Below are 55,305 nucleotides of genomic sequence, written 5' to 3' on the forward strand. Positions count from 1 at the left end.
CGTTAGCCAAGGGTGTATGGCAAAACGCCCAGCAAACAGGATGAGGTGGAGCACACCGAAGACGAGGATGCGCGATCCTGGTTTGGTGACGAATTGCAGCGTTGCGTGAATTCCGTAGATGAGCAGGCTGATGCTGTAGAAGCCGCAACGCAGCATGAAGATGATATGTCCGAATAGCTGCATCATTTTTGTGAGAACTCCACTTTGGCGTAGTAGCGACCGGTTGATTTGAAGCGTGCGCCGTTGCGCACAAGGATGGCGTCGCAGCGATAATTGTTTTTGGGCCCGCCGGTGCGTAACTCATTGGCGAATGTTTCGGGTGGCACGGCATCGTCCTGATAGGTGCTGATGCTCTCCGTCTCGCCAAGCGAGCGGCCATGCCCGCCACCAAAGGCACCTTCCTCCTCGCCTTGATTGCTGCTGGAGCCAGTGTTTTTTGAACGTGAAAGACTGCGCGAGTGGTTGTGACGCTCTACCTTTCCGCACAGTGCCGAGGCGTAGCGTGCCGATTCTACATCTGTGGTGGCATGAAAGAACTTGTTCTGCGCTTTGGCTAACAGCGCGTCCGCCGCGTGTTCATCTACCGACGCAAATGCGGATCGGAGGGTGGGGATATCCTGGGTGATGAATATGGGGGCGACGCGCGCCGCTCTTGCGGTGGCGAGCGCTTCGATGTCGGTGGGGGATGCCAGCGCCTGATATTCATCCATGTAGAGGGTGCATGGACGCGTTGTTTTGGTGATCGGCGTGCGCTGCATGGCGGTGTAGAATTGTGAGATGATCATTCGCTGGATCATCAACGCGGCGCGGCCAAATTTGTGCAGCGGGATATCGAGAATAATAATCGCCCCCTCCCTGCACAGCTCGGGCACGAAATTCGTCTGACCGTTGAGCAGCGTTCTGGGTACTCCGGCTAGCAGCGGGTGGATGACGCTGGTGAGCGTCGCGTTTACCGAGGTGCGGGTTCTATCCCCCAGTTTCGGGTATACGTCGAACCAGTAGTCGCCATGCTCCTCCAACGCTTTTTGCGCATAGGCATCACCTTCGTGGCGCGCTTTGTGCGCCGCTAGCAGCATGGTTTGTGAAAAGAAGCTTTCCTTTTGCCAGCGCGGATCGGCTGCTTCTGCTCGGGTGGTGGGGGCGGTAGCGATGAAACGGTGAATGCTAACCAGGTCAATTTGTTCGTAGGCGGCGATGATGATCGCAATGCTGTGGAAGAGCAGTTCCGCGGCTGACTTTTGAAAGAACGGGTTTTCACCCCCGGACGGGTTGTTTGCGATGCCGTCGTCCTCGGCCATCTGCATGATGAGAGAGACAAGATTGTGCTCAAACCCCCGAGGGGCGTTCGTGGCTAGTTCATAGTTCAGGGTATTGATGCGATGCAGACATGTTTCATCGACGGTGATGACGGTGGCATCACGCCCCTCCCGCCCCACCTCTTCGGCCAGTCGCTCACCCTCGTTTTCCTTCACTGCTGCCATGACCGCACCCCATCCGGCACGTATCGTTGCTCGAAGTAGCGCTTTTCCTGAGCTGCTGGTCTTTCCGCTGCCGACACCTCCGGTGATGAACGTTCCCTCGTATAAATGCCTTGCGCGAAGGGTCACGCTGCCGAGCTGGAGCATGGGCGTGTCGGGATGTGCCCAATAGGGTGTGGCGTGTTTGATAGGTCTGGGGCCAAAGATACGCATACTCGTCTCCGTTAGATTGATTGTTCGGGTAGGGACGGCTCGACAATTTCCGGCTCGGCTGTCGGCGTTGCGACTTCGTTTTGCGGTGCAGACAGCGAGGCGTCACCGTAGAGCTCGGCTTGGTCGGGTTCTGGCCCCCAAGTCTGATCGTAGAGCTCGAAATGCCGTTCAGGCTCCGGCTCTTTTTCTGTTTCTGACGGGGCCAAATCTTGCGCCGAGATGTCGGGTGTGACCTGTCGGCCGTACCAGCCTTGCTCAACGACAGCGTGGCGCACCGAGTCATTGACGCTGGCGTACCAATTCCAAAAGGACATGGGGTTCTCCTTGATTTGGCGGGTGTTGGGCTGGGCTTGCGCCCATCCCTGGCGTGAACCGTCACTCGCGTGTTGCTGTTGGTGGGTTTTGGCCGACTAGAACAGCGCGACCGTGCCGCCCGTCAGGGCCGCTACGGCCAATGCTAGGACGAAACGCATCGTACTCGGTGACGCCTTCTCCCATTCGTGGTTACAGGTGTTGCAGATGTAATCGTCTTGATTGAGGTGCTCTTCGGTGCGGCGCACGTCTTTGGAACCGCAATTGGGACAAGCCATGGCTGGCCTCCTTTCTCGGGCTGATCAGGAAATGAGTTGGAAAAGGAAAAGGCCGGCGATGAGGATCAACGCTCCGCGAACAAACTTGCTCTGGAGGAGGCCAGTTTGCTCGGCGGCGCTCTCGTCCGCCTCTTCATCGGGCGGGATGTAGCCAAGACGCTTGATGTCGTCGCGCGCCATACGGCCAGCGATGGCGTGACCACGGATGAACACATCCCCCACATCACCAATGCCGATGATGGCGCCAACGATCACATCGAAAAGGATGATGGCGACCATCCCGAGAATGGTCGTGAGTGAAACGCCGGCTCGGATCGCGTTGGCGATGATGACGCCGCCGGCACCGAGCGAATAAGCCCCACCCACACCAGGCACGAGCCCGACTAGTGCGTCGGCGCCGATGCCCCAGTTCTTACCGATGGGGATTAGGCGATCAGAGAAGTCTTCTACTCCTCGGATCGCCGCATACGCTTCGGCGTGAGCTGACGCTCTGGCTTCATCGGTGGTTGATGGATTCGATCCATCGACTGGCGTCTCGTTAGCGAAATCGATGTCGCGGTTTTGGATGTCGGTCATTTGCCATACCTCTCCTGTTCGCGGTGCAGATCGCGCCGCGTTGCTTGCGTTGAACTGAAACGAAATCAGGCGCCCGTTTGGGCGCCTGTTGGTTTGTGGCTTCTTCGTCGAGACTTGCTCGCGAGGAGGGACGCGTGCAGCTTGCTACCGTCCTGCGTTGTGTGGGCCCTGATCGCCCAGAAACTACTACACTTGATCACTTCGAACCCCATTGGCACTGATCGCTGCTTTATGTGCCAATAAGAACATAAACCGGTAAACGAAAGCTCACCGGAGCCTTTACCTAGGATTCAGAATAACCTAAGGGTGCGAATAAACTGGTCATCGACCACGCCCAGTTTGAATGCGATCTTTGGTCGCGTAGAAGAATGGCGAAATATCCTCGTCGTTCGTGTCAGCAAGCTCCCGAAGCACTGATCGGCGGCGCTCCAGAATTTCGGCACGCGAAAAGCCGAAAAAGTCTGCGACCGGATGCTCATCGCGTCGGGCCCGTTTGACGAGCGCATAGTACAAGCGATTATCTATCCGCTCTAGCACCCCCGCCCAAATGCGGCGCTCTTCGATCGCCTCGGCGTAGTGCTTCTTTAAAAAGGCTTCTGGTTCGCCATCGACGCGGATGCCACCGTATTTCACCGGTGCGCGGTCAATTGGTTCGTTGGTTCTATATTGCTGACGCAGCTCTGCCACGTGAGACAGTTCGGGAAAGGACTCCAACAACTTCTGACGTGCTTCTACAGACGGGGTGACGCCGGAATTGGACAGGTATGCGTCCAAGCGTTCATTCAAGATTTTGTCTGTAAAGTGTGTTTCCGCGGCCAGCCTCTCTCTAAATGTACTTAATCTTCTGTAGGAATCGACGAGTATATCGCGCAGGCGAGAATTCGCACCACTCGACTGATCGATTTCTTCCAAACGACAGATCACGCTTAGTGCAGAAACCGACCACCGATCGACGTCGTCCACAATGCTGGGCTCTGTCGAGTCTAGTGTCATCAAATGCTCGATGACAGCTACAAAGCTCATTATTTCCGACACGGTATCTGGTGAGAGATAAGGTGATAGCTCCTTGCATACTTCCCGAAAGGAAGCATCCGCATCGGCTGCCAGTTCCGATGCGCTGACAGGCAAGCCTGTCGTGCGGAGAGCGGAGGAGCGAGCCATTGTCGCTTTGTCGTCCGATTCTGTTAACCGGGCGTTGAGGAATTCGGCCGGGTTCGGGCGCAGAATAAATCGAAACCGATTGCATCACCCCACTCATCCTCGGCCTCGCCCGGTTGGAGTTGCTGGTGGTGTTGGTGGGCAAGTGATTTCGGAATCGCATTCGTCCAGAGCGATGGTGTCGGTTGCGAGGTCGGCGGAGCTGAGGAAGGCATCGAGAGTGTGCCCCTGTGCTGCAACATCGCGCTCCCCTTGCTCGGTGGAGTGTGACGCGGCGGTCGAGATCGCATCATTTGCTGAAAGCCCACGCGCTTCGAGAGCCGCTCGTTGTTGGGCCTGGGTTTGATCGAGCAGTGCATCGGCGCGCTCAGCACCATCGGCATCGCCGGCGCGCGCATATAGATCGCGGGTGATGGTGAGGCGATCGCTGCGGGCATCCAGCGCCGCCAGCGTATTGCTGTGTTCCAGCGCCTGTTGCTCGCGGAGTGCAGCGTCGCGGTATGCGCGTTGTTCTTCTTCGGTGAGTAGATGGCCGTAGCGCTCGGATGCGTCGCTCCACAGGGCGTTCACTTCCCCTTGCGTGTCGCTGAGGAAGTTCGCGGCTCGCGCGTCGGCCTGGCGGATGGCGTGTTGCTGGGCGGCAGCTCCGGTCTGCTGGGCCGCCTGTTCGATACGGCTGTGAAGGCTTGCAATTAGTTCGGCTGAGGGCGCGGCTCCGGCCGCTTTGACAGCTTCAAGCTCTGCCAGAATGGTTGAGAGTTCGCCTGATGCTTCACCGGCGCTGTGCATGGCCGTTCGCACGGCTGCGATGAGTTGATCAACCGTGTCGAATTTGGGTGCGCTGGGCGCGCCTGTAATGTCTGAATTCACCTTCCCATTATACGATTTTGGCGGGGTGAATTCAGCAACAAATTTGAATCTTCACACAACTGTAACAATTTGATTCAGTTGGGTGTATTGGCGCATTCAGTGGCGATTTGGGGCGCTTCGAGCCCCGCCTCGCGCGCTAGCTCGGCGACCTCTCGCTGCGTGGCGCACAGCGTGGCGAGACGTTCGGCCTCGCCTGGTGATCCGGCAGCGCGGAAGGCCAGCTCACGGCGACGCCCTTCAATGCCGCCCGCGACCAGGCAGTTTTCCCGCGTGGTTTGGTTTGCCTCACACGCTGCTCGCACCCGCGCCAGCACCTCTGTTGTGTAGCGGAGGTCATCTACGCGCTCGTACGCTTCGGGATGGGAGATGCCGTCTAACATTCCTCGCAGGTAGGTTTGGCTCAAGGTTTCAGCCTCGGCGGCGCTTTGCGCTGCCAAGGTGACGGCGAGGAGAAGGGCGATCATCTGATGCGGCCCTTGTGACGGAACACGCGGATGGCCACGCCAGCAATGATGCCGCCCAGTGCGTTTTCGAGCACATTGAGGAGGTGGGCGTGAAAGGTGTCTTGGGGGTGATCGTCGTGATGGTGCGGGGTGTTTACCAGATGCTTCGAGCCGTCGCTTAGCTCGACTTCGTATTGATGCATGACGCGCTCCATGGAAAATATTGGCACGCCAACAATGAACTGTTGAAACACTTACATCAAAACTGTATCATAAATACAAATATATAGTTGAATATATTCTTGCTTGTTATTTATGAAGGTTGAAAATTACCCGCAAAACGCGACTGATCCATCACCTCAGGAAAAAGTGAGCGCCCGAGCGTGCAACGCTCTTGATGTGAGTGTTGCAAAATTGGGAGCGGCGATGGAGCCGGTCGAGAATTGGGCGCTATTTGACCGCCAGGGACGACGGAAATATCTGGTATCGAGTGAACGCAAGCGCTTCTTCCATGCGGCAATGGAGGGGCCACTCGCCGATTCTGTGTTTGCAAATCTCCTTTTGCACAGCGGCTGCAGGATTTCCGAGGCGCTGGCTGTCTGCCCTCAACACATCGACGTAGAAGAACAGTTTGTCGTGTTTCGCACTCTCAAAAAACGCGGCCGCATACATATCCGCGCTGTCCCAGTGCCAAGGGACTTCTGGAAGAGGGCGCTGTTGATGGTCGGACGGGACAATACGAGCTCCGCCGAGCCTATATGGCGATGGTCGCGCAGCACGGCGTGGCGAAAGGTTAAGCGCATCATGGCGCGCGCGGGCATCGAAGGCGTGCATGCCAGCCCGAAGGGCTTGCGGCATGGCTTTGCTGTGGAGGCCCTGGCCAAGGGCGCACCGCTGACGTTGGTGAAGACCTGGCTTGGGCATAGCCGGTTGGAATCTACGCAAGTTTATACGCAGGTGATGGGGGCTGAAGAGCGAGCGTATGCCGAACGCATGTGGTGGTGAGGGAAATCCACGGGGAAAACGGGCCCCGGCACAACTCAGAACACCGGAATCAATCGAACATCACGCAACTAACGTATTGATGGAGAGATTGATGAGCTCAGATTGGGATGCAGATGATTTTGCGCGCCTAATGGCGCTGGAACACGCTTGGTACGCGGTCACATTGGTTTCCGCCGGCAATTATGCCGGAATGAACGGAATCAAGATCAAAGACGCTGTACAGCAGCTTCGCGATGCGGTGGAAAGCTCGCTCTACGACCATGATGACTTGCCGGGCAATACGCGACAGCTCATGCGCGGCCACCTGAAACGCATGTTCGATGAAGTAGAACAGATGGCAGGCCAGGCGGATAGACCAGCAGCATAGCTTAGCCCCTCCAAATCTCCTCTCGCTCTGTCCAGCCGATAGCGGTTTTGTGCTTTGTCGCGCCGTCATCGGCTTTGGCGGCAAGTGGCTGGGCCACTCCTTCTCGTTGTTGCGGCCTGAAGGTGCTGCAACCCAGATGCGGCGCGGTTTCCTTCGCACACCGCGATGATGCGGCTGGTTAGACGGAGGAGTTATGACATGGATGGAAGTATGCGCGCTGGTTACCGCTTTGGCGGCCTTGTTCACCTCTACAGCGCAAGTGATCCGTGCGCTTAGGGAGTGGCGGTGAGGGGCTCATCGTTAGCATCCTCGCTTTCGGGATGGATAAGGATTGTTTCCGGGCGCCCAAGATGCACGTAGCTAATCGCACTAGAACAAGCCAACGATATATTGAAGAGCTTGCGAATGGCGGCCTCGTCCTGCCCGATCATCTGAGCTGCCTGATCTATGATGAGATCGAACGGCGCAGGTTGGAGGCTGTTGATGGCCTGGTTGCCGTACAAACCTATATCCCGATACTGCGGTTCACTGATGAGGCGTCGTCGTTGTAGGAGTTGCAGGAAGTCCGTGAGCGCCTGCATTCGGAGCATGCCCGAGACGAATTCGAGCCAAGTTAGTGATCGCTTGTAGCTCTTGAACGCAGCTGGCAAGAAATCCGTTATGCGGTAGACAAGTCGCGCAGCGAACGAGGCTGCATGCATTGCGTGTAAAGGAAAAACGCTCGACAGTACGGCGCGCGAACGAAGCGACAGAAATCCGTTTCCCGTTGTCGCGTGGTTGCGATCGGCCGCGTGCGTATCGCACGCACTGAGAACCACGATAGGCGGTGGCCGTTGCAGCTTCTGCTGAAGGTGCCATACATCAACCGGTGTATCCATCAAGTGCAAAACAGCCGCATCGCCTTCAGCATGCGACCCGTGTCCGTCGAAGATGACCAGAGCGCCTTGGTAGTTGTTCAACGCCTCGACTAGCTCTTCCTCGGAAGAGACTTCGACCTGCCGAATACTAATCTTGTCTCGCCACAGCTTTCCGAAAATCGAGAAAGCGTGTTCGAAGTAAGGTTGGATTGGATCATCCCTGCGAAGCGCGCTGATAATCAAAATTTCGGAGAACGCGCTTGGTGTTAGGTGCAACGGCCCCTTGGGGCCGATCTGTTCGACAAACAAGTTGCCGGGCGTGACCGGTATTCGGCTTGTGTCCTTCGCTAACGCTAGTGGAAGGCCGTCCAATTCGCACCATTCCAGGTGCGCATCCGCAATAATGCGAACGCCAGACTCAGACTGACGCACGACCTCCATTAGCTCCTTGGGGACCGACTTAGTTATTCTGTGCTGCATCTGTCGGAAAGCTTTGTGCCTCCGTCGCTCGTTGGTGTTTGCTCCCCGATGATGCGCCGCGAACTGCCTGACTTGACCGCTTGTGCGGTTCACGTCATTTGGCAAACGGAGGACAGCCGAAATTTCCGATGCGGCCAGCGCACCAACGCAGTCGGTACCAAGACGGCATTCCAATGCGCGCGTTTCCAGGATATGTCGAGCGAACGCCTTTTCACGGTCAGGTCTATCGAACGACCCCAGTGCATTGGCTTTTGCCTCTGTGAGTTCAAAATTGTAACCAGCTTGCCGCTGCAACATGCGCTGTACAGTTTTGAATGCCGCACGCCCTTGAGGAGCGAACACCTCGCCTGGGGGTGAGAGACTAAAGAAGTGCGGGAAAACAGCAGGAGCATATAGATTCACGTCGGGAGGGCATCGCCATGCGCGATGCGCCTCACGTTCGCCAATCCGTCGTCGCTCTTCTTGTATGCTCATCGCCGAGCGAACGATTTGGTCGAGATAGGGCGCGTTGCCAGCGCTCGGTTTCGGTATCTCAAACCTGCCTGAAACCATATCATCAAAACCCGCAGCCGTAAGCGCCATCAAGTTCGGAACCACTGAGTTGTGCCCTTTGAGTTGATAACCCAGATCGCGTGGTGGTAGCGGCTCCCAGCTCGCTATGGCGTTGTGTGCGTTTGCCAATTCGGCCGAACTCACCTGCCCTGCCAATTCATCGCAAATTTTGAGGAAATGAGTTTGTAGGGCTTCGATCGTGAATTCATCGTAGTTGATCACGCCGCCCTGCTCGGCCACCACCGCGATGGAAAATGTGTGGCCTTTAATCCAGTCTTTATAGTCATCAGCGTCATGCCCGTGGCCAAGCAACAGCACAGTAAATGGAGCGAAGGGCGGCGTTACCATCGATTTGATGGCGCGAGGCGACTGTGGATACCAGTTCACTGACGCGGCTCCGCCCATTCGCACCGCCAAATAGGCGTTTTGACCTTCGGGCGTTCGCTCGAAAATGTCAGAGGGGAAGCGGCTTGCCAGACGGACTAGGTTAGAGTTGGCGAGCAGGCTTGGAGCAAAGCCCTGTGTGAGTGATGCGTGTTCTGGATCGTCGTCATGCACCGGTATGATGAAATGAATTGTGGGGAGGAGCGGTGGCAGCTCAGCCTCAGTCATCCTGCGAACGCGTCCATTAGATCGACAGCTCCTTCGGCCTTTGCATCCACTGCCTGCCGGTATCGGCCATGCCTGTCATTGTATCGGTAAGCTTCTGCGGGCTTGAGGCCGTCGGAGGCGATGCGAACTCCGTTCAAAAGCTTCCGAAATCGTCGTAGCGGCATCATTGAGTTAGCCTTGCCCAGCTTCGGCCGCGTTCGCCGCAGTTTCAAATTCGGCCGCGATTTGTTGAAGCAACGCCGCCATAGCTTCTCGGTCCTGCGCCTCCATTGCACGCTCAATGTCGGAATGCGAGTACCGTTCACGCCACAGCGTATCCGCTCGCTCTCGAATTCCGGCAGCTGCACGAAGAAGCTCGTCGCCGGCCGGCGCGTCTTCCTTCGCTAGTTCAGCGGCCAGAAATGATCCAACGGACGCGCGATCTTCGCGCATCAATTTTAACGTCGCGATTGCGAACATTCCACGCTCTAGTACGCGCTGGCCATTGCGTTCACGCCCCGCTCCAAATGCCCAGGAAAGCAGCAAAGCCTCAAACGCTTCGATCTCTTCGTCAGGAATTTGCAGTACGACTCCCGTCCTGGCTAAATCGAATAGCCGTTCCGACAACCGATATGCTTCTACAAATCGGATCGTATCGGCATCCGTCGGTATCCACGAAGACGTGCTTGCAAGCCACAGTGCGTGCTTTCTCAAATCAGCCGCGAGCGAGGGCACGCAGGAAGGCGTGGTTGATGCGGCGAGCAACAGTTTTGCAATGTCGCACTGCCACGCGATTAAATCGAACGCGAAGTGTGACCGCTTTTCTATTGCCTCGAGCAACAAATCCTTTTGGCCGCGATACAACTCCTCAGCCCACTGCTCAAGATGACCTAAGAACCGTCTACTGGCGTCATCATCCTCGTTCTGTCGATCGATGTTCTGGATGAAGTGCTGAAGCTGTTGGCTCGCCGATAGCGGATCAGTCACGCTGTAGAACGACTCCAAAATGGTACTGTGCCGATCAAGTAGGCTTTCGCCGCCCGGCACCTTTAGAACCATGGATGCCAGTGAGTGCAATCGCTGTCGCAATTCTCGAAGCGCAAATCCTACATCGGCATGATCACTCCGAAGCAGGAGAATAAAATGATCGCGGAGTTGGTCGGTGGCCGTCTTCGGTACCGCGTAGTAGAGATCTTCCTTGATACCGAGTACCAATCCGCCGGTACCGATATCGGTGATTTTCTTGATCACTGTGAGGGCGTCGTTCGGCGCGCCCTCGATAATCATCATCGACGCCGTCTTACCCATGGTGCGCACGCCGTTCATCGTGACGTCGATGAACTTGTTTGATAGCGCCGTTTCAACTGCATCAGCTAAGTATGTGGCGGCCAGCGCCGCCTCGGTTTTCGATGCCGCGACATGCGCATAGTCAATCTTCGCATATAGGTGCGATAGCCCCGCAAAACTGCCGAACAGCTGAGTGAGTAGTTGCTCGTCGCGACTATGAACCGCAATGTCTACCGTTAGTCTCAAATGTTCCAGTGAATCCGTTACAAACCCTTCACCGGCGAAGGGGTTGATCATGAACGGACGGAGATCAGGGAAGAAAGATTGGCCTTTAGATTCGATGTAGGTGCGGTTGACCGCAACAATCGCGTGAAGCCCCGCCGCTGACGCCTCGTGATCACCGGCCATCGCGCTTTGACGAACCATTGAACTCACATAGCGAAGCGCTTGGCGTGCCCCATCGAGCCAGTGGGCGTTTTGCTTGAAATACGAGTACAGCGCAAAATCAGTGCCTGCCAATTCGTTTTCCTCGAGCCCCATTGCTTGGAGGTTAGATTGAATTAGCGGCCGCGCTCTCCTGGCGCGACGCCCCCAGGTGCGCATTACTCGCTGGGTACGAGCAACCAGGGATCCAATTTGCCGTGCGGGATTGATGAGCGCGAGCGCGCGATTATAGGCGAAGAGATAGAGGACTAGAGTAATCACAACAGCCCAGGCATTTCCCCACACTAGCCAAGCAGCTTCGATCTCCGCTTGGGTAATCGGGGATATCGCAATCGCCAACGCAAGAAGCATTGAAGCCAGAAACGCCATAAGTAGCGAGGGATCGCGACTGAGCCATCTAAACAGTCCATGCGGCAATCGCTCTACATTGACCTGCAAGGCGAAGAGCACGAGTGAGAAAACAATTGCTGTGGCTCCGACCAGCGTAGTTCCTACGGCTTGTGATAGATCAAACAAAACCTCTTCACGGGTGCCTGTCGCAAGCCAACTCGCAAGCTCCACTTCATTGCGTTGCACGATGGAAGCCGTCGCCAACATTAGCGCGACAATTATCAAGCCCAGAATGATCGGGCCGTGCGCCCGAACCCGCTCCGATAGGCGCCACGTCCACAAGTCCCAATGCTGCCAAGCCAGACCGTAGCCAATCGAAAAACAGCGCTTCAGGTTTGTCATCACAGATTGCATCGCCGTAGCGTAACAACAGTCTGAATTGGTTCCTAGCTGTCCGGCCGATCGGTCTCAATATGGGACACAGCACCTCGGAGTTTGGGGCGAGGCACAACGCGGGCTTTAATCCGAAATGAGATGGTGCGCGTGGTCGGACTCGAACCATCTCCTCCCTGTAATGTGATAATTCAATCAGGGGATAGAGATTTCTGCACCACCCGAACAATAGTGGTAACACCAGCGGTGTGCCTTGCGTGGCTTGAAAGGAGCGAGATCTAGGGCCGTTTGAGGCTCTTCACGCCTTTTCCTAAATCATCGCCCGCCGAATCCACAAACGAGGAGCGCTTGCGGCGCTTTGTGTTTTCGGTAACGCTAAAAACTGGTGCATTCGCGACCGAGCTCGGCCTTATTTCGATGCGTTTTTGCGTTTTGAAGAGCGGGCCTTTATGCCCTGTTTTGCTTGATACTCCAGCGCGTCGCTCTCGGCGCTAAGTTCCGCATGCATTGCGTCCCATCCGCCGATCCCCATTAACACGCGGTCGGCATACTTGATGGTGTTTACGTGACCATAATGCTGCTCGATCATCTTGACCGATGTGCCCATCTGCTGCGCGAGAATGTAGACATCTACACCAGCGGAGAGCCGGAGCGTGGCGTAGGTATGGCGCAGACAATAGGTCGTCCGCGGAATTCCGCTCGGACCCTCGCGCAGTTCGGCGTAATTCAGAAGGTCGTCGACCGTGTCTTTGTAGAGGTATTTTGCAGGCTTCCCATTGATGATGGTGAAGACAGGGTCGTTTGGTTCGGTGGCTTCCGATAGATCGCGAATGCGATCAAGGTATTTCCTTAAGCTCGCCGCGGCGATCAGCTTTCGTGTTTTTCCTTTGCCGCGCACATAAATGACCAGAATGCTTTGACCGTCTTTATCCTTGGCATCCGTTATGTCCCGCCAGCGTAGGTTTTTCGCTTCTGCCGGCCGCATGCCTGTGTTGGCCATGATAAGGATGAAATTATAACAGACAGCACGATACCAACTTCCTTGTGGTGTCGTTGCTTCCTTCATCCATGCTCGCCCCTTTGTGTGAAGCTTGCGGTATTCCTCCAGCGTAAATTCGTCACGACGGTTGGTTTTGAGTTTCGGCATGCCCTCGAACGCGTGACCGGCCGGTACGTAGCGTTTGCCAATCGCATATTTCACAATGGCTGAAAGGATGCTCATCTCGATACGGATAGTCGCATCGCTGATTGGCCTGTTGCCGCGCCCCTGCCCATTTTCCCTGCGCCAAAGCGGATATTCGGACCAGTGCCTTTGTTTCACAAGGTGAATCTGTGTGGTGCCGAGATATTTGTCGAGGGGACCTTCGACCTTGTTTCTGACGTTTTTTGCGCGCGCCTGGCTAATCTCACCGCCGTTTGCGCGGCGTTCTTGTGTTTGTGCATATTCTTCCGCGACCTGCGAGAAGGGACGATTGAACACTGGAACTTCATGCTTCACGCGGAAGCGAATGTCCGCGTCTTCGTCCATCGCCCGATCGCGAGCGGTTTGCCTGTCAGCGGTATTTAGAGCGATTGTTTTGTAGCGATCTTCGTCCTGAATGCGAATGCGACAGTAGAAGTTTTTGTGCGCTACATCTCCACGCCGGAAGATGATGAGGCCGGGTTTGATCTGCTCTTTGTCGAGGAGAAAGCTCATATTTTTTCTCTCCTCTGTGTAGAATCTGTGCAGATTTTCGACATAAACACCTGATTTTTCGTATCTGTGTAGGTTTTGTGTAGGTGATTATAGCAGAAAATAGGTATTAATTATAGTGATTTATTGGAATCTTCTCACCCGCTCCATTCTCTTCCCAGAACATTCAAAAGAGACATGGACGCCTGTCCTGCAAGCGCCTTGTGCGTACGTTTGCCGTGATCCTAGAAGGGTGTCCGGTCGAGCTTCTGGGCCGGGCGGTCGCGCCGGGCCTGCTTATCCATTTCACGCAGTTGGAACTGCGGATGGACCAGATCGACGAGCGCATAAAGCGGCGTCGGGGTTTTGGCATCCCGTTTGGCGCGTCGCATTGCAGGTCTCCTCTTCTTGCCACCCTGCCAGTTTGTCAGCCGAGTGCGGCGCGAAGAGGACGCGAATGCGACCCGATTAGGGTGATTTCGTGGGCCCAAGAAAAAAGCCGCAGAGCATGACGCTCCGCGGCTTTTTCTGGTGTCGTGATCGCAGGCGCTATTCGGACAGGGAGCGCAGCAGGTCGATCACCCGGCGGCGGACCGTCTGGTCCTTGATGCCGGAAAAGGCCGAGGCCAGGGCGAGACCGTCCGGGCTGGCGATGAAATCATAGAGTGTATCGCTCTCCGAACCCTTGAGCTCGGAATCGCCGCTCTCGTCGAGACCTTCGAAGAAATAAGCGACAGGCACTTCCATCACTTTGGCGACATGGAACAGACGGCTGGCGCCGATACGGTTGGTACCGCGCTCATATTTCTGAACCTGCTGGAAGGTAACGCCCAGCTTCTCGCCCAGTTCGGACTGGCTCATATCGAGCATGCTGCGACGCAAACGCAGACGAGCGCCCACATGCTGGTCGATACTGGTCGGGCCTCTAGCACTCATGTCATCCTCACTTTTGTGGTCTTATGACTTCTATGTCGCTGAATTCACTCGGGTGACAGAACTCGTCTCTGAACCAAGGATTGTTCTTACGTTCGAAGATTTCGTTAATCCAGTCACCCACGCACTTTATTCGACCAACTCTATGGCTTTCCGGCATATACTTGAGCCAGAACCGGACATCTTGCTTGAAATCATAGTCAAGAATGACGAGTTCGTCGGGATACAGTGCTGCCAAATAAGTCGGCGCCATAGCGATACCACCGCCATGACGCATCGTTTCGAACAACACCGAACTTATGTCCGTACGAAAGTTATAGTTTATGTACGAGTCGACGGCTTCGACCCGGTCACCCCACAACTCAAGGTCCCGATCATACTGCTGGAGCTTGAGAAATCGTAGGTTGAGCGCTTCATGGGCCGACTGCGGCGCGCCATATGTATTAATAAATTCGCGCGATGCGAACGGCATGAAGTGAAGCGAACCGAGCGCATCCGTGCGCGCATCCATGTCCTTTTCCGGCAGGAAGGTGATGGAAAGATCCGGCGCGCGACCGAAGGGTGTACCGTTCGGGGACCCGTTCAAAGTCAGGTCGATACCCGGGTGTACCCGCATGAAACGCGGGATGTGCCGCGACAGCCAATACGTCGCCAGCCCGTCCGAGGCCTGTAGTCTTACTTCTCCCGTGGCCGACTTGTCGCTACCGGCGACACGGGATTCCAGTTGTTGTGCCGAGCGCTGCATGGTGCGCGCATAATCCAATGCGACTTCGCCGGCCTCGGTCAGGCTGACGCCATCGGCGCGCCGCACAATAAGTTGTGCACCCAGGCGGCTTTCCAGTTGCCGCATGCGTTTTGACACGGTCGGCTGCTGGCAGCCGAGCACATTGGCCGCCGCGCTCATCGAGCCGGTGGTCGCAACCGCATGAAAAATCTGCAAGTCTTCCCAGTCGAAGACATTGCGTCTCAGGTCGATGGTTGTTTGCTGACTATCCACTATTCCAACTTCACTCAGGCTGCCCAGACGCCGAGCTGTTAACCATTGGACATGTCGCAGAGAGCGTTGTCCGATGGTCGACTCAGTAGTCCACTCTAATCAAACAACCCGGTTTATTCAATTTCCGGTCCAAACTCTGGATCGTGTTCTTGGTAAATACGGGTTTGAACCGGTTAATGCTGACGCAGTTGAACCGTTTCACACGCTCGCCGATGAGCTGATCGATGGCGAGATCGCCGATATTGAATCCATCGCCCGGGTTCAGCGCTGGACCGGGCGTTCCTTGCACCTGCGATACAAGAAGGGCCGGCCGGACGCCTTGCTGGCTTCCATTCCGCTGAGCTCAGCGGGGCGGGACGCCATTCTCGATGGCCGTTTCGGCTTCGCCAATGCCCGCCGTGAGTGGGTGTGCGGGCTGGATGAGCGCGCCGCCGCGCTCTTGTCCTGGGGCATGGCCGGGCGCACCCCGCTGGCCCAGGTCGCTGCCCTGCGCGGTCTGCTCGCCGGCTGGTATCACTTTTATTCCGACGTCCGCGTCTACGCGCGCGCCCGCAGCCTCCAGGGCCAGGCGCTGATGAAACGTCTCCGCTTTGAATCGCTGGGCAGTCCGGACGGCAGTGCGCCGCTCTGGGCCTCGACCCGCTTCCCCGCAGGCATTGCCCGCCGTCTTGGCGCGATGCGGCTTGCGGACCAACCCACCACACCGGAACAGGAGGTAAGTGTATGACTGCTCCCGGAAATTCAGACGTGAGGGTCACCGTAGCCCGCACGCTCGACCATGTGGTTATGGCCATGACCCTGCGCGGCGTGATCTATCTTGGTGAACAGCTCGCGCCTTATACCGAAGAGTATGACGGCAATGACTTTGCCGCCGCCTCTCACTTGATTGCCTGGATCGGGCCGGAACCGGTGGGCGTGTTGCGCCTGCGCTGGTTTGCGGACTTCGCCAAGGTGGAACGGGCGGCTGTGCTCGAACCGTTTCGCAAACACGGTGTGATGCGCGTCCTGATGCAGGAAGCCCTGCGCTATTCCGGCCGCCGCGGATACAAGCGGGTTCTCGGCCATGCCCAGCTCGATCGCGTCAAATACTGGCGGACGCATGGTTTCCGCGTGCGCAAGGACCGTCCGGCCTTCGCCTTCTCCGACTACGAATATGTCGAGATCGAACGTATCGTGGAGCCGCCGGAAAACGCCATCACCGCAGAGACCGATCCGATGATGCTGATCCGTCCTGATGGCGCCTGGGACGAACCGGGGCCCTTCGACCGCTCCCTCGAGCGCCTGCAGCGCGAAAAGGAGGCCGCGGCATGAGACCGACCCTGATCCTGCTGGATTGTCAGTGCGAGCGCGGCGAGGCGGTCGATCCGTCGCAACAGGCTGTTGTTGAGCGCATTACCCGGCTTTTGTCGACAGCCCGCCATTGCGGCTGGAGCGTAATGCATAGCCAGTTTCAGGCCCCGGCGACGCTCAACCCGATCCGTCTGCTGCCGGCCGCACCGATCCCGGCACTCAAGCCGCTGGCGCGCGAGCCGGTTTTCGTCCGCTCTGCCTTGTCGGCCTATTCCGACCGGGATTTCGAACCATTGGTCCAGCGACAGGGCGCCGGGCCGGTCTTCCTGGTCGGTTTTTCGGCACCGTTCTCCGTGCTTGCAACCGTTTTTGATTCCGTCGCGCGCGGACAGCGCCTGACGGTCATCCCTGAAGCCGTCGGCACGTCTCCGCTGGGGGCTCAAACCACCTCGAACGTCACCGAAGTGGCGCTCGAACTGATCGGCCGTCTGACCCGCATCACGCCGTGGGATGCAGTGAAGCGGGACTGGATTCAGGCCGAAGCATCAATCGCAAAGAAACAAATGGGGCTGGGATAATGGCTGACAAAAATGAAACCGATACGATCCGGGTTGGGGTGAAGCCGGGCAGTGACCGAGACCGGCTGGCGCGCGCGGAACAGGCGCTCGATCAGGCGCACCGCGAGATCACTGCGCTGGATTTCGATGCCGAAGACCTGAAATACCTGATGGAGATCATCCGCCTCGGTGTTCGCCGGGCGCGGGTGGCGACCAGCGAGATCCCGATCACACCGGCTTCCGGTCCGGCCTCGCCGCGCCATCACTAGGCGCCTGACCTCGCGACCTGCACGAATATGCTTCCGCCCTGCCGTTCTCACGGCAGTGCTTATTCCAAAACCGGTGAACCCGCATGCCTCTCGCGTGCGGGTTCATTATTGGGCGTGCTCGCGAACGCCTCACGCAGCTGTGACATGAGTTGGGGTGTAATCCTCTGCCCGCATGCCCATATGGGTCTCAGCGACGGACGACGCGCCCGCCGCGTGCCAAATGCGAGGAAAGAATAATGGCGCGATTTATCTCTGTAGCGATTGCCGGATTGATTATGACCGGAGTTATCGCGACCTGGTCTTGGATTCAGCCAACCAGTCTCTACATAAGCTAATAGGTCACGAACCCGGGCGGCTTGAACCCCTCCCCCCCAAGTCCTGCCGTCCGGGTTCGGCACCTCGAACAGGCCTCTAACGTGCGTCCCCCCAGCCTGCCGATTGAGGTCTGCCAGGCACCGCCGGGTTCCCCTGTCCCTACCCGGCGGTGCCGCCCCAGCTTTTCTGCGGTTTTTCACGGAAGTCTTTGCTGCAGCGCACAAAATTGTGCGGCGCAAAGTCATAGCTGGATTGCATTATTTGCGGCCACGCATGCTTGCGCCTGCCGAAAACAGGTCTAGGGTCGCGACAGGATCCAATATCTCTAGGAGCATGGTGCCATGGGGGCGGTCGTCGGAGTTGCGCACGCTTACTCGCGAGCGGAGTTCATGGAGGCCGCGCGCAGGCGCTGGCAAGAGCGCTATGGCGCCGAATGCGGGGAGATAGGAAATTCCTTCTTCTCGCAGATTTTCGACGACGCCCTGTCGGAAGACCTTGAGCGCGTGTCCGTCGAGGATCTGGCGGCGCTGGCGCTGGACTTCTGGGAATTCGGCAAGCGACGCCCGGGCGATGACATCCTGGTGCGCATGCGCCCGGCGACGCGCATTGACGGCACCGAAATGCCGCGCTCCATTCTCGAGATTGTCGGCCGCGACCGGCCCTTCATCGTCGACAGTGTGATGGCGGAGATCGGGGCTCAGGGGCATGACATCATCGCCATGTTCCACCCCATCGTGCAGGGCCGCCGCAGCAATGACGGCGAGCGCGTGGACAGTGGTGGCCGGATCTTGCCGGAATCGATGATCCAGGTGCATTTGCCGCCGCTCGACGAGCTGTCCCAGCGCACCCTGATCGAAGGTGTTTCCGCGACGCTCGACGATGTCCGCGTTGCGGTAGAGGACTGGACGGATATGCGGGCGCAGATGGATGAAGCCATCGCGCACCTGCAAAACGCCACCACCCGGACCGCACAGGAAGAGTTGCAGGAATCGCTGGAATTCTTGCGTTGGCTGCGCGACGACCATTTCGCTTTCCTGGGCTGCCGCGTCTACGACTTTGAGGTCAATGATGACGGCTCCATGGCCGACCGCCACCCGCGTGTGCGCGAGGAGACCGGCCGGGGCGTGCTGCGCGATCCTGATCGCCACGTTCTGCGCAAGGGTTCCGAGCCGGCGGTGCTGACCCCGGCAATCGAGACTTTCCTACGTGAGCCGACACCGCTCATCGTCGCCAAGGCGAACATGAAATCGCGCGTCCACCGCCGCGTTTACATGGATTATATCGGCGTCAAACGTTATCGCGAGGATGGCGCCGTTATCGGTGAGGCCCGTTTCGTCGGCCTGTTTACCGCGGAAGCCTATGACCAGAGCGCCAGCGCTGTGCCGCTGATCCGCCGCAAGGTGCGCCGCGTGCTTGAACGTGCCGGCAAGACGCCGGGCACGCACAATGCCAAGAAACTGCGCAATACGGTCGAGAACTACCCGCGCGACGAGCTGTTCCAGACCGATGAGGATGACCTGCTGGAGGTCAGCCTCGGCGTGCTTCACCTGCACGACCGGCCGCGGACCAAGCTGTTCATCCGCCGCGACCAGTTCGACCGTTTCGTGTCGGCCCTGCTCTATGTCCCGCGCGACCGCTATAATTCGAAAGTGCGTGAACAGGCTGGCGAACTGATCCGTGATGCTTTTGACGGCCGCCTGTCCGCCTATTATCCGCAATTCGGCGACAGCCCGCTGGCCCGGGTGCACTTCATCATCGGCCTCAACCCGTTTGATCACCCCGAGCCGGACACCGAAGAGCTTGAGCGCCGCGTCGCTCGTCTCGCCCGCACCTGGGAAGACGATTTCGAAACCCATGTGCGTCGCAATGCACCGGAAAAGGTCCGCTTGCGCGCCCGCGCCTATGATGGCGCCTTCAAGGCCGGCTACCGCGAGCTCTATGACCCGGAAGAAGCGCTCGCCGACGTGCTCAAGATCGAGTCGCTGGATAACCCGCAGCAGGTTGCCGTGCGGGTGTATCGTGAGCCCGACGATGGCGATCACGAGCTGCGTCTGAAAATCTACCGTATTGAAAAACCGGTCTCGCTGTCGCGCGTCATGCCGGTGCTGGAGAATCTGGGCCTTGTCGTGGTCCAGGAGACCGGCTTCCCGGTTGACCGCCGGAGCGAAGGTGGCGGCTCGAACGACCGCGCTTATGTGCATGACTTCGAGATGAAATCCGATGCCATCCGCGGCCGTGATCTGGCCGAGATCGGGCCGGTGGTTGAAGAAGCCCTGCTCGCCATGGCCGAACGCCGGGCCGAGGATGACGGTTTCAACCGGCTGATCGTCGAGATCGGCGTGGATTATCGTGAAGCCGCTTTCCTGCGGACCTGCGCACGTTACCGCCAGCAAACCGGCCTCGACCCGTCGCAGGCGATCCAGGAAGAAGCGCTGGCGACCTATCCCGAGATTGCCCGTGGCCTGCTTGAACTGGCCCGGGTCAAGTTCGACCCGGCTGCCTTTGCCGATCAGGCGGAACGCCAGCAGGCCGTCGAGGATACCAGCCAGACCCTGCGCGAGGCGCTCGATGCGGTGCCCAGCTTGGATCACGACCGGGCCTTGCGGCGCATCTTCCACCTCATCGAAGCCACGCTGCGTACCAATTTCTACCAGCGCGATGCCGATGGTCAGCCCAAGGCGCGGATCTCGATCAAGATTGCCAGCGAGCAGCTGGAAGAATTGCCCTTGCCCAAGCCCTATCGCGAGATTTTCGTCTGGGCGCCCGATGTGGAAGGTGTCCACATCCGTTTCGGCCCGGTCGCCCGCGGCGGTCTGCGCTGGTCGGACCGGCGCGACGATTTCCGGACCGAGGTGCTCGGCTTGGTCAAGGCGCAGCAGGTCAAGAACGCCGTTATCGTCCCGGTCGGGTCGAAGGGCGGATTCTATCCCAAAATGCTGCCACGGGGCGGCTCGCGCGACGAGGTCTTCGAGGCCGGACGCGAGGCCTACAAGACCTTTATCCGTGGCCTGCTCGATCTCACCGACAACATTGTTGACGATAACGTCATCCGCCCCTCCGACACCGTCGCCTGGGATGCCGAGGACCCGTATCTTGTGGTCGCGGCCGACAAAGGCACGGCAACCTTCTCCGATACTGCCAACGGTCTGGCCGAGGACGAGTTCGACTTCTGGCTTGGCGATGCTTTCGCGTCGGGTGGTTCAGCGGGCTATGACCACAAGAAAATGGGCATCACGGCGCGCGGCGCCTGGGAGTCGGTGAAGCGGCATTTCCGCGAGCTCGGCAAGGATATCCAGAGCGAGCCCTTCACCGTCATTGGTGTCGGTGACATGTCCGGCGATGTTTTCGGCAATGGCATGTTGTTGTCGAAACAGATCCGGCTGGTCGCGGCCTTTGACCACCGGGACATTTTCATTGACCCCGACCCGGCTGACCCGGAACGGCTCTGGGATGAGCGCAAGCGCTTGTTCGATCTCGGCCGGTCCTCCTGGCAGGATTATGACAAATCCCTGATTTCAAAGGGCGGCGGCATTTTCCCGCGGGCCTCCAAGGCGATTACGCTTACCCCGGAAATCCAGGCCCTGACGGGTTTGACCGCCGATGCGGTCAGCCCCACCGAGCTGATTACGGCGCTGTTGAAATCAAAGTCGGAACTGCTCTGGTTCGGCGGCATTGGGACTTACGTCAAAGCCACCCATGAGCAGCATTGGGAAGTCGGCGACAAGACCAATGACGCCTTGCGGATCAATGCCGACGCGGTCGGCGCGCAGGTCATCGGCGAGGGCGCCAATCTGGGCTTTACCCAGGAAGCGCGTATCGAGTTCTGCAAGCATGGCGGCCGCGCCAATGCCGACTTCGTCGACAATTCCGCCGGCGTCGACAGTTCTGACCATGAGGTCAATATCAAGATCCTGCTGCGCCCGATGGTGCGCGGTGGCGAGATGGCCCGGGATGCCCGCGATGAGCTGCTGGAGTCGATGACCGACAATGTCGCCGACAACGTGCTCAAGCATAATTACGAGCAGACCCTCGCCCTGACCCTGGCTGAGCGGACGGCTGAGGCCGACCTCGACGCGCATGAGCGCTTCATGAGCCGGCTCGAGGAACAGGGCCTGCTCGATCGTGAGGTGGAATTCCTGCCCAATAGCGAGGCGGTGCGCGCCCTCAAGGAGCGTGGCTCCGGCCTGACACGGCCCGAGCTAGCGGTGCTGTTGTCCTACGCCAAGATCACCCTGTTCGATCAGCTCGTCGCCTGTGATGTGCCGGATGATCCGCATTTCACCGACATGCTGGTGAACTACTTCCCGGACGCGCTGCACAAGTTTGCCGACAACATGCAGGGGCACCGGCTGAAGCGGGAGATCATCTCCACCATTCTGGCCAATGAGATGATCAATCTGGGTGGCCCGACCTTTATCCACCGCGCCATCGATTCAACCACGGCAACGGTGCCGTCCATTGCCCGGGCCTTTGAGGCCGGCCGTCAGATCTTCGGCTATGCCGAACTGACGGACCGCATCAACAAGCTGGACAATATGGCTCCGGCTTCGGTGCAGATGCAGCTGCATGAAGAGATCATCCGCCTGCTGCGCCGCCAGACCTACTGGATTGTCCGCCGCAACCGCAATCACAACCCGTCCAAGCCGGAGCCGATCTCCACCGTGATCGATGCCTACCGGCCGGGGGTGCAGCAATTGCGGTCAATGGTGCATGAGATCATCTCCGAGCATGAACGGGCCGGGGTGGCGTCTCGCCGCGACGCTTTTGTCGAGGCCGGCGCACCGGAAGATCTCGCCCAGGCCGTGGCCGAGCTGCGGCCACTGACATCCTCGACCGATGTCATCGACATGGCGCTGACCAGTGACTGGCCGTTGGCTTCGACTGCTTATCTCTATCATGCCATCGGCGCCCGCTTCCGCTTTGACCGTCTGCGCGGCAAGGGTCAGGAAGTGGTATCGGAGCATCACTGGGATCGTCTCGCCGTGCGCCGCCTGATGGAAGACTTCTATGCCAGCCAGCAGGCCTGCACCGCCTCGGCCATGCGCTTTGCCCTGCAAGCGGGCGGATCGCTGGCGGCCGGGGTTGAAAACCCGGATCGCGATTGGGCGGATGCCCTGGTGGAGGCCTGGAATACGGTCAATGAAGAAGAGGCCGGCCGCGTCGACATGGTCCAGCGCCAGCTCGACAGTTCCGGGGGTTGGACCTTGTCCAAACTGGCGATCGCTTCCACCCAGCTGGGCGAGATGGCGGCCGTGGCCGAGCCGGAAGGCTAGGTCTCCGGGCCCGCAGCGGCGTCAAGATAGCGGTCAAGCAGGGCGGTGACATGGGCGTGTGCCCGTGCTGCCGCCTCTGCGTCATAACGGATGCGCGGATCATTGGGCGGGTTGGGCTCGTCAAAAGCGTGGCTCAACCCGTCCCAGACCTCGTAATCCACCGGCTGCCCGGCTGACCGGGCGCGATCGAGCACATCCACACAGGCCTGCGTCGGCACCACCTGGTCGGAGCCGGACAGGATGGCGTGAACCGGAATAGTGTCCGGCAGGCCCTTGCTGTCATGGCGGCTCAAGACACCACAATAGGGATAAAAGGCGATTGCCAGCCGGACGCCCGGCAGACCGGGAGCGGTTCCGGTCAGGGCGGGTGCGGCGCGGTTTTCGGCGCTGAAGCTGAGCGCATCCAGTATGGTCCAGCCGCCATGGCTCCAGCCGATCAGGGCCAGCCGGTCGCTATCAATTCCCGGATACTGCGCTGCCAGGGCGATCGCGGCCCGCACATCGGCGGCGCGCTCCTGTCCCCACAGGCGCTGCGCCGTACAAACCTGGGTCATGGCGCCTAAACGGCCGATACCGCGGGCTTCATTGGAGCCCACATTGAGTACCGCATATCCCGCCTCAAGCGCGACGGCCGCATAGTCATCCTGCAATTGCCGCAGACCGCCGCAGCCATGAAACATGATCAGGGCTGGGACGGGTTCAGTTGTGTTTTCCGGCAGATAGACCCGGGTGCTCGGCTCGATCAGCGCCACCTGCGCATCCAGCGAGCGCTTCGGCATGGTCCAGCCGGTGGCATTGCCGACGGCACAGCCGGACAGGCCCAGAAGAACCACAAGCAGAGGGCTCACGGCCCAGAGGATCCAGCGCGGCAGCGTCATGGACGAGACCCTGCCGCGCCAACCTCAGCGGGTCAATGTAAGCTTCATTTACGCCTAGTGGCGGAAATGGCGCATGCCGGTGAAGACCATGGCGATGCCGGCCTCATCGGCGGCGGCGATGACTTCCTCGTCGCGGATCGAGCCACCCGGCTGGATCACCGCCGTGGCGCCGGCCTCTGCCGCCGCGTGCAGACCGTCAGCAAACGGGAAGAAGGCATCGGATGCACATACCGAGCCCTTCGTGCGCGCCGTATCCCAACCATTTTCCTCGGCCGTGGCTTCAGCCTTGCGCACGGCGAGGCGGGCGGCTTCCAGGCGGCTGGTCTGGCCCATGCCGATACCGGCGGTCACGCCGTTCTGGGCGTAGACAATGGCGTTGGACTTGACGTGTTTGACGACTTTCCAGGCAAACAGCAGATCGCGCAGTTCCGCTTCGCTCGGCTCGCGCTGGGTCACGGTTTTGAGCTGGTCTGCGGTTACACTGCCAATATCGCGTTCCTGCACCAGCAGACCGCCGGCGACCGTCTTGGTCAGCCAGCCGGACTGGGCCGGGTCCGGCATGCCGCCGGTCAGGAGCACACGAAGATTGGATTTGGCCGAGAGCACGGCGAGCGCATCCTCGTCGGCAGCAGGGGCGATCACCACTTCGGTGAAGATCTTGACCAGCTCGCCGGCGGTTTCTGCATCCAGCGGCCGGTTCATGGCCACAATACCGCCAAAGGCCGAGATCGGGTCGGCGGCGAAGGCTTTTTCATAGGCCCCCGCGAGGGTCTCGTGCTGGGCCACACCGCAGGGGTTGGCGTGCTTGACGATGACGACGGCTGCGCGATCAGCCGGGTCAAATTCGCCCGCCAGTTCAAAGGCTGCGTCGGCATCGGCGAGATTGTTATAGCTCAGCGCCTTGCCCTGGGCCTGGCGTGCCGTGGCGATGCCGGGACGGGTCTCGCTGGAGGCGTAGAAGGCGGCGCGCTGGTGCGGGTTCTCGCCATAGCGCAGAGCCTGCTGCAAGCCCCCGCCGAAGGCACGGAAGTCGGGCGCCGGCGTGTCGAGCTGGTCAGCAAACCATCCCGAGATCGCGGCATCATAGGCGGCCGTGCGGGCATAGGCCTTGGCGGCCAGGCGCTTGCGCAGATCGAGCGAGGTCGAGCCCTCATTGGCGTCCATATCGGCCAGGACATGATCGAGGTCGGTGCCGTCGACACAGACATTGACCCAGGCATGGTTCTTGGCGGCAGCGCGGATCATCGCCGGGCCGCCAATATCGATATTCTCCACGCAGGTCGCCTCGTCCGCGCCGCGGGCCACGGTATCCTCGAACGGGTAGAGATTGACGTAGAGCAGGTCGATATGCGGGATGCCGTGCTCGGTCATGGCATCGCGGTCTTCGGGATGGTCGCGCCGGCCAAGCAGGCCGCCATGAACGCGCGGGTGCAGGGTCTTCAGCCGCCCGTCCATCATCTCCGGGAATTCGGTGACCTCAGCAACATCGCGGGCTTCAAGGCCGGCATCGTTGAGGGCGCGCAGTGTGCCGCCGGTGGAGAGGATTTCGACCCCGGCATCGCGCAGCTTGGTGGCGCGTTCGATCAGGCCGGTTTTGTCGGAAACGGAAATCAGCGCACGGCGAATCGGGACGAGATCCATGGCAGACATGCGGGCAGCTCCCTGCTGGCTGGGCTTGTAAAGGCGCGGCCTATCACGGAGCGCCGGATGGGGAAAGCTCCTGAACAGCAGGAGTAGGATTTTGCGGCGTCAGACCGCCGACCTGTTTCAGCGCTGCCTGCATGGCGACGAGATCATTGCGCCGGGCAGCATCGAGCAGGCGCTCAAGGACGACATCCACCGTGGCCTGTTCCGGCGCCGGTCCGTTGATCGACCAGACCCCGTCAATATCGGTCTCGCAGGTCTGCTCAAAGGCATAGATCAGCGCTTCATGGCGTTTTTCACCGGGGCGCAATCCGATGACCCGGATCGTGCCCGGAGCGTCCGGGTCGAGGCCGCGCAGGCGCAGGAGCTGACGGGCGAGGCGCAGAATGGAGACGGGTTCGCCCATATCGAAGACGTAAAGCGCGCCATTGAGCTCCGAGGCTTCGGCGGTCTGGGCCGCAGCCGCCAGCACCAGCCCGGAGGCTTCACCCACCGTCATGAAATAGCGGGTCGCTTCCTTGTCCGTCACGGTGACCGATTGGCCGGTTTCGATCTGGCTTTCAAACAGCGGCACGACCGAGCCGGTCGAGCCCAGAACATTCCCGAAGCGCACCACGCAAATACGTGTCGCGTCGCCTTTTTGCGCTTCTGACTGGGCCAGTAATTCGGCGGCCCGCTTGGTTGTGCCCATCACATTGGTGGGTTCGACGGCCTTGTCGGTGGAAATCAGGGTGACGATCTTGACCCCGTGCTTGCGCGCCATCTCGATCGTATGTGAGGTGCCGAGCACATTGGTCCGCACCGCTTCACCAGGATTCATCTCGCTCATCGGCACGTGTTTGAGGGCGGCCGCGTGCAGCACGACATCCGGCTTTTCTTCGCCGAATACCTTGTCCAGGCGATGCGGGTCGCGGACATTGGCGAGCACGGCCCGCCAGCTGCTCTCCGGCTGGGTCCGGCGCAACTCCATATCGATTTCGTAGAGATTGGCTTCCGATGCATCGAGCAGGATCAGCCGCTCCGGATTGAGCTGGGCCGCTAGGCGGACAAGCTCGGAGCCGATCGTGCCGCCGGCACCGGTGACGAGCACGCGTTTGCCCTCGATCAGCGGCTGGGCCGGTTTCAGATCGGGCGTGCGCGGCGGGCGGTTGAGCAGATCGGCGGTCTCCACCGAGGAGAAGGCGCCCGGTCCCTTGGCCGGGCGGGCACGGGACAGTTTGGCGCCGGTCACCGAGGCGATGCGGATCAACGCATTGACCACTTCCACATTGGTGCGCTCGCCGGCCAATACGATGCGCGGAGCGATTTTCTCGGCGCTGGAGAGTTTGAACAACGCGTCGGGTAGCGCATCGAGCCCGCCGAGCACCGGAACACCGCGGATCGAGCGCCCGGTCAGCGCCGCATTCGGTTCCACAAGACCCTTGGGGCGGAACGGGGAAGACCCATTCCGGCGCGCCAGATCGCGCAAGGCATCGTCAAGATCGGCCTGGCTGCCGACCAGAATAGCGGCGGGTTTCTTGCGATCCTCGAACCGGAAAGCTGTCCGCAGACCCTGGGTATGCCAGGCCGCCACAAACATGCGGGCCCCCAGCAAGAGCCCGATCAGGATCGGGATTTCGATCAGAATACTGGTGCGCGGAAAACCGTCGAGACGGTTGATCAGGAACAGGACCGGCAGGAAAACCAGATTGGCTACGCCGACAGCCTGGACGATGCGGGCCGCATCATTGAGCGCAGTATAGCGCCACACACCGCGGTGCAGACCCTGCAGCGGGAAGACAATGGCGCAGGACAGGGCAAAAATGGTAACCGCTTGAAGAGCAACGCCTTCTGGCGCCGGTGTGTCGTGATAGAAATAGCGGATCGTGACGGCGATCCACATCGCCACCGCGCCGGCTGCCAAGTCGAAAAGGGCCACCCATCCCATGGTGGTCCAATTGCTTTGCAGCGGTCCCTCACTGGGGTGTGTACGCGGCCTACTCACTCAGCCTCCCCTCCGGCTCCACCAACGCGGCCAAGGCGTTGGAAAGCCCAGCGTACACGATTTGGCGGTTTGTCGCCTGCCCCATAGGATTCAGCATCACCATAGATGACGATTTGCTGGCTGCGCTGGGGTGGCGCACCGGCGGCAAGATAGACGGACCGTTCCAGCTGCAGCGGCCCGCCATCGGTACGGAAACGCCAGCCATCGCCATTGGGCTGCACCAGGAGCGCGCTCATACTGTCGCGCGACAGTGAGGCGCGGACATCGGGGTGAAGATGGAAGCGAATGGCAAAGCCCAGCCGGCGATCGATATCCTCCGGCGGCCCGTCCTCGACCGGACGATAAAGCGCATCCTCGCCACGCAGATCGCCGCCATCGGCTGCCAGGAAGATGCGTCGCCGGTGCAAAAGGCCGAAGCGTTCGCGATAGCCTTCATGCGCGCCCTCCAGCCAGACGCCCATATCGCCTTCATTGCGGCGGGCGGTAACCTGGCCCGGCCGGGTGGCCAGGCGGGGGCCCAAGAGATTGCGTTGCCATCCGGGTGGCAGCAGGCGGGCCGAGGAGACTTCCTCGAGCACGAGCGTGGAGTGGGCTGCGGTGGCGCGGACCGCTTCGCGCCAGTTTGAGGCCTGGTCATCATGCCAGCCGCAATTGACGATCAGGCGGCCACCCGGCGTGCACATCTCGATGGCCAGCGCGCTGGCGTGTGCTGCGGTGCTCAAAGCGCCGCGGGGCGCGTCGCCGACGTCGAATATCACCGTAGCGCCGCCCGCTTCGGAGCGGTGAAAGCCGGAGTGAGGAGCAAAGCCGAAGGGTTTGACCGGCTTGTCATCGCGCGCCAACGCCTTGGCCAGGGCTTCGCGGTCGCCTTCGCCACTGCCATGAAAGGCGGCCAGACCCCTATCGGCCATTTCGAAGAAGCGCGTCATCGGGCGTAGCCGGTCGATGGCTTTTTGCACGCTGACCGGAATCGGCAATTGTGCATATTCGGCGGCGTCCCGCAGCGTCACCAGATCAATCAATGCTTCCATGGTGGCGCGTGGTGAGCGGGTGACATGTCCGCCGTCGGGTAGGATCTGGCGTTCGACCTCGCGGGCCAGCGCCGACAGGCCGGATTTATACAGGCCGCTCTGTCGCGGCAGGCAGAGCCCGGACAGGGCCAGGGCGACGGCGCAGCGCAGTTTCACCGGGCCGTCATTGGCCAATCCGATCGCGCGCTTGAGATAGCGTACCTGGCGGGTCAGGACCCGCAGGCGAGCCCGGCGCACCTTGTCATCTTCGCCGGTATCGCCAAACAGCACTTCGCCGCAGCGCAGCCAGTTCATGATGCGCGAGGACAAGACCCCGTGTGACCAGGCGAAACTATTCCAGCTGCCGAATTGGTTGGCCCAGCTATCGACCAGGCGGCGGGCTTCCGCGGCGCCGTCATGACCGGTTGCCGCGACGCTATGGCGGAGCCAGCCAAAGCCGTGCAAGCGCGTGGCAAAGGTCCGGCTCGGGGCCAGCATGGCCCAGATATCGGAGCCGTCGCGGGCAATCAGCTGGTCGCCAGCAAGGGCGAAGCGCCCTTCACAAATGGCCGTCCCGATGTCGCTGTCAGGCGTGTAGAAATCGTCCGGGATCTGGTCGAGCCCGTCCGCTGCCAGGCTTGGCGCAGGCAGCAGTCTTGGCAGGCCAAGCGCATTGATGGTGGACGAGGCTTCGCGCCGGACCGCGAGCCAGCTGGCGCTGGCATAGTCTGAGAGGCCCACTGCGCGTGCCATCAGGCTCAGCCTCGCAGCGCCTGGATATTGTCGGCATAGGCGGAGGGGCCGCCCTTGAAGACAGCAGAACCGGCGACCAGCGCCTTGGCGCCGGCATCCATGCATTGCCGGGCTGTCTGCGCGTTCACGCCACCATCGACTTCGATCATGGTTTCATAGCCGCGCTTTTCGATCCACGTAGCAAGCGTTTCGATCTTGCGCAGCTGGCTGGTGATAAAGCTTTGCCCGCCAAAACCCGGATTGACGCTCATGATCAAGATCAGATCGAGCTCTTCGAGCGTGTAGTCGAGCGTCTCAGCCGGAGTGGAGGGGTTGAGCGCCGCGCCGGCCTTGCAATCAAGTGCCTTGATCGACTGTACGGTACGGTGAAAATGCGGTCCGGCTTCGGGGTGTGCTGTGATGATATCGGCACCCGCTTGGGCAAAGGCCTCCAGATACGGATCGACCGGTTCGATCATCAAGTGCACATCGAAGGGTTTGTCCGAGTGCGGGCGCAGGGCTTTGACCACCCCCGGCCCGATCGTCAGATTGGGCACAAAATGCCCGTCCATGACATCGATATGGATCCAGTCGGCGCCGGCGGCGTCGATGGCGCGGACCTCTTCGCCGAGCTTGGCAAAATCGGCAGAGAGGATGGAAGGCGAGATGATCGGTGATTGCGGCATGGGGAAACCGGATATCAGTGCGTCAGACAGGGTGCAAGCAGGCCTGCCTGCAAGGCATTAACAAGCCTAAAATCACGCTGATTTTCGCAACCGCGCAATGAAAAACCCGTCCAGCGATCCGCGTTCGCGCCACATAGCCGGCGTTATGCGTAGATGACCGCGCTCATTGATCGCGTCTTCCAGCCCCGGAACCTCTTCCGGGCGGACCTTGTCGGTCTTCAGGCTCTTGTCGCGCTTGAGCACGTCGGAGATGAGGTATTCGCCCTCTTCCGGTTCCAAAGAACAGGTGCACAGGATCATGCGCCCGCCCGGCTTGAGCAATTTCGACGCGGCTCGCGCGAGATCGCGTTGCACACCGGCGAAACGGCGGATATCCGCATCGGTTTTGATCCAAGGGCTTTCAGGATGACGCCGCAGCGTGCCCGTGGCTGAACAGGGTGCGTCGAGCAGAACCGCATCGACTTCTTCCTCGCGCTTGTAATTGCGCGCATCGGCGATCTCGACCGTGGCGGTCAGGCCGGTACGCTCGAGGTTTTCATGCAGGCGCTTCATGCGCGGCTCGGAACTGTCGACGGCGATCACATCGGCACCGGCCGCAGCGAGCTGCATGGTTTTGCCACCCGGAGCGGCGCACAGGTCGACGATTGTCTGACCGGCTTCAGGCTCAAGCAATTTCACCGGCAGGGCTGCAGCGGCATCCTGGGCCCACCAGGCGCCCTCTTTATACCCGGGCAATTGCGCGACCTGGCCGACTGTGGCGCGGCGCAAAGTCCCTGTCGGGAGGGTGTCAGCATCCAATTCCTTGGCCCAATGCTCCAATTCGCTGCCATCGCGCAGGCTGAAATCGAGCGGCGGGGTTTCCAGGCCGGCTGCTGCAAAGCGGCTGAGCTGGCCCGGCCCATAGGTCTTGCGCCAGCGTGTGCGCAGCCATTCGGGGATATTCTCCGACGGCGGCAGCTTGACCGCGATCGTCTTGCCTTCCTTGGCCACGCGGCGCAGCACGGCATTGATCACGCTCTTGAACTTGACCGCATCCTGGCGGTCCTCTGCGAGTTTCATCGCCGTTGATACGGCCGCATGCGGCGGGGTGTCGAGCCAGAGCAATTGGGTGGCACCGGTGACCAGGATGGCCTGCATCGACCGTGTCGAACCGTCCAGCGGACGCGACAGGAAAGTGTTGAGCACTTTCGTCGTCTGTCCCAGGCGGCGAAAACTGGTGGCCAGGAGCAAGCGCGCAAAGGCCTTGTCACGCGGCGGCAGCGCATTGAAACCGCGCAGGGTTTCCAGCGCCGGCTCGAGCGTGCGGCGGTCTTTGGTGATGCGGATATAGGCGTCGACCGCAAAGCGGCGGGGATCTTTATCGTCCGTCATGGCCGCGCAGCTAGCACGCCGCGCGATCTCCGTCTAATCGCAAGGGCGGTTAGCCCCAAGGTCCACGCGGTCCCCAGGGGCCGGAACGGACCGGTGCAGCAGCGCCCGCCATCTTGCGCAACTGGTCGATCCGGTTGGCCGTATCGGGATGGGTGGAAAAGAGATTATCCATGCGCTGACCATTGAGCGGGTTGATGATGAACATATGCGCCGTTGCCGGATTACGCTCGGCCTGTTCATTCACCGTCTGGCGCGCGCTGCGCTCGATTTTTTCCAGAGCGGACGCCAGCGCCATCGGATTGCCGTGGATTTCCGCCCCGATCCGGTCGGCCTCGTACTCGCGCGAGCGGGAGATCGCTGATTGCACCAGCATCGCGGCCATCGGTGCGAAAATCATCAGCGCGATCGTGCCGAGCAGGCCGGCGCGGTTATTGCCGCCGAAAAAGAGCGCGAAATTGGCCAGCATGCCGATTGCGCCGGCCAGGGTGGCGGTCACCGTCATGGTCAGCGTGTCGCGGTTTTTCACATGCGCCAGCTCGTGCGCCATCACGCCCTGCACTTCTTCGCGATTTAGGCGATTGATCAGGCCCGTGGTGGCGGCGACGGCGGCGTGTTGCGGGTCGCGGCCGGTGGCAAAAGCATTGGGCTGGTCGGTTTCGATGACATAGATGCGTGGCTCCGGCATCTGCGCCTTGAATGCCAGGGCTTTGACGTCGGAGGCGTATTGGCGCAGCCGCGGATCGCGTTCATCGACGCGGATTTCCCGGGCGCCATGCATGCGCAGGACCGCATCGGCTGAGTTCCACCAGGCGAACAGGTTCATGCCCGCTGCCACGACCAGCGCAATGAGTGCTCCGCCGGCACCTCCCAGAATGAAACCGATACCCATGAAGAGTGCGGTCATACCCGCCAGGAGGAAGAAGGTGCGCAGCGTATTGCCGGTCATGCGATGAAACTCTCACTTCAGTACTTGGCGTTTTGCCTTTGGGGGCGTTTCGCCTATCTAGTTGGTATGACCGACGCACCTGATCAAGGGGGGAATACCCCTGCTGAAATCCCTGCCGCCACGCTGGAAAACGCCGCTCCGGGCAAGGCGCTGAGCCCTGCCGCCAAGCGCGCGCTGGAAGAGGCGGCAGCCCGCCGCGCAGCTCAGGCCGAGGCTGAAGCCATGCCGGAAGAACAGGGCGGTCCGAAAGGGCTGGAGCCGACCCGGTTCGGGGACTGGGAACGCAAGGGTATTGTCAGCGACTTCTGAGCGCGCCGCTAACCCGCCATTTCCGCGACGATGGCCTGTGCCGCTGCGACCGGATCCGGCGCCGCATTGATCGGCCGTCCGACGACAAGATGGGTCGAGCCCTTGCGGATCGCATCGCCCGGCGTCACCACGCGTTTCTGGTCGCCCGCATCCGCTCCTGCGGGGCGGATGCCTGGTGTGACAATCAGGAAGCCATCGCCAAAACGCTCACGGATTTCAGGGGCTTCCTGTGCACTGGCGACAATGCCATCAATGCCCGCCTCGAGGCTCTGCTCGACCCGGCGCAGGACCAGGTCGCGGGCCTTGAAGCCATAGCCCATCTCTTCCAGCATCGCGTCGTCATAACAGGTCATCACCGTGACCCCGAGGATCTTCAGGTCCGAACCCTCCCGGCCGGCATGGGCGGCGCGCATCACCGCGGGTTCGGCGTGTACGGTCAGCAGGTCAGCACCGGCGGTCACGATGGAGCGCGTGGCTTTTTCCACCGTGGCCGGGATGTCGTGCAGTTTGTAATCGAGGAAGACCTGTTTGCCGGCGGTCTTGAGTTCGCGGGCGAGGTCCATGCCGCCAATGGGCAGGAGCTGCAGGCCGATTTTGTAGAAGCTGACACTTTCGCCGAGCGTTTGCACGAGCGAGCGGGCGTCGCCGGTGGAGGGAAGGTCCAGCGCGGCGATCAGGCGGGGATCAGATTGGGTCATAAAACGCGGTTCTATGCCGCCGCGCTGCGATTTGGCAAGCCGGTCAGCTGGCGCTGTCCTTGGCGGTGTTCTCGCCCGTATTGCGCAGATTGGCGCTCTGACGGTCCATCAACCACATCGAAGCCGGCCCGGGCAGAACCTGGTTCAGCCCGGTGAGGAATTTCCACCACAGGCCCGGCACGCAGACGACCTGGTTACGCTGCAGGGCGTCATAACCGGCCTTGGCCACCTCATCCGCCTCGAGCCACCAGAATTTCGGCATTTGTGACACCAGCTTGCGGGTGTTGTTGACGTCGTGGAATTCCGAATAGGTCAGGCCCGGGCAGAGGGCGGAGACATGAATTCCGGACGCCTTGCCTTCCAGGTGCAGCGATTGGGAAAACTTGATCAGGGCCGATTTGACGGAGGAGTAGAGCGTGTGCCCGCGTGAGCCGGGCATGATGCCGGCCACCGAGGCGACGTTGAGAATACGGCCATAGCCGCGCTCCTCCATGCCCGGCATGACGCGGTGCACCAGCTCGCAATAGCTGATGTACATCAGCTGGATAAAGTCTGACTGCTGTTTCCAGCTGGTGCGAGTATAGGTGCCGGGCAGGCCGAAACCGGCATTATTGACCAGCGCATCAATCTGCCGTTCGCGGCTTTCCACCGCATCAATGATGGCTTTCGGGGCGGCCGGGTCGTTGAGGTCGGCGGCGATGACCAGGGTCTCGATACGGTGTTGGTCTTCGAGTTGATCAGCCAGGGCGCGGAGCCGGTCCTCGCGCCGGGCTACCAGCGCCAGGTCCCAGCCATTGGCGGCGAATTCCTGGGCGAGGGCTTTGCCGATGCCGGAGGAAGCTCCGGTGATGAGCGCAAGGCGGCGGGACATGACAGGCTCCTGTTCTTGTCCCGACTAGTTGAGGCGAATTTGGCCGCTTGTCCAGCCGCGCTAATTGCCGCAAGCCTCTGAAATCATCCGGCTGACATGGCCGGCGATAGCCGCGCCGGCCTGTGCGGACATGCCACCGGGCAGGCTGGTATACTCGCCCGGCTGGCCGGTTACGGCGTCCTGGAAGAGATGGTTCGCACCCTCAATCACCTCGATTGTGGTGGTCTCGCTGGAGCGCAGGCTTTCCACCCGGGCGACCGATGAGGCGCGAACAACCTGCAGATCCAGCGCGCCGAAGACGAAACTGGCGGGTCCGTCATAGCCGGAAATGGCGCTTGCCGGGTCCAGATCCAGTGCGTTCTGGGCGTAGTTTGAGCCCCAAATCAGGCCCTGTTGCTGTGCTGTTCCGGTGGGAATTCCGCGCGCGATCAGTGCGCTTTCGATGGCCGGCCCGGCTTCTCCCGGCGGGCTCTCGCGCATCGCCGTCATCACCGCCATCTGGATATCGCGCTGCGCCGCGATCTGGGCCTCGCTGCCGCCCGCCGCCCGGATCATCGCTTCGGCTTGTTCCAGCAGTGTGTCGCTCATCGAGGACACCATGGGCGCCAGGGCCAGAATGAAGTCCGGCTGTCCCGCATCGGCGGCCAGAAAGGCGAGCATGCCGCCCTCGGAATGTCCGATCAGACCGACGCATTGGTCATTGATGCCGTTGGCCTGGCGCAGGGCGTTGAGAGCGGCGGCGGCATCGTCGGCGATCTCCTGCGGGTGATCGGGAATGACGGCATCGGATTCGCCGACGCCGCGATCATCCAGGCGCAGGCTGGCAATTCCCTGCGTGGCGAGGGCATCGGCCAGATCCACAAAGATGCGATGCTCGCCCACAGTCATGTCGCGGTCCTGCGGACCGGAGCCGCTGATGATGTAGAGCGCGGGCGCATGCTCGACGCCCTGCGGCCGGCGTAGCGTGCCGGCCAGACGGACGCCGTTGGCATCGACACTGAAGGCCTGGTCGCGCGGGTCTGCGGCCGGAGCGGGGGTGTCTTGCGGGGTATGCGGCATCAGATCGAGGTCAAACGCCTGCCCGGCCTGGGAAAACCGACCGTCGATAGCGCCGTTGTCGGTCAGCGTGCCCCGATACCCGGCCTGGGCCATGGCCAGGTCCACGACCAGAACCCCGTCCTCGACATCCACGGCAGACGCGGGGATGCGGGCATTGCCCTGGTCGACGCTGATCATATAGCCGCTCAGGGCCCCATCCGTGTCCTCAATGACGAAATCCAGCCGCAGCTGGGCCGATCCGACATCGAGCGTGCCGCGCCAATGGCCTGCATAGGGCGATTGGGCCAGGGCTGGCGCGGCGAAACCGGCCAGGATCAGGGTCGCGAGAGCAAGCAGCCGCATGGGGAACTCCTTTGGTCTGGGAACTGTTTCGATCAATTGTTAGGAAAAAGCCTAATTAGGCAAGCGACAAATTTGTGCTACATGATTCGTCATGTCCGATGTCTTCAAAGCTCTGGCCCACCCGGTACGCCGTGACGTCCTGCGCAAACTGCGTGAGGGACCGATCAGTGCCGGGGACCTGGCGGAGGACTATCCCGTGTCCAAGCCGACCATGTCGGGGCATTTCAAAGTGCTCAAAGATGCGGAGCTGATCGTCGCCGAGAAGCACGGAACCACGATCAAATACCGGCTCAATGCCAGTGTTGCCGACGAGGCCCTGGCCTGGTTGATGGAGCTGGTGGGCAAGGATGGCGAGGAGGATTCGACGTCATGATCCGAAAAGGTATGATTTTCACGATACCGCTTGTCCTGGCGATGTTCGCGATGTCGGCCTATGGCTGGTTCAATGTCGAGCCGGGCACGCAATTGCCGGTGCATTGGGGCGTCGACGGTCAGCCCGATCGTTATGGCAGCCGGTTTGAAGCTTTTCTGATCATGCCGCTCTTCATGGCGGGTGTTCTGGTGCTGATGGCGATCTTGCCCTTCATCGATCCGCGCGGCCGCAATCTGCAACGCTCTCGACCGGCCTATCTGACGGTCTGGGTCGGTACTTATGTCTTCATCACTGCCGTGCATGCCGTCGTGGTGATGGCCTCGCTCGAGCTCTTGCCCAATGGCGGCGCCGATATCATGCCGCAGTTGGTTGTCGCTGGCTCGGGCCTGTTGATGATGCTGATCGGCAATGTGCTGGGCAAGGCCCGGCCCAACTGGTTCCTGGGTATCCGCACGCCGTGGACGCTCTCGTCCGACCGCGCCTGGGACCGCACGCACCGGCTCACCGGACGCCTGATGGTGCTGGGCGGAGCGGTGATGGTTGTCGCGATCTTCATGTTGCCGCCGCAGCTTGGATTTATTGTCGTCGCTGCAGGGGCCCTGATCCCGGCCGTGACCGGGGTGATCTACTCCTATTTCGCCTGGCGCGACGACCCGGAGCGCGAAACTGCATCTCCTGAGGAAGTGGAATAGCGCTTCTGCTTGTCACAGAACGCGTTGAGGTTTAGGCGAGCGGTGTCAGTTTGTCCGGAGACCCGCCATGTCCACCTCGCGCCCCATCAACAAGATTGTCCTCGCCTATTCCGGCGGTCTGGATACCTCGGTCATTCTGAAGTGGCTGCAGGAGGAATATAACGCCGAGGTGGTCACCTTCACCGCCGATCTGGGCCAGGGTGAAGAGCTCGGCCCGGCCCGCGCCAAGGCTGAGGCCGCCGGTGTCTCGGAGATTTTCATCGAGGATCTGCGCGAGGAATTCGTGCGCGATTTCGTCTATCCGATGGTGCGCGCCAATGCAGTTTATGAAGGCCTTTACCTGCTGGGGACCTCGATCGCACGACCGCTGATCTCCAAGCGCCTGGTTGAGATTGCGCACGAAACCGGGGCAGATGCCGTGGCCCATGGTGCCACCGGCAAGGGCAATGACCAGGTGCGTTTCGAGCTCGGCGTTTATGCCCTCGACCCGGATCTGCGGGTCATCGCGCCCTGGCGCGAGTGGGATCTGACCTCGCGGACCAAGCTGATCGAGTATGCGGAGTCGCGCGGCATTGATGTGCCGACCGACAAGCGTGGCGAGGCGCCCTTCTCTGTCGACGCCAACCTCTGGCACACCTCCTCGGAGGGCAAAATGCTCGAGGATCCGTCCGAAGAGGCCTTCGAAATGGTCTATCAGCGGACACTGCGCCCGGAAGATGCACCGGATCAGCCGGAATACATCACGCTTGAATTTGAGGCCGGCGACGCCGTCGCCTTGAATGGCGAGGCGCTCTCCCCGGCCAAACTCCTGACTGCATTGAACGAGCTCGGGCGCCGGCATGGTATCGGTCGCCTCGATCTGGTCGAAAACCGGTTTGTCGGCATGAAATCGCGCGGCATTTACGAGACCCCGGGCGGTGAAATCCTGATGGCCGCCCATCGCGGGATCGAGCAACTCACCCTTGATCGCGGCGCCGGCCACCTCAAGGACGAGCTCATGCCGCGTTATGCCAAGCTGGTCTATGAAGGTTTCTGGTTCTCTCCGGAACGCGAGATGCTGCAGGCCGCGATCGACAAAAGTCAGGAGTTTGTCAGTGGGGAAGTCCGGCTCAAACTCTATAAGGGCAGCGTCAATGTGGTCGGCCGCTCCTCGCCGGCTTCGCTCTACTCGCTTGAGCATGTCACCTTCGAGGATGACGATGTCTACGACCAGAAGGATGCCCAGGGCTTCATCCGGCTTAATGCATTGCGCTTGCAATTGCTGGCTCAACGCCGCCGCCGGCTCGGCCGCAACGATTGATTGCGGCCCGCGGTCCTGCCTTTGCGCCGGGCTGAAGGGCTAAACCCTGAGAACCCAAGTCAGCTCATGAAATATGAGTAGGCGTCGCTAGTGCTTTACTCCCGCCGCACGGGGGGCAAGGCTGACTTTTGCGCAATAGGCTGAGGTTAATTTCGTTTTAACACGCTGGCGCGAGTGTGTGGCCGTGCTTTGGGGGAGCCGGAATAGGTAGACGATGATCTGGGACCCAGTGCTCTTAAAGAGCGTCCTCGATTTATTCTACGCTGCTGCGACAATCACCGTGATTGTCCTGTTGATCCGTTGCGCTCAAACGCCGGCCCTGCATGAGCTTCGTGGCGACTTCTTCCTGATCACGATCGGTCTCTTCCTGCGCTTCGGCTTTTACGGCCTCGATCTGATGACCGTTGTCCTCGGCCCCGGCCTCATCGGCCAGGAGCGGGCGCTGGCTTTTTCCGACTATCTGCATACGAGCGTTCAGCCGCCGATCGATTTCATATCGACGATCTTCCTGATCATCGGCTTCCTGCAGCTCTTGCGCAGGCTGATGGCCATGTTCGGCCGTATGCAGCGATCCGAGGCTGCCTTGCGGCAGGAACTTGGCAGCCGCAGCGAAACCGAAAGCGAACTGATCGCCAAGGCCGAGCGGCAACGCGTCAGCAACCGGTCGAAATCGGAATTCATGGTCGGTATCAGCCACGAGCTGCGAACCCCGCTGAACGGGATCATCGGCCTGGCCAGCCTGATGTCGAATACCGACATGTCCGGCGATCAGCGCAAACTCTTGTCGACGCTCGAACAATCAGCCAAGGCCATGCTCTCCCGGGTCAATGATGTGCTGGACCTGGCGCGGCTTGAAAGCGGCCAAATCGAGCTCCGTACCCAGTCCTTCTCGCCCTGCGAGCTGGCCCGCAATGTCGACGCCTTGTATCAGCCCTTCGCCGGTGAAAAGGGCCTGGAGCTGAAAACCAGCTGTACCGACGACGCCCAGGGTCTGGTCATTGGCGATGCTGTGCTGATCAAGCAAGCCCTGAACAATCTCGTCTCCAACGCGATCAAATACACGCCGTCCGGCTCGGTGAGCATTGAAACCGATGTCCATGCCGCGGCCGCGGAACGCCTGTGGCTGCAGATCTGGGTCAGCGATACCGGGATCGGGATGGACCAGGCAATCATCGATCGTGTTGCCGATCCGATGCATACCATCAATGAGGGCGAGACCGGTCTGGGTCTGGCGATCGCCAGCCGGATCGTCAAATTGCTCAATGGACGCTTGCTGATCGAGACCACGCGTCAGACCGGCACGCGGATCGGTTTCCAGGTCCAGGTCCAGATCGAACCGGAAGCGGACGACGACTAGCCGAGCGGGTAATCGGCCAGCTTCTGATAGAGATTGCTGTCCCCGCGCTTCGGCCAGCTGCGATACAGTGAGAAATGCGTGACGGCGAGCGGCTCGATGCGGAAATGCGCGGTTCGCTCGAGGAAGCGGCGCAAGCGATCTTCCGGCGTGCCCTTGAGATAGGCCAGTGTCACATGCGGTTTGTAATTGCGCGTTTCGGCCTCCAGCCCGCTACGGCGGGCCGCGCGCTCGCAGCGGTCCTGCAAATACAATAACGGTTCGCTGGGGGTCACCCCGAGCCAGAGCGCGCGCGGTTCTGCCTTGCCGAACCAGCCGCTGGAGCCGATGTTCAACGTAAACGGTGGAAGGCTGATCGCGGCAAGCTCGGCATCGAGGTCTTCGGCCTGACGTTCGCCAACCTCGCCGAAAAAGCGCAGCGTGACATGGAGGTTTTCCGCTGGGCGCCAGCGTGCGCCGGCGACGCCGCGCTGCAGGCGGGCGATCTGTGGCCGCACCTCATCGGGAAGCCCGATGGCCGCAAATAAACGCATCACCATGGCAAATTCCCTGACTTCTCAGACGCGTGGGCGATGTAGGCATAGTTCGGTACGATGTCACACCTTTAATAGGGGATAAGGGGGGACGCACACCCCCTTGCGTCCCGCCTTGCCATTTCCGGGCAAGGTGACGATATTACGCGGCAAAGCGTCTATCGTGGCGCAATTGCAATGGTGAGAAGTAAGCAATGAATGATTTTTCGCGTCCCTACGGCGCCGCGCCGTCCATGGACATGTCCGTCGATGCCGGCCTGCGCAGCTTTATGCTGGGCGTCTACAACAAGATGGCGCTCGGCCTCCTGATCTCCGCCGCCATCGCTTACGCAGTGGGCACCTTCTCCCCGCTGACCCAACTCGTATTCGGCACGCCGCTTATCTTCGTCGTTCAGTGGGGCCCGCTGGCTCTGCTGCTTGGCTCGGCTTTCCTGATGCGCAACCCGTCGCCGATGAGCAGTGCGCTTCTGTACTGGACCATTGTCGGCCTGATTGGCGCCAGCCTGAGCATGTGGGTGATCCTCGCCACGTCCGGCCAGGCGGCGCAGACCATTGGCGGCCGCTCGCTCCAGGTTGATTTCGGCACGATTGCCCAGGCCTTCATGATCACGGCCTCGTCTTTCCTGGCGCTGTCCTTCTTCGGCTACACCACCAAGCGTGACCTGTCGCCGATCCGCAGCTTCCTGTTCATGGCCATGATCGGTGCCATCCTGCTCGGCCTGGCGAATGCCTTCTTCTTCCAGTCCGGCCTGCTGGAGCTTGGCCTTCAGTTCGGCGTTCTGTTGCTGATGGCGGGCCTGATCGCCTGGCAGACGCAGGACCTCAAGATCATGTACTACCAGATCGCTGGCGATCAGCGCTCCATGGCGGTGATGACCAATATGGGCGCTCTGAACCTCTACATCGCCTTCGTGAACATGTTCCAGATCATCCTGTCGCTGCTGGGTAGCCGCGAATAGGCACGATCCACAGATCACAAGAAAACCCCCGGAGCGCGCTGCTCCGGGGGTTTTTCTTTGCAGGCATGCGGGGTGGTCCCGCTAGTCGATCACCGTGAACTTCTTCTTGTCGAAAACCTTCAGCACCTGGGCCAGGTCATGGCCGCGCTTGAGGATCTGGCCGCCCAGGGCGACGACCTTGTATTCGCCCTGCTTATTACGATCGGCAGGTGTCTTGATGACGCTATAGACCGGCAATTCGCTGGTCCGGCGGAAAATCGAGAAGATGGCGCAGTCCTTCAACCCGTCGATGGCGTAATCCTTCCACTCGCCCTGGGCCACAAGGCGCCCGTAGACGCGCAGGATCTGATCCAGTTCGCGACGGTGCCACATGACGCTGGCACTAGCAGATTTCCCGGGTTGCGAGCTCTCGAACACACAAATTCTCCTGACAGTTGTGTAGCATAAACTAGCTTACAAAGTTTTCACGGGTTTGCCCAAAAGTCGCCGCAATCCGGGCACCATGCCGCCACAGGTCGCCTCCACCGTCTGCCTCGTCGGCCGGACGCGCTAAGGCTTCAGGTCCTGGTTTTAGACAGCCCCCCCAGCCCCCCGGATCTCGGAGCTGCGACCGGTCGACACCCAGCCTTAACCCCTTCAATCCGCAACTTGCTTTGCCACTGCTTTGGCTCTGGCCAAGTGCGCGCCGTCGCGCTAACGCTAGTGTCTCACTGCCCCGAGCGCTGCCCCATGCTGGTTGCCGACAACCTGGTCAAAAGCTTCGATAGCAAACGCGCCGTAAAAGGCGTCAGCTTCACCCTGGAGAAGGGCGAAGTGCTGGGATTTCTGGGGCCGAACGGGGCCGGCAAGACCACCACAATGCGTATGCTGGCCGGTTGCCTTGAGCCCGATGAGGGTATCGCCTCCATCGCCGGGTATAACTGCGTTGAAGCACGCCTCGAGGCGCAGGCCCGGCTCGGTTTCCTGCCGGAGGGGGCACCAGCCTATCCGGCGATGACGCCGCGGGGTTTCGTCAAATTCGGTCTGCGCGCCCGTGGTTTTCGGGGTGATGCTCTGACCCGGGCCTGCGCGCTGGCCATTGAGCGTGTGCGGCTGGGCGAGGCCGCCGATCAGCCGATTGGAACCCTGTCCAAGGGCTTCAAGCGCCGCGCTGCTCTGGCTGCAGCCATTGCCCATGACCCGGCCGTGCTGATCCTCGACGAACCTACGGACGGGCTCGACCCCAATCAGAAAGATGGTGTCCGCGCCTTGATCCGGGAAATGGCGCCCGACAAGGCGATCATCATCTCCACCCATATCCTTGAGGAAGTTCCGGCTGTGTGCAGCCGCGCCATCATTATCGCCAGTGGCAAGGTGTTGTTTGATGGCACGCCGCATGCCCTGGAAAAACGGGCAGAGGACGGATCCGTGGAGAGCGCGTTCCGGGCGCTGACCTTGACCGGTGAGACGCGGGAGAGTGCGGCGTGATGCATGCCCTTCATGCCGTCTACCGGCGCGAGCTCCTGGCCTATTTCCAGACCCCGCTGGCCTATGTTTTCCTGGCGGTCTTTGCCAGTGCAGCTCCGGCACTGGCCTTTCACATGGGCCGTTTCTTCGACACCAACCGGGCCGATCTGGCACCCCTGTTCGACTATATGCCCTGGCTGCTCCTGATCTTGATGCCGGCGCTCGCCATGCGCAGCTGGGCCGAGGAACGCGACCGCGGAACGCTGGAATTCCTCATGGCCCTGCCGATCCCGCTGTGGGCGTCGACCCTGGGAAAATTCCTCGCCGCCTGGAGCGTCGCCGGTCTGGCCCTGGTCTTGACCTTCCCGATGTGGATTGCGGTCAACTATCTCGGCAATCCGGACAATGCCGCCATCCTGACCGGCTATTTCGGGGCTTTGCTGCTGGCGGGTGGATACCTGGCGCTGGGCCAGGCCCTGTCGGCCACGACGTCCAACCAGGTGGTCGCTTTCGTCCTCGGCACCAGCGCCTGCTTCCTGCTCACCATGACCGGCCTGCCGATCGTGCTGGCGGTCGTTGGCGACAGTGCGCCGGCGGCGGTCTCTGAGTTCATCGCATCGTTGAGCGCACTTGAGCATTACAACGCATTCCGCAATGGCGTGATTGCCCTGACGGATGTGGTCTTCTTCCTCGGCCTGATCGCTGCCGCGCTGTCCTGTGCCGGCGTCCTGATCGCTGAACGGCGGGGAGGTGGCCGATGAAGCGGGCGCTATATCTGCCGCTGATGCTGGTCAGCATTATTGTGCTCTTCCTGGCCGGCAATCATCTCACCGCCCAGCTCTTTGCCGGGGCGCGGCTGGACCTGACCCAGAACGGGCTCTATCGCCTGTCGCCCGGCTCGGAGGAAATCCTTGATCGGCTCAACGAGCCGGTGGAGTGGCGGTTCTACTATTCTCGCGCCCTGGCCGCAGATTATCCGGCGATCCGGAGCTATGCGACGCGGGTGCGCGAATTCCTGCGCGGCTACGAAAAGCGGTCCGGCGGCCGGTTGCTGCTGATCGAGATAGATCCGGAACCCTTTTCCGAGAATGAGGACACCGCCCTCGCGACCGGCTTGACCCCGATCCCGACCGATACCGGCGAGACCATCTTTTTCGGGCTGGTGGCGCGCAATTCGATCGACCAGGAGGCGGTCATCGCCTTGTTCGATCCGGAAATGGAAGCCCGGCTGGAATATGACCTGACCCGGACCATTGCCGATATCGAGCGGACCCGGACCCCGCGTCTTGCCATCCTCACCAGCCTGCCCATCTCGCCCGATGATGGCGCCCCCAACCGCTTTGTGCGGGAGCTGGCCGGGGCCTATGAGCTGGACTGGATCGAACGCGATTTCGATACCCTGCCGGAAGCGGATGTGCTGCTGGCCTTGCATCCGGGCGAGCTGTCCGCCGCGCAAGCCTATCTGATCGACCAATTCCTGGTCCGCGGCGGGCGTTTGATCCTCTTCCTCGATCCGATGGCGCATATGGCCCTGCGGCCGGGCCCGGACGGGTTGCCGCCGCTGGATGCACAGCGCGGTTCGAGTTTCGGCCCCATGCTGGCCAATTGGGGTGTGAACTGGGACGAGAACGTCGTCGCCATGGACCGTGCCCTGGGGCTGGAAGTGCAGATTGTCGAGGCCGATGGCCGGCCGCGCATGCGCACCTATCCGCTCTGGTTCGCCCTGCCGGCGGCCCAGCTCAACCGCGAGGACCGCGCCACATCGGCGCTGGATCTGGGCGTCAATTTCGGCTCGCCCGGCGCGCTGTTCTTTACTCCGGGCACTGGTGTCGAGCTTGTGCCGCTGCTTTCGACCAGCCCTGAAGGCGCCTTGCTGGACGCCGATATCGCTGCGGGATCCCCCTCGCCGGATCAGTTACTGCGTGATTATGAGCGGGCGCCCGAGCCGCTCGTGCTTGGCGGCCGCTTGCAGGGGCGTTTCACGACGGCTTTCCCGGACGGTCCACCGGCCGATGGCGGCTTCTTCAACCCTGCTGATCATCGTGATACGGCCGAACGCGACGGTGAAGTCGTTCTCATCGCCGATGCGGACTGGCTCGATGACACGTTTTATGTCCGGGCCGACCCGGTCGGCGGCGAGCTGATCGTGGCCGATAATCTCAATCTGGCAATGAATCTGATTGATGCGGCCTTTGGCGATGAAGCCCTGGTGCGCTTGCGCTCGCGTACGCCGTCTGACCGGCCCATGCTGCGTGTTGAAAGCCTGCGGGCGGAGGCTGAGGACCGCTATTTCGAGACCCAGCAGAGGCTTGAGGTGCAGATCGCGGACGCCGAGGCGGAGCTTGAGCGCCTGCAGGGCACGGGTGGGACATCCGCCCTGTTCGGCGGTGATGCGACGGTTCGCAATGAAGCCCTCGCCCTGCGCGCCCAGATCAGCGATGCGCGCCGGCAATTGCGTGATGTGGAGCGCGACTTCCGCGAGGATATCGATGCCCTCGATGCCTCGCTGCAGTTCTGGACCATCGGCGTGCCTCCGGCACTGGTCATTTTCGGCGCCCTTCTGGGCAGCCTGGTCCGGCGGCGGAGGCGCGGTGCATGAGCCAGCCGATCGACAAGCAGCGCACCCATCACATCCTGATCGTTGGCGGGCTGGCCCTGGCCGCGCTAGTGGCGGCGCTATCCGTTTCTCTGCTGGATGCCCGGCGGGTCTGGCAGCCGGAGCTCGAAGGCGCTGTGTTCGCGGCCTGGCCCGATCAGGCCCCCCGGGCGCAGGACATCGAGGTCGCCCACGGCGAGGCGCGTTTTAGCATTTCCCGGCAGGGCGAGCGCTGGGTGATGCCGAGCCGCGATAACTACCCGGTTCGGCCGGATATCGTCGCGGCTATCGATGCTGTGTTGAGTGGCCTGACCTATGCTGGGGCCCGAACCGCTGACCCGGCCAAATACCCGGCCCTGGCGCTGGCTGAGCCCGGCGAGGCTGGCGGTGGTGCCCGGCTGACCGTGCGCGATGCCTCCGGCGCGGTGATCGCCGATCTGATCGCCGGTGAGACCCGTGGTCAGACGCTGTATATTCGCTTGCCCGGCGAGGCGCGCAGCTTCGCGGCTGATCTGGCGGATGGGACCAGCGCCGCGGCGCTTACCCAGACCGCCGACCAGTGGCTTGATCTCGGATTTCTGGAGCTGGGCCGGACGGCGATTGCCCGGGTCCGGATCCAGCCGGAAACCGGCCCCGCCTACCGGCTGGAGCGGCCGGCGCGGTCGACGCGGAATTTCGCCCTTCGCGAGCCGGCCGGGTGGACCCCGATCACGGCCGGTGCGGGCAATGGCCCGGCCAGCGCGCTGGGGCGGATCCGGTTTCGTGATGTCCGCCAGGTCGAACGTCTGACCGGCGCGATTGTCGGCTCGCATACGGCCGAGACATTTGGCGGACTGGAGGTTACCCTCGATATCATTGCCCAGGGCGAGACCCGCTGGGCCCGTATCCGCACCAACGCGTTGACCGATGATGCGGCCGAAGCGGCCGCCCTGCTGCAGGAAGAAAGCGAGGGCTGGGCCTATCTTTTGAGTGATCTGGCGCTGGACCGGCTGTTGCGGCCGCTTGATGAAATCGCCGATCCGCGACCGGGAGCCGGCGATGCGCCTTAACCAGATCACCATTCCGGTCACCGATATGACCCGCTCGCGCAGCTTCTACCGGCGGCTGGGCTTCCGTTTGCTGGTGGACACGCCGCATTATGCCCGCTTTCTGGCGCCCGATGGTGATACCACCTTCTCTCTCCAGATCGCCGACGGGCCGGTTTCCACCGGCGCCGTGATCTATCTGGAATGCGACAAGGTCGACACGGAGGTCGAGCGCCTGCGCGAGCGCGGATTCCAGTTCGAAACCGGGCCGGAGGATATGGGGTGGCTCTGGCGCGAGGCGATCCTGAAGGATCCGGACGGTCACAAGATCAAGATTTATCACGCCGGCAAGAACCGCATCGACCCGCCTTGGCGGGTGCAGGAGGACTAGCCGCTACATGCGTCCGCCCGGCTCGGGCAGGGCGTGTTCCGCCAGCTCCTTGGTAATGTAGGCAAAGGCCTCATCGATACTGTCGGTGCGATAGAGCAGATCCAGATCGCCGGGACTGATCGTGCCGAACTCAACCATGGCGTCGAGATTGAGGATCTTGTCCCAATACTCCGTGCCGAACAGGACAACGGGCAGGCGTTTGGTCATTTTCTGTGTCTGTACCAGCGTCAGGGTCTCAAACAGCTCGTCCAGCGTACCGAACCCGCCCGGCATGATCACCAGCGCCTTCGCCGGGTAGAGGAACCAGAATTTCCGGGTGAAGAAATAGTGGAATTCGAAGCTGAGATGCTCTGTGACCCACGGGTTGTTACCGGCTTCAAAGGGCAGGGAAATACCCAGCCCGACTGTTTCGCCCCCGGCTTCCGCCGCGCCGCGATTGGCCGCCTCCATAATACCGGGACCGGCACCGGTGCAGATCACGAAGCGGCGCCCGCCTTCATCGCTGATCTCGTCTGACCAGCGGGTCAGGCGCCCCGCCAGCTCGCGCGTGGCGTCATAGTATTTCACCAAACCCAGCTTCTTTTGAGCCTGGGTCTCGTCATCACCAGCCGCGCGCAGTGCGGCAATCTCGGCCTCAACATCGTCCCGGTCGCTGATCCGGGCAGATCCGAAGAACAGGATGGTGTCCTGGACGCCGTGTTCCTCGAACCGGTTTTGCGGGTCGAGATACTCGGCGAGAATGCGGACCGGGCGCGCCTGCGGGCTGCGGATGAAGCGGTCATCGCGATAGGCTTTGGACGGTGTGGTGAAGACTTTGGATTTCGACATGTTTTTCCTTTTTATCTGATCGAGTGATCGTGGGCGTCCGCGGGCGGGAAAGCAATGCCCGCGTGTGGCCCAAAAAAGCAATAACCTGTACTTTAGGCCAAAGCGGTGTGCGGCTAATGTGCCGGTATGAGTTCTGCGCGCACCCTGTCCTTCCTGATCTATCCTGGTTTCCAGCTGCTCGATCTGAGCGGGCCACTGGCGGTGTTTTCCGGTGCCAACACGGCCCTGGGGCGGACCGCATACGCCTTCAATATCGTTGCTGAACAGACCGGTCCGGTGGTCGCATCCTGCGGTCTGAGCGTTACGGCCACGCACAGCTATGCCGATGCGCAATCCGGCTTGGCCGCGACGGATACCTGGTTCGCTCTGGGCGGAGAAGCGCCCGAAATCGAGGCGGAGCTGGCCCGCGGGTTGATTACGCCGCTCTTGCGCGCAGCTCATGGCACGGCGGCGCGGCTGGCCTCGGTCTGCACCGGGGCTTTCTTCCTTGCCGAAGCGGGCTGTCTGGCTGGCCGGCGGGCCACGACGCACTGGTGGTCGAGCGACCGGCTGGCCCGGCGCTTTCCCGCTATTGAGGTCGACGGCGATGCCATCTTCATTCAGTCCGGCCGCATCTGGACCTCAGCCGGTGTGACGGCGGGAATTGATCTGGCGCTGGCCCTCGTCGAACAGGATCATGGCCGGGACGCGGCGCTGCTGATCGCCCGCCACCTCGTCGTCCCGCGCATGCGCCATGGCGGGCAGTCACAATATTCTTCTGATCTTGCCGTACAGCACACCCAGGAGCGGCGTCTGACCGGTCTGGCAGATGCGGTAAGGGCCCATCCCGACAAGCGCTGGACCGTCGATGCGCTGGCGCAGCGCGCCGGGGTCTCTCGCCGGACCCTGTCCCGGCTTTGTCGCGATGAGCTGGAGACCAGCCCGGCGGGGCTGGTGGAAAGCATCCGTCTCGATGCCGCCCGTCAGGCCCTGGTCGAGACGGACCTTGCCGTTGAGCGCATCGCGGAACAGAGCGGTTTCGGCAGTGCCCAGCGCATGGACCGCGTCTTTGGCCGCCGTCTCGGCCTTGCCCCGCGCGCCTTCCGGTCGCGTTTTCGTTCCCCCTTCGCCCAGGAGACCTCCAGATGAGCCAGACCTTCAATATCGGCTTTCTTCTCTTTCCCAACCTGACCCAGCTCGACTTCACCGGTCCCCTGCAGGTGCTCAGCCGCTTGCCCGGAGCGAAAGTGCATCTCGTCGCCAAGACGCTCGAGCCGGTGCAGACCGATTGCGGACCCTTCATCCTGCCGTCCATCACCCTGGAGCAATGTCCGGATCTCGATTTGATCTGTGTCCCGGGTGGTTTCGGTGTCGATGACGCCATGCGTGACCCGCAGACGCTGGCCTTCCTGCGCCGTCAGGGCGCACAGGCGAAATACATCACCTCGGTCTGCACCGGCGCCTTCATTCTTGGCGCCGCCGGATTGCTCAAAGGCAAGCGCGCAACGACCCATTGGCGCTATCACAGCGCCCTGGCGGATGTCGGTGCGATACCCGAGGAGGCGCGTGTGGTTCGCGACGGCAATGTCTTCACGGGCGGGGGTGTGACCGCCGGGATCGATTTTGCCTTTACTGTGCTCAAGGAGCTGGGCGGCGAAACCCTCGCCGAGGCGGTGCAGCTGGGGCTGGAATATGATCCCATGCCCCCGGTCGATGCAGGATCGCCGGGCAAGGCGTCTGAACCGGTGCGGGCGGCGGTCGAGGATCGTTTCGCTCCGCGTATCGCGGAATTTCGACAGGCGCTGCGCGAGGTCGCAATCCCCAGCTAGTCTTCTCCGGCGCGCATCAGCCGGTCGGCGGCGGCGCGGGCGAAGCGCAGGGTCACCGCCTTACGGCGGGCGGCAGCGAGTTTCTGCATCGGGCTTTCGCGCACAATGGCGCCGCCAAACCCGTCGGCGATAATCAGGCCGGTATCGGCCGGAATGAGATCGTGCGGGAAACGCTGGGATACGGCGAAATAGAACATGTCGCAGAACTCGCCATACTCGTTCCACTTATTGTCGGCGCGATAATCGGCGGTTCCGGATTTGACCTCGATAATGGCAACTTCACCCTTGCGGCCAACACAGAACAGATCGGCGCGCCGGCCGCCTGGCAGGGAGAATTCCGGAATGGCGCTATAGCCCAATTGCCAGAACAGGCGTGCAGCGCCGCGCATCAGGGCCTGGGCATCATCGATGTCGGGGTTCTGGGCCGAGGCCACATCCTGCAAGTTCATGCTCGAATTATGTTCCACATTTGTTCGCAAGACAAGGCGGGCCGCAACCCCACCCCATTGGCGCGGCGCCACCGCGCGCCTACATAGCCATCATGTACCCGCACCAGATTTCCGACCCGCTCGCCATTACCGCCGTCGATTTCGAGCGCATGGCTGCGCGAGCCTTCCAGGCTTTACCCGAGGCGATGCGGGCGCTGAGCCGCGATGTCGAGATTTTTATCGCCGACTTTGCCGAGCAGGATGTGCTGGACGAGTTCGAGATGAGCGATCCCTATGAACTCACCGGCCTGTATAGCGGCGTTGATCTGACCCAGAAATCGATCAGCTATGCCCAACCATTTCCCGACCGGGTCTTTCTCTACCGCCTGCCGATCCTGGCAGAATGGGTGGCACGGGGCGATGAGACGATCGAACACCTCATCCAACATGTCCTGATACACGAAATCGGCCACCATTTCGGACTCTCGGATGAAGATATGCACGCGATCGAGGATGGATTGCGTTAACCCTTAATTAAGGACTCAGCCCACCATCTCTGCCACCCAGGCTGGAACCGACTGCGTGGCCTGGCCATTTCGAACCTCGTCGAAGACCGGTGAGGTGTCGGTGGTCTCCAGATTGATCTCGATACAGCGCGCGCCGGCCTCCTTGGCCACCTGGCTGAAACCGGCGGCGGGATAGACGGTTCCGGAAGTGCCAATGGCCACGAAGAGATCACACGAGCCGAGCTGATCAAAGATCAGATCCATCTCCATCGGCATTTCCCCGAACCAGACGATATGCGGTCTCAGACCGCCCGCCCGGCGGCAATTGAGGCAGGGCAGGTCGGTGGTGATCTCGTCAAAGGCGTCATGCACATAGCCGCAATGCTCGCAGCGCATCTTTGACAGTTCGCCATGCATGTGGACGAGGCGCTCCGAGCCCGCCTTGTCGTGCAGGTCGTCGACATTCTGGGTGACCAGCAGGAACTCCCCGCCACGGGCGATCCAGGCTTTTTCGAGCTCCACCAGGGCGTGATGGGCGGCATTGGGCGTCGAGGTTTTCAGCCCGGCCCGGCGGGCATTGTAGAAGGCATGGACCTCTTCCGGCTTGGCGGCGAAGGCTTCCGGTGTCGCCAGCTCGCGCCAGTCGAACCGGGCCCACAGGCCGTCCGGGTCGCGGAAGGTGCCAAGGCCCGACTCGGCGGAGATGCCGGCGCCGGTGAGAATGACGAGATTGGAAGACATGTTGTGGAGCTTATTGCCTTTCGCGATCGCTCAAATAGTGTGTTTTAGCTTATCTCGTCCTAGAGGAGAAAACGTTGATGCGCGCCCCTACCTATGTCGTTGAGCGCGGTATGGTGACCGTCGGCAATCTGACTGATTATCTGAAGGCGGTTCGGGAATACGGGCATAATCTGTTGTCACCGCTGCTCTACCGAGGGCAATCCCAAGACTGGGACCCAATTCCCTCAGCTGCCCGTCATGGATACTATGAATACAGCGAGCTAGGGGCACTCGAGCGCTGGCGCCAGAACGCAACAGGGGTCTTTGGGCGTAACATCGAATCTGGCACTGAGCTGGTTTGTCTTGCCCAACATTATGGTGCCCCAACACGACTTCTTGACTGGTCTTTTAGCCCACTTGTCGCGCTTTGGTTTGCAGTAGCAGACGGAGCTAATCAACGGCACATGGAGATCGCCGGCGATCTTGATGCCTATAATGGTACCCAAGATGATCCACCAGACGGGATGATATATATCGCTCTCCCAAAGCGTTGGTTGCAAGCCGAAGAGGATATCTTCTCTATCACCGAAGCAAAGCAAGTGAACCCTTGGCATTCCTTGCCAAGAGTTACTGCGCAGCGGTCCGTCTTCACGGTTCACCCACTTCCGATGTTGAGGCCGATCAAACGTGACTACATACAAAAAATTCGTATTCCCGGCGCGCTCAAAAGGTCGTTTTTCGACGAACTAAACTGGCTTGGGATAAACGCGCTAAGCCTTAAACCGGACCCTGAAGGGTTGTCTGAGCATACTCGATGGATGTCGAACAATATCGCGACAAGAATTGTCCCGAGGTTCGAAGACGGACGAGCACCTACGAAATAGCTGCTTCGCGCAAACCACCCCATTGTTTTCATGCTGGCTTTTCGCCGCAGTGTCTCCGCGCCGTCAAGGCGCATGCCCGCATAGCGGCGCCGGAGGCGGCCTTGACGGCGCGGAGACACTGCGGCCCACTGGCTGTCATGAAAACAATGGGGCCCTGTGGGTCTCTTATTCCCCCAAGCACAAAAAACCCGCCAGCTCGCGCCGGCGGGTCTTTGTAATCGCATCTGCGATGAAGGCGGGGCTTAGCCCTTTTTCTTCGGCTCGCGGCGCTCGATGCCGTGACCGGTGGTGCGCTCGGCGATACGTGCGGACTTACCGCGACGGTCGCGCAGATAGTAGAGCTTGGCGCGACGGACTTTACCGCGGCGCTTGACTTCGATCTTCTCGATCATCGGCGAGTAGACCGGGAAAACGCGCTCGACACCTTCACCGAAGGAGATCTTGCGGACGGTGTAGCTCTCATTGAGGCCGCCGCCGGACTTGGCGATGCAGACGCCTTCGAACACCTGGACGCGTTCGCGCTCGCCTTCCTTGATGCGGACGTGGACGCGCAGGGTGTCACCGGCGTCAAACTGCGGCAATTCCTTATCGCCGAGGACGCGGGCTGCTTCTTCCTGTTCAAGCTGCTCGATCATGTTCATCGTGCATTCTCCTTGCGCCGCTTGAACCGCTCGTAAAGGTCCGGCCGGCGCGCCTTAGTAATCTCTTCCGCCTGTTTTCGGCGCCAGGTCTCGATCTGACCATGGTGCCCCGATAACAGGACCTCTGGGATCTCCCTGTCCTCCCATACCCGCGGTCGGGTGTAGTGAGGATATTCGAGGAGATCACCCTCGAAACTCTCATCCTCGGCCGAAGCCGGGTCACCGAGTACGCCGGGGAGGAGTCTCACACACGCTTCGATAAGAAGCTGCGCGGGCGCCTCGCCCCCGGCCAGAACGGCATCGCCGACACTGACCTCTTCCATTTCGCGGCCCTCGATGACCCTTTGATCGAGGCCTTCGAAACGTCCGCAAAATACGACAACACCGGGACCTGCCGCCCATTCCCGAACCCGGGCCTGGGTGATGGGCTTGCCCCGCGGTGTCATATGGATCAGCGGCCGTTTCTCACCTTGCCAGCGAGACTGTACCGCATCGATCGCTTCCGCTGTGACATCCGGCCTGAGCACCATACCAGCGCCTCCGCCGGCCGGGGTGTCGTCCACGGAGCGGTGCTTATGACGGGAAAAATCCCGGATGTCCACAGTTTCTAGCGCCCAAATCCCGCGATTCGCAGCTGTCTGGATGATGGATACACCCAAAGGGCCGGGAAAGGCGTCCGGGAACAGGGTCAGGGCCGTGGCGGTCCAGGGTAATTGCGGCGCGTCATGGGTCATGGCGCGCGGGTTTAGCAGGGATGGAGCAGCCGGGCCAGCCATCAGGCCCGGCGTCCATCAGGACCGGACTCAGCGGCGGCCGCGGCGGCCTCGCATATTCTGCGGGATCAGATCGAACTGGGTGATCGACTCGCGCGTACAGGGCGGGTTGATGATGTCGTCCGTATTCTCGGTGTCGGGACGAACATATTTGAAGCAGACCATACCAATGCTCTCGGCGTCTGCCGGGGCATAGGTCAGCTCTTCCATGGCCTCGAGCGTAAAGCGCTCGAATTCGGCGGCGTAGCGATAACGCCCATCATCCTGCAGATCGCTGGTTGCGCACTCGATCGCGGTCTCGCCGACTGATCCATCCGCGGCGACGAGGTTTTCGACAATGCACAGCGCAGTGACGTCATTACGGAAAGCGCCGCGGGGATAGCCGAGTTCCGGCACATTGCGGACCTGGCGTCCCAGCGCCCAGCTGCCAGCCTGGCGATACAGGGAGATGAAGCGATAAAACGGCAGGTCGTCTTCGCTGACACTGCCGATCAGGCCCTGACCCATGCCGGCCAGCGCGGTCTCAACGGCACCACCGTCCGTCGTGCCCTCCGGGCATCGGCCCGACGAGACAAACTCGCCATCATCATTGGCTTTGATTTCTATCGCGCAATCGACAAATTCGATCGGTTCGGCGTTCTGCACCAGAAGTGCGGTGGCCATCATACCCAAGGCAAACATTGTTCGGCTCCCATAATGCACACGCCTTCACCGCCCGGTCTTGCGCCCGGCTGACGAAGTGAATTTTGAGGCATACTACCTGTCTGCACGGTCGGCGATCATGCGCCGGCGATGCCGCACTGAATGCAGCTGCCCCTCCCCAGAGGTAGAAAAGACTAGCTGTGTGACCTCAGGGATCAAGCCGTGCGGCCGGTTGCATCACACATCATTCATCACTTGCAGGCGCGTCGCCTTCGATTTCCTCAAGCGGATCAATGGTAACCAGCTTGTCGATGATGGAGATGTGGGGGACCTGTTCGCGGGTGAAGGGGATCATCCAGGCGCCCTTGCGGTCCGGCGTGTCGACGATCTCGAGCAGATCACCGCCGCCGAAGTCATGCACCGCCCGGATACGGCCCATCGGGGTGCCGTCGAGAGCCTGGACTTTCAGGCCCAGCAGGTCGGAATGGTAGAACTCGTCCTCTTCCAGCTCCGGCAGGGCCGAGCGCGGAATGAAGAGTTGGGTGCCGCGGGCGGCCTGGGCCTGTTCGCGGGTGAGGTTTTCCTTGAAGGCGACGACGAACCCTTCTTTGGCGCGGCGGTAGCGCGCCGGCGTGAAGACGGTTTTGCCCTTGGCATCGAGGAATGGTCCGTAAGCGAAGGCCGCTTCCGGTTCGCCGGTGAAGCTTTTCACCTTGCACTCGCCCCGAACGCCGTGTGCGCCGGCGATGGCCGCAACGAATACGAGATCAGGCGAGGTTTTGGACATGAGTGTGCCCTGTATCGTCATCCCGGCGAACGCCGGGACCCCGAGAGGGCGCGCATTGCGGTCTCGGGGTCCTGACGTGCGTCAGAATGAGCAGATCCGTCCTATTCGGACTTCTCTTCTTCAGCAGCAGCCTCTTCGGCCGGAGCTTCTTCAGCAGCGGCTTCAGCTTCTGCGGCAGCAGCCTCAGCGGCAGCCTTGGCTTCAGCTTCGGCTTCCTTGCGAGCGGCTTCTTTCTCAGCCTTCTCTTCCAGGCGCTCTTTGGCCTTGATGCCCGGCTCGCCCTTCTTCGGGTTGTTGCCGGCTTCCCAGGACCAGGCGTCAGCCTCGATCTGGCTGATGAAGCGGCCAACGCGGTCGGTCGGCTTGGCGCCTTTGGCGATCCAGGCCTTGACCTTTTCCATGTCCAGCTTCACGCGCTCGCCGTCTTTCGGCAGCATCGGGTTATAGGTGCCGATCTTCTCGATGAAGCGGCCATCGCGCGGCATGCGGCTGTCAGCGACAACGATACGGTAGTAGGGACGCTTCTTGGCGCCGCCACGGGCGAGACGAATTTTCAGAGCCATGATGGATATTCCTTGGGTTTAGTCGTTCAAATTCAGGGTTATTTCTTGGGCAGACCGATCGGCAGGCCGTCCGGTCCGAGTTGAGGTGAGCCGCCCAGGCCGGGAAGGCCCTGCGGTGCTTGGCCGCCGCTACCGAGACCGGGGAGCTGCGCCCCGCCCCCTGGCATTCCTTGAGGCGCGTTACCGCCGAGCAAATCCTGTGTTGCCTTGCCGAGATCAGCCGGGTTCATACCAGCCGCGCCCGGGGGCATGCCGCCCGGCATTCCACCGCCGCCGAGCATGCCGGCGAGACCGCCGCGGCCTTTCTTGCCGGCCTTTTTCATCATGTCGGCCATCTGGCGGTGCATTTTGATCAGCTTGTTGACGTCTGCGACCTGGACGCCGGCACCAGCGGCGATGCGCTTCTTGCGGCTGGCCTTGAGGATTTCCGGCTTGGCGCGTTCCTGCTTGGTCATCGACAGGATGATGGCTTCCTGGCGGGACAACATCTTGTCGTCCATTCCTGCGGCCGCAGCCTGGGCTTTGGCCGCCTTGTTCATGCCGGGCAGCAGCCCCATGATCCCGCCGAGACCGCCCATTTTCTTGA

At 61.0% G+C, this 55,305-nt stretch carries 58 protein-coding genes (1 of these 58 only partly in view); 22 read left to right on the forward strand and 36 right to left on the reverse strand.

All coding sequences use genetic code 11. The annotated features are described in order from the left end of the window. The 9 genes from Q1V57_RS09930 to Q1V57_RS09965 form a co-directional block, all read right to left on the reverse strand. On the reverse strand, positions 1–186 hold a 186-nt coding region (locus tag Q1V57_RS09930), incomplete at its 3' end, for a hypothetical protein (RefSeq protein WP_300530138.1). After that, positions 183–1,691, reverse strand: coding sequence for a type IV secretory system conjugative DNA transfer family protein (locus Q1V57_RS09935; protein WP_300530140.1), 1,509 nt, complete (start codon positions 1,689–1,691; stop codon positions 183–185). The genes Q1V57_RS09930 and Q1V57_RS09935, both read right to left, overlap by 4 nt. 11 nt (positions 1,692–1,702) lie before the next feature. Further along, positions 1,703–2,005: a hypothetical protein gene (locus Q1V57_RS09940; RefSeq protein ID WP_300530142.1), complete on the reverse strand. Its 303-nt coding sequence runs from the start codon at positions 2,003–2,005 to the stop codon at positions 1,703–1,705. A 96-nt stretch (positions 2,006–2,101) separates the two neighbouring features. Beyond that, positions 2,102–2,281 (reverse strand): primase-helicase zinc-binding domain-containing protein, encoded by a 180-nt coding sequence (locus tag Q1V57_RS15910; protein WP_366145127.1) that lies wholly within the window; start codon positions 2,279–2,281, stop codon positions 2,102–2,104. Between the two features lie 24 nt (positions 2,282–2,305). Then, the gene (locus Q1V57_RS09945) at positions 2,306–2,857 is read right to left on the reverse strand and encodes a DUF4112 domain-containing protein (RefSeq protein ID WP_300530143.1); all 552 of its coding nucleotides are present in this window, start codon (positions 2,855–2,857) and stop codon (positions 2,306–2,308) included. Between the two features lie 321 nt (positions 2,858–3,178). Next, positions 3,179–4,018, reverse strand: coding sequence for a hypothetical protein (locus tag Q1V57_RS09950; RefSeq protein ID WP_300530145.1), 840 nt, complete (start codon positions 4,016–4,018; stop codon positions 3,179–3,181). Between the two features lie 93 nt (positions 4,019–4,111). Continuing rightward, positions 4,112–4,885: a hypothetical protein gene (locus tag Q1V57_RS09955; RefSeq protein WP_300530146.1), complete on the reverse strand. Its 774-nt coding sequence runs from the start codon at positions 4,883–4,885 to the stop codon at positions 4,112–4,114. A gap of 74 nt (positions 4,886–4,959) precedes the next feature. After that, the gene (locus Q1V57_RS09960; RefSeq protein ID WP_300530147.1) at positions 4,960–5,349 is read right to left on the reverse strand and encodes a hypothetical protein; all 390 of its coding nucleotides are present in this window, start codon (positions 5,347–5,349) and stop codon (positions 4,960–4,962) included. Further along, positions 5,346–5,531, reverse strand: coding sequence for a hypothetical protein (locus Q1V57_RS09965; protein ID WP_300530149.1), 186 nt, complete (start codon positions 5,529–5,531; stop codon positions 5,346–5,348). Before Q1V57_RS09965 ends, Q1V57_RS09960 begins: the two co-directional genes overlap by 4 nt. A 112-nt stretch (positions 5,532–5,643) precedes the next feature. Here Q1V57_RS09965 and Q1V57_RS09970 point away from each other — a divergent pair, with 112 nt between their 5' ends. Continuing rightward, positions 5,644–6,333 (forward strand): site-specific integrase, encoded by a 690-nt coding sequence (locus Q1V57_RS09970; RefSeq protein ID WP_300530151.1) that lies wholly within the window; start codon positions 5,644–5,646, stop codon positions 6,331–6,333. Positions 6,334–6,424: 91 nt separating this feature from the next. Continuing rightward, on the forward strand, positions 6,425–6,700 hold the full coding sequence (locus Q1V57_RS09975; protein WP_300530152.1) for a hypothetical protein: 276 nt from the start codon (positions 6,425–6,427) through the stop codon (positions 6,698–6,700). 272 nt (positions 6,701–6,972) lie between these two features. On the opposite strand, the gene Q1V57_RS09980 is transcribed toward Q1V57_RS09975, so the two are convergent. The 6 genes from Q1V57_RS09980 to Q1V57_RS10005 all read right to left on the reverse strand — a co-directional run bounded on the left by Q1V57_RS09980 (position 6,973) and on the right by Q1V57_RS10005 (position 15,236). After that, the gene (locus Q1V57_RS09980) at positions 6,973–9,201 is read right to left on the reverse strand and encodes a hypothetical protein (RefSeq protein ID WP_300530154.1); all 2,229 of its coding nucleotides are present in this window, start codon (positions 9,199–9,201) and stop codon (positions 6,973–6,975) included. Between the two features lie 171 nt (positions 9,202–9,372). Further along, positions 9,373–11,655 carry a hypothetical protein gene (locus tag Q1V57_RS09985; protein ID WP_300530155.1) on the reverse strand — a complete coding sequence of 761 codons (2,283 nt, stop codon included), beginning with the start codon at positions 11,653–11,655 and terminating at the stop codon, positions 9,373–9,375. Between the two features lie 388 nt (positions 11,656–12,043). Then, positions 12,044–13,330, reverse strand: a complete 1,287-nt coding sequence (locus Q1V57_RS09990) for a site-specific integrase (protein ID WP_300530157.1) — start codon at positions 13,328–13,330, stop codon at positions 12,044–12,046. Positions 13,331–13,551: 221 nt separating this feature from the next. Further along, positions 13,552–13,698 (reverse strand): hypothetical protein, encoded by a 147-nt coding sequence (locus Q1V57_RS09995; RefSeq protein ID WP_300530159.1) that lies wholly within the window; start codon positions 13,696–13,698, stop codon positions 13,552–13,554. A 157-nt stretch (positions 13,699–13,855) separates the two neighbouring features. Then, positions 13,856–14,242 (reverse strand): helix-turn-helix transcriptional regulator, encoded by a 387-nt coding sequence (locus Q1V57_RS10000; protein ID WP_300530161.1) that lies wholly within the window; start codon positions 14,240–14,242, stop codon positions 13,856–13,858. 7 nt (positions 14,243–14,249) lie between these two features. Next, a complete protein-coding gene (locus Q1V57_RS10005; RefSeq protein WP_300530162.1) occupies positions 14,250–15,236 on the reverse strand; it encodes a LysR family transcriptional regulator in 987 nt (328 codons plus the stop codon). 73 nt (positions 15,237–15,309) lie between these two features. Here Q1V57_RS10005 and Q1V57_RS10010 point away from each other — a divergent pair, with 73 nt between their 5' ends. The 5 genes from Q1V57_RS10010 to Q1V57_RS10030 all read left to right on the forward strand — a co-directional run bounded on the left by Q1V57_RS10010 (position 15,310) and on the right by Q1V57_RS10030 (position 22,940). Then, the gene (locus tag Q1V57_RS10010; protein WP_300530163.1) at positions 15,310–15,963 is read left to right on the forward strand and encodes a hypothetical protein; all 654 of its coding nucleotides are present in this window, start codon (positions 15,310–15,312) and stop codon (positions 15,961–15,963) included. Then, positions 15,960–16,547, forward strand: coding sequence for a GNAT family N-acetyltransferase (locus Q1V57_RS10015; protein WP_300530165.1), 588 nt, complete (start codon positions 15,960–15,962; stop codon positions 16,545–16,547). Before Q1V57_RS10010 ends, Q1V57_RS10015 begins: the two co-directional genes overlap by 4 nt. After that, positions 16,544–17,104 (forward strand): isochorismatase family protein, encoded by a 561-nt coding sequence (locus tag Q1V57_RS10020; RefSeq protein ID WP_300530167.1) that lies wholly within the window; start codon positions 16,544–16,546, stop codon positions 17,102–17,104. Before Q1V57_RS10015 ends, Q1V57_RS10020 begins: the two co-directional genes overlap by 4 nt. After that, positions 17,104–17,352 (forward strand): hypothetical protein, encoded by a 249-nt coding sequence (locus Q1V57_RS10025; RefSeq protein WP_300530169.1) that lies wholly within the window; start codon positions 17,104–17,106, stop codon positions 17,350–17,352. The genes Q1V57_RS10020 and Q1V57_RS10025 overlap by 1 nt, the downstream gene beginning before the upstream one ends. Positions 17,353–18,056: 704 nt before the next feature. Next, the gene (locus Q1V57_RS10030; RefSeq protein WP_300530171.1) at positions 18,057–22,940 is read left to right on the forward strand and encodes an NAD-glutamate dehydrogenase; all 4,884 of its coding nucleotides are present in this window, start codon (positions 18,057–18,059) and stop codon (positions 22,938–22,940) included. On the opposite strand, the gene Q1V57_RS10035 is transcribed toward Q1V57_RS10030, so the two are convergent. The 7 genes from Q1V57_RS10035 to htpX all read right to left on the reverse strand — a co-directional run bounded on the left by Q1V57_RS10035 (position 22,937) and on the right by htpX (position 32,191). Continuing rightward, positions 22,937–23,818 (reverse strand): dienelactone hydrolase family protein, encoded by an 882-nt coding sequence (locus Q1V57_RS10035; RefSeq protein ID WP_300530173.1) that lies wholly within the window; start codon positions 23,816–23,818, stop codon positions 22,937–22,939. The genes Q1V57_RS10030 and Q1V57_RS10035 overlap by 4 nt on opposite strands. Positions 23,819–23,872: 54 nt before the next feature. After that, a complete protein-coding gene (gene purH / locus Q1V57_RS10040; protein WP_300530175.1) occupies positions 23,873–25,468 on the reverse strand; it encodes a bifunctional phosphoribosylaminoimidazolecarboxamide formyltransferase/IMP cyclohydrolase in 1,596 nt (531 codons plus the stop codon). Between the two features lie 43 nt (positions 25,469–25,511). Then, a complete protein-coding gene (locus Q1V57_RS10045; protein ID WP_300530177.1) occupies positions 25,512–27,446 on the reverse strand; it encodes a polysaccharide biosynthesis protein in 1,935 nt (644 codons plus the stop codon). Continuing rightward, complete coding sequence (locus Q1V57_RS10050; protein ID WP_300530179.1) at positions 27,443–29,209, reverse strand: heparinase II/III family protein; 1,767 nt, start codon at positions 29,207–29,209, stop codon at positions 27,443–27,445. Before Q1V57_RS10050 ends, Q1V57_RS10045 begins: the two co-directional genes overlap by 4 nt. Positions 29,210–29,214: 5 nt before the next feature. Beyond that, positions 29,215–29,874 (reverse strand): ribulose-phosphate 3-epimerase, encoded by a 660-nt coding sequence (gene rpe / locus Q1V57_RS10055; protein ID WP_300530181.1) that lies wholly within the window; start codon positions 29,872–29,874, stop codon positions 29,215–29,217. A 72-nt stretch (positions 29,875–29,946) separates the two neighbouring features. Continuing rightward, positions 29,947–31,245 carry an RsmB/NOP family class I SAM-dependent RNA methyltransferase gene (locus Q1V57_RS10060; protein ID WP_300530183.1) on the reverse strand — a complete coding sequence of 433 codons (1,299 nt, stop codon included), beginning with the start codon at positions 31,243–31,245 and terminating at the stop codon, positions 29,947–29,949. Positions 31,246–31,294: 49 nt separating this feature from the next. Further along, the gene (gene htpX, locus Q1V57_RS10065) at positions 31,295–32,191 is read right to left on the reverse strand and encodes a zinc metalloprotease HtpX (protein ID WP_300530185.1); all 897 of its coding nucleotides are present in this window, start codon (positions 32,189–32,191) and stop codon (positions 31,295–31,297) included. Positions 32,192–32,257: 66 nt separating this feature from the next. Here htpX and Q1V57_RS10070 point away from each other — a divergent pair, with 66 nt between their 5' ends. Continuing rightward, positions 32,258–32,500, forward strand: coding sequence for a DUF1674 domain-containing protein (locus Q1V57_RS10070; protein WP_300530187.1), 243 nt, complete (start codon positions 32,258–32,260; stop codon positions 32,498–32,500). Between the two features lie 8 nt (positions 32,501–32,508). Here Q1V57_RS10070 and pyrF read toward each other — a convergent pair whose 3' ends face one another. The 3 genes from pyrF to Q1V57_RS10085 are packed head-to-tail and all read right to left on the reverse strand — an operon-like array spanning position 32,509 to position 35,470. Continuing rightward, the gene (gene pyrF / locus Q1V57_RS10075) at positions 32,509–33,198 is read right to left on the reverse strand and encodes an orotidine-5'-phosphate decarboxylase (protein WP_300530189.1); all 690 of its coding nucleotides are present in this window, start codon (positions 33,196–33,198) and stop codon (positions 32,509–32,511) included. Between the two features lie 43 nt (positions 33,199–33,241). After that, the gene (locus Q1V57_RS10080) at positions 33,242–34,069 is read right to left on the reverse strand and encodes an SDR family oxidoreductase (protein WP_300530191.1); all 828 of its coding nucleotides are present in this window, start codon (positions 34,067–34,069) and stop codon (positions 33,242–33,244) included. 60 nt (positions 34,070–34,129) lie between these two features. After that, the gene (locus Q1V57_RS10085) at positions 34,130–35,470 is read right to left on the reverse strand and encodes an alpha/beta fold hydrolase (protein WP_300530193.1); all 1,341 of its coding nucleotides are present in this window, start codon (positions 35,468–35,470) and stop codon (positions 34,130–34,132) included. Between the two features lie 91 nt (positions 35,471–35,561). Between Q1V57_RS10085 and Q1V57_RS10090 the strand changes: the two genes are divergently transcribed. The 4 genes from Q1V57_RS10090 to Q1V57_RS10105 all read left to right on the forward strand — a co-directional run bounded on the left by Q1V57_RS10090 (position 35,562) and on the right by Q1V57_RS10105 (position 39,192). Continuing rightward, on the forward strand, positions 35,562–35,843 hold the full coding sequence (locus Q1V57_RS10090; RefSeq protein ID WP_300530195.1) for a metalloregulator ArsR/SmtB family transcription factor: 282 nt from the start codon (positions 35,562–35,564) through the stop codon (positions 35,841–35,843). Continuing rightward, positions 35,840–36,535: an SdpI family protein gene (locus tag Q1V57_RS10095; RefSeq protein WP_300530197.1), complete on the forward strand. Its 696-nt coding sequence runs from the start codon at positions 35,840–35,842 to the stop codon at positions 36,533–36,535. Before Q1V57_RS10090 ends, Q1V57_RS10095 begins: the two co-directional genes overlap by 4 nt. Before the next feature lie 67 nt (positions 36,536–36,602). Continuing rightward, on the forward strand, positions 36,603–37,835 hold the full coding sequence (locus tag Q1V57_RS10100) for an argininosuccinate synthase (RefSeq protein WP_300530199.1): 1,233 nt from the start codon (positions 36,603–36,605) through the stop codon (positions 37,833–37,835). A gap of 214 nt (positions 37,836–38,049) precedes the next feature. After that, the gene (locus Q1V57_RS10105; protein WP_300530201.1) at positions 38,050–39,192 is read left to right on the forward strand and encodes a HAMP domain-containing sensor histidine kinase; all 1,143 of its coding nucleotides are present in this window, start codon (positions 38,050–38,052) and stop codon (positions 39,190–39,192) included. Here the strand turns inward: Q1V57_RS10105 and thpR are convergent. Then, complete coding sequence (thpR, locus tag Q1V57_RS10110; protein WP_300530203.1) at positions 39,189–39,728, reverse strand: RNA 2',3'-cyclic phosphodiesterase; 540 nt, start codon at positions 39,726–39,728, stop codon at positions 39,189–39,191. The two genes, Q1V57_RS10105 and thpR, sit on opposite strands and share 4 nt — an antisense overlap. A gap of 188 nt (positions 39,729–39,916) precedes the next feature. Between thpR and Q1V57_RS10115 the strand changes: the two genes are divergently transcribed. Beyond that, entirely contained in the window at positions 39,917–40,681 is a 765-nt protein-coding gene (locus Q1V57_RS10115; RefSeq protein ID WP_300530205.1) for a Bax inhibitor-1/YccA family protein, read from the forward strand. Positions 40,682–40,762: 81 nt separating this feature from the next. Here the strand turns inward: Q1V57_RS10115 and Q1V57_RS10120 are convergent, their stop codons facing one another. Continuing rightward, the gene (locus Q1V57_RS10120; RefSeq protein ID WP_366145130.1) at positions 40,763–41,053 is read right to left on the reverse strand and encodes a DUF2794 domain-containing protein; all 291 of its coding nucleotides are present in this window, start codon (positions 41,051–41,053) and stop codon (positions 40,763–40,765) included. Positions 41,054–41,410: 357 nt separating this feature from the next. On the opposite strand from Q1V57_RS10120, the gene Q1V57_RS10125 reads away from it, so the two are divergent. Genes Q1V57_RS10125 through Q1V57_RS10145 form a run of 5 tightly spaced genes read left to right on the forward strand, consistent with a single transcriptional unit; the run spans position 41,411 to position 46,139 of the window. Then, complete coding sequence (locus Q1V57_RS10125; RefSeq protein WP_300530209.1) at positions 41,411–42,148, forward strand: ABC transporter ATP-binding protein; 738 nt, start codon at positions 41,411–41,413, stop codon at positions 42,146–42,148. Beyond that, the gene (locus Q1V57_RS10130) at positions 42,148–42,888 is read left to right on the forward strand and encodes an ABC transporter permease subunit (protein ID WP_300530241.1); all 741 of its coding nucleotides are present in this window, start codon (positions 42,148–42,150) and stop codon (positions 42,886–42,888) included. The genes Q1V57_RS10125 and Q1V57_RS10130 overlap by 1 nt, the downstream gene beginning before the upstream one ends. Next, entirely contained in the window at positions 42,885–44,726 is a 1,842-nt protein-coding gene (locus Q1V57_RS10135) for a GldG family protein (protein ID WP_300530211.1), read from the forward strand. Before Q1V57_RS10130 ends, Q1V57_RS10135 begins: the two co-directional genes overlap by 4 nt. After that, entirely contained in the window at positions 44,723–45,772 is a 1,050-nt protein-coding gene (locus tag Q1V57_RS10140) for a DUF4340 domain-containing protein (RefSeq protein WP_300530213.1), read from the forward strand. Before Q1V57_RS10135 ends, Q1V57_RS10140 begins: the two co-directional genes overlap by 4 nt. Continuing rightward, entirely contained in the window at positions 45,762–46,139 is a 378-nt protein-coding gene (locus Q1V57_RS10145) for a VOC family protein (RefSeq protein ID WP_300530215.1), read from the forward strand. The genes Q1V57_RS10140 and Q1V57_RS10145 overlap by 11 nt, the downstream gene beginning before the upstream one ends. A 3-nt stretch (positions 46,140–46,142) precedes the next feature. Here Q1V57_RS10145 and Q1V57_RS10150 read toward each other — a convergent pair whose 3' ends face one another. Beyond that, the gene (locus Q1V57_RS10150; RefSeq protein ID WP_300530217.1) at positions 46,143–46,967 is read right to left on the reverse strand and encodes an LOG family protein; all 825 of its coding nucleotides are present in this window, start codon (positions 46,965–46,967) and stop codon (positions 46,143–46,145) included. Positions 46,968–47,093: 126 nt separating this feature from the next. Here Q1V57_RS10150 and Q1V57_RS10155 point away from each other — a divergent pair, with 126 nt between their 5' ends. Beyond that, positions 47,094–48,095, forward strand: a complete 1,002-nt coding sequence (locus Q1V57_RS10155; protein WP_300530219.1) for a GlxA family transcriptional regulator — start codon at positions 47,094–47,096, stop codon at positions 48,093–48,095. Beyond that, positions 48,092–48,775, forward strand: coding sequence for a DJ-1/PfpI family protein (locus Q1V57_RS10160; RefSeq protein WP_300530220.1), 684 nt, complete (start codon positions 48,092–48,094; stop codon positions 48,773–48,775). Before Q1V57_RS10155 ends, Q1V57_RS10160 begins: the two co-directional genes overlap by 4 nt. Here Q1V57_RS10160 and Q1V57_RS10165 read toward each other — a convergent pair. Continuing rightward, complete coding sequence (locus Q1V57_RS10165; protein ID WP_300530222.1) at positions 48,772–49,224, reverse strand: MmcB family DNA repair protein; 453 nt, start codon at positions 49,222–49,224, stop codon at positions 48,772–48,774. The genes Q1V57_RS10160 and Q1V57_RS10165 overlap by 4 nt on opposite strands. A 92-nt stretch (positions 49,225–49,316) precedes the next feature. Here Q1V57_RS10165 and Q1V57_RS10170 point away from each other — a divergent pair, with 92 nt between their 5' ends. After that, entirely contained in the window at positions 49,317–49,730 is a 414-nt protein-coding gene (locus Q1V57_RS10170; protein WP_300530224.1) for a metallopeptidase family protein, read from the forward strand. A 15-nt stretch (positions 49,731–49,745) separates the two neighbouring features. Here Q1V57_RS10170 and Q1V57_RS10175 read toward each other — a convergent pair whose 3' ends face one another. Beyond that, positions 49,746–50,450 carry an NAD-dependent deacylase gene (locus Q1V57_RS10175; protein ID WP_300530225.1) on the reverse strand — a complete coding sequence of 235 codons (705 nt, stop codon included), beginning with the start codon at positions 50,448–50,450 and terminating at the stop codon, positions 49,746–49,748. A 77-nt stretch (positions 50,451–50,527) separates the two neighbouring features. On the opposite strand from Q1V57_RS10175, the gene Q1V57_RS10180 reads away from it, so the two are divergent. Next, positions 50,528–51,313 (forward strand): FRG domain-containing protein, encoded by a 786-nt coding sequence (locus tag Q1V57_RS10180; RefSeq protein ID WP_300530227.1) that lies wholly within the window; start codon positions 50,528–50,530, stop codon positions 51,311–51,313. 242 nt (positions 51,314–51,555) lie between these two features. On the opposite strand, the gene rplS is transcribed toward Q1V57_RS10180, so the two are convergent. From rplS to ffh, 6 genes are all read right to left on the reverse strand, one after another. Next, complete coding sequence (gene rplS, locus Q1V57_RS10185; RefSeq protein WP_300530229.1) at positions 51,556–51,954, reverse strand: 50S ribosomal protein L19; 399 nt, start codon at positions 51,952–51,954, stop codon at positions 51,556–51,558. After that, complete coding sequence (trmD, locus tag Q1V57_RS10190) at positions 51,951–52,688, reverse strand: tRNA (guanosine(37)-N1)-methyltransferase TrmD (protein ID WP_366145131.1); 738 nt, start codon at positions 52,686–52,688, stop codon at positions 51,951–51,953. The genes rplS and trmD overlap by 4 nt, the downstream gene beginning before the upstream one ends. 69 nt (positions 52,689–52,757) lie before the next feature. Further along, on the reverse strand, positions 52,758–53,408 hold the full coding sequence (locus Q1V57_RS10195) for a hypothetical protein (protein ID WP_300530233.1): 651 nt from the start codon (positions 53,406–53,408) through the stop codon (positions 52,758–52,760). 205 nt (positions 53,409–53,613) lie between these two features. After that, a complete protein-coding gene (gene rimM, locus Q1V57_RS10200) occupies positions 53,614–54,156 on the reverse strand; it encodes a ribosome maturation factor RimM (RefSeq protein ID WP_300530235.1) in 543 nt (180 codons plus the stop codon). A gap of 101 nt (positions 54,157–54,257) precedes the next feature. Continuing rightward, positions 54,258–54,719, reverse strand: a complete 462-nt coding sequence (gene rpsP, locus Q1V57_RS15915; protein WP_366145128.1) for a 30S ribosomal protein S16 — start codon at positions 54,717–54,719, stop codon at positions 54,258–54,260. A 38-nt stretch (positions 54,720–54,757) separates the two neighbouring features. After that, positions 54,758–55,305 carry the 3' portion of a signal recognition particle protein gene (gene ffh / locus Q1V57_RS10210; RefSeq protein WP_300530237.1) on the reverse strand. 1,024 nt of this gene lie beyond the right edge of the window, so the window shows 548 of its 1,572 coding nt (coding positions 1,025–1,572); the start codon falls outside the window, past its right edge; it ends in the stop codon at positions 54,758–54,760.

The sequence above is a fragment of the Maricaulis sp. genome, assembly GCF_030149425.1.
Classification (GTDB): domain Bacteria; phylum Pseudomonadota; class Alphaproteobacteria; order Caulobacterales; family Maricaulaceae; genus Maricaulis.

Bases quoted from the DNA above. Each gene is read 5' to 3' on its own strand.
- Q1V57_RS09935 (WP_300530140.1), bottom strand. From the start codon at position 1,691: ATGCGTATCTTTGGCCCCAGACCTATCAAACACGCCACACCCTATTGG.
- Q1V57_RS09940 (WP_300530142.1), bottom strand. From the start codon at position 2,005: ATGTCCTTTTGGAATTGGTACGCCAGCGTCAATGACTCGGTGCGCCAC.
- Q1V57_RS15910 (WP_366145127.1), bottom strand. From the start codon at position 2,281: ATGGCTTGTCCCAATTGCGGTTCCAAAGACGTGCGCCGCACCGAAGAG.
- Q1V57_RS09945 (WP_300530143.1), bottom strand. From the start codon at position 2,857: ATGACCGACATCCAAAACCGCGACATCGATTTCGCTAACGAGACGCCA.
- Q1V57_RS09950 (WP_300530145.1), bottom strand. From the start codon at position 4,018: ATGGCTCGCTCCTCCGCTCTCCGCACGACAGGCTTGCCTGTCAGCGCA.
- Q1V57_RS09960 (WP_300530147.1), bottom strand. From the start codon at position 5,349: ATGATCGCCCTTCTCCTCGCCGTCACCTTGGCAGCGCAAAGCGCCGCC.
- Q1V57_RS09965 (WP_300530149.1), bottom strand. From the start codon at position 5,531: ATGCATCAATACGAAGTCGAGCTAAGCGACGGCTCGAAGCATCTGGTA.
- Q1V57_RS09970 (WP_300530151.1), top strand. From the start codon at position 5,644: ATGAAGGTTGAAAATTACCCGCAAAACGCGACTGATCCATCACCTCAG.
- Q1V57_RS09975 (WP_300530152.1), top strand. From the start codon at position 6,425: ATGAGCTCAGATTGGGATGCAGATGATTTTGCGCGCCTAATGGCGCTG.
- Q1V57_RS09980 (WP_300530154.1), bottom strand. From the start codon at position 9,201: ATGACTGAGGCTGAGCTGCCACCGCTCCTCCCCACAATTCATTTCATC.
- Q1V57_RS09985 (WP_300530155.1), bottom strand. From the start codon at position 11,655: ATGCAATCTGTGATGACAAACCTGAAGCGCTGTTTTTCGATTGGCTAC.
- Q1V57_RS09990 (WP_300530157.1), bottom strand. From the start codon at position 13,330: ATGAGCTTTCTCCTCGACAAAGAGCAGATCAAACCCGGCCTCATCATC.
- Q1V57_RS09995 (WP_300530159.1), bottom strand. From the start codon at position 13,698: ATGCGACGCGCCAAACGGGATGCCAAAACCCCGACGCCGCTTTATGCG.
- Q1V57_RS10000 (WP_300530161.1), bottom strand. From the start codon at position 14,242: ATGAGTGCTAGAGGCCCGACCAGTATCGACCAGCATGTGGGCGCTCGT.
- Q1V57_RS10010 (WP_300530163.1), top strand. From the start codon at position 15,310: ATGGTCGACTCAGTAGTCCACTCTAATCAAACAACCCGGTTTATTCAA.
- Q1V57_RS10015 (WP_300530165.1), top strand. From the start codon at position 15,960: ATGACTGCTCCCGGAAATTCAGACGTGAGGGTCACCGTAGCCCGCACG.
- Q1V57_RS10020 (WP_300530167.1), top strand. From the start codon at position 16,544: ATGAGACCGACCCTGATCCTGCTGGATTGTCAGTGCGAGCGCGGCGAG.
- Q1V57_RS10025 (WP_300530169.1), top strand. From the start codon at position 17,104: ATGGCTGACAAAAATGAAACCGATACGATCCGGGTTGGGGTGAAGCCG.
- Q1V57_RS10030 (WP_300530171.1), top strand. From the start codon at position 18,057: ATGGAGGCCGCGCGCAGGCGCTGGCAAGAGCGCTATGGCGCCGAATGC.
- Q1V57_RS10035 (WP_300530173.1), bottom strand. From the start codon at position 23,818: ATGACGCTGCCGCGCTGGATCCTCTGGGCCGTGAGCCCTCTGCTTGTG.
- purH (WP_300530175.1), bottom strand. From the start codon at position 25,468: ATGTCTGCCATGGATCTCGTCCCGATTCGCCGTGCGCTGATTTCCGTT.
- Q1V57_RS10050 (WP_300530179.1), bottom strand. From the start codon at position 29,209: ATGGCACGCGCAGTGGGCCTCTCAGACTATGCCAGCGCCAGCTGGCTC.
- rpe (WP_300530181.1), bottom strand. From the start codon at position 29,874: ATGCCGCAATCACCGATCATCTCGCCTTCCATCCTCTCTGCCGATTTT.
- Q1V57_RS10060 (WP_300530183.1), bottom strand. From the start codon at position 31,245: ATGACGGACGATAAAGATCCCCGCCGCTTTGCGGTCGACGCCTATATC.
- htpX (WP_300530185.1), bottom strand. From the start codon at position 32,191: ATGACCGGCAATACGCTGCGCACCTTCTTCCTCCTGGCGGGTATGACC.
- Q1V57_RS10070 (WP_300530187.1), top strand. From the start codon at position 32,258: ATGACCGACGCACCTGATCAAGGGGGGAATACCCCTGCTGAAATCCCT.
- pyrF (WP_300530189.1), bottom strand. From the start codon at position 33,198: ATGACCCAATCTGATCCCCGCCTGATCGCCGCGCTGGACCTTCCCTCC.
- Q1V57_RS10080 (WP_300530191.1), bottom strand. From the start codon at position 34,069: ATGTCCCGCCGCCTTGCGCTCATCACCGGAGCTTCCTCCGGCATCGGC.
- Q1V57_RS10085 (WP_300530193.1), bottom strand. From the start codon at position 35,470: ATGCGGCTGCTTGCTCTCGCGACCCTGATCCTGGCCGGTTTCGCCGCG.
- Q1V57_RS10090 (WP_300530195.1), top strand. From the start codon at position 35,562: ATGTCCGATGTCTTCAAAGCTCTGGCCCACCCGGTACGCCGTGACGTC.
- Q1V57_RS10095 (WP_300530197.1), top strand. From the start codon at position 35,840: ATGATCCGAAAAGGTATGATTTTCACGATACCGCTTGTCCTGGCGATG.
- Q1V57_RS10100 (WP_300530199.1), top strand. From the start codon at position 36,603: ATGTCCACCTCGCGCCCCATCAACAAGATTGTCCTCGCCTATTCCGGC.
- Q1V57_RS10105 (WP_300530201.1), top strand. From the start codon at position 38,050: ATGATCTGGGACCCAGTGCTCTTAAAGAGCGTCCTCGATTTATTCTAC.
- thpR (WP_300530203.1), bottom strand. From the start codon at position 39,728: ATGGTGATGCGTTTATTTGCGGCCATCGGGCTTCCCGATGAGGTGCGG.
- Q1V57_RS10115 (WP_300530205.1), top strand. From the start codon at position 39,917: ATGAATGATTTTTCGCGTCCCTACGGCGCCGCGCCGTCCATGGACATG.
- Q1V57_RS10120 (WP_366145130.1), bottom strand. From the start codon at position 41,053: ATGTGGCACCGTCGCGAACTGGATCAGATCCTGCGCGTCTACGGGCGC.
- Q1V57_RS10125 (WP_300530209.1), top strand. From the start codon at position 41,411: ATGCTGGTTGCCGACAACCTGGTCAAAAGCTTCGATAGCAAACGCGCC.
- Q1V57_RS10130 (WP_300530241.1), top strand. From the start codon at position 42,148: ATGCATGCCCTTCATGCCGTCTACCGGCGCGAGCTCCTGGCCTATTTC.
- Q1V57_RS10135 (WP_300530211.1), top strand. From the start codon at position 42,885: ATGAAGCGGGCGCTATATCTGCCGCTGATGCTGGTCAGCATTATTGTG.
- Q1V57_RS10140 (WP_300530213.1), top strand. From the start codon at position 44,723: ATGAGCCAGCCGATCGACAAGCAGCGCACCCATCACATCCTGATCGTT.
- Q1V57_RS10145 (WP_300530215.1), top strand. From the start codon at position 45,762: ATGCGCCTTAACCAGATCACCATTCCGGTCACCGATATGACCCGCTCG.
- Q1V57_RS10150 (WP_300530217.1), bottom strand. From the start codon at position 46,967: ATGTCGAAATCCAAAGTCTTCACCACACCGTCCAAAGCCTATCGCGAT.
- Q1V57_RS10155 (WP_300530219.1), top strand. From the start codon at position 47,094: ATGAGTTCTGCGCGCACCCTGTCCTTCCTGATCTATCCTGGTTTCCAG.
- Q1V57_RS10160 (WP_300530220.1), top strand. From the start codon at position 48,092: ATGAGCCAGACCTTCAATATCGGCTTTCTTCTCTTTCCCAACCTGACC.
- Q1V57_RS10165 (WP_300530222.1), bottom strand. From the start codon at position 49,224: ATGAACTTGCAGGATGTGGCCTCGGCCCAGAACCCCGACATCGATGAT.
- Q1V57_RS10170 (WP_300530224.1), top strand. From the start codon at position 49,317: ATGTACCCGCACCAGATTTCCGACCCGCTCGCCATTACCGCCGTCGAT.
- Q1V57_RS10175 (WP_300530225.1), bottom strand. From the start codon at position 50,450: ATGTCTTCCAATCTCGTCATTCTCACCGGCGCCGGCATCTCCGCCGAG.
- Q1V57_RS10180 (WP_300530227.1), top strand. From the start codon at position 50,528: ATGCGCGCCCCTACCTATGTCGTTGAGCGCGGTATGGTGACCGTCGGC.
- rplS (WP_300530229.1), bottom strand. From the start codon at position 51,954: ATGAACATGATCGAGCAGCTTGAACAGGAAGAAGCAGCCCGCGTCCTC.
- trmD (WP_366145131.1), bottom strand. From the start codon at position 52,688: ATGACCCATGACGCGCCGCAATTACCCTGGACCGCCACGGCCCTGACC.
- Q1V57_RS10195 (WP_300530233.1), bottom strand. From the start codon at position 53,408: ATGTTTGCCTTGGGTATGATGGCCACCGCACTTCTGGTGCAGAACGCC.
- rimM (WP_300530235.1), bottom strand. From the start codon at position 54,156: ATGTCCAAAACCTCGCCTGATCTCGTATTCGTTGCGGCCATCGCCGGC.
- rpsP (WP_366145128.1), bottom strand. From the start codon at position 54,719: ATGGCTCTGAAAATTCGTCTCGCCCGTGGCGGCGCCAAGAAGCGTCCC.